This window comes from Natrarchaeobius chitinivorans, from assembly GCF_003841505.1.
GTDB classification, from domain to species: Archaea; Halobacteriota; Halobacteria; order Halobacteriales; family Natrialbaceae; genus Natrarchaeobius; species Natrarchaeobius chitinivorans.
On sequence record NZ_REGA01000024.1, the window covers coordinates 1 to 57,671 of the forward strand.

A 57,671-nucleotide genomic window follows, 5' to 3' on the forward strand; every position below is an offset into this window, starting at 1 on the left:
CACAGTCAGCCGTCTCGACGTAGCGTTCGAGAAACGCCTGAATGGATCGATCAGATCCGGCAGCGAAGCCGAGTGAAAGCGTGTAAAACAACGCGACGACGTCGAGTTTCCGCTCTCGCTGGATGAGATTCGTTGCGCGAGCACGCTCGCGCAACTCATCAGATGGAAACGCTCTTTGAATTCGGTTCACAACTACTGAGTCCGGTGGTTTGTACACACTTCCCACCGGATTCTCACATTCCTAGTTACTGACGATTCTAGCTTGGCGTCTCTGGATACCCCGATCTGTTAAACTAGAACGGATGGTGTTTCCCCATAAAAGCCGTTTCACAAGGAGATGACCGAACAGGAAAGCGATCAAGTCACCAGTCAGGTCACCGAATCAGTTTCGCTCGATACGCTATTCCAGATTTTAAGCCACCAACACAGAAGGGCTGTACTCGGTGTTCTTATCGAAAACGGGCGGAAACTGACGTTGAACGATCTGACTAAGGAAATCGCTGCCCGAAACCACGAGACACCGATAACTGAGGTTCCATCGGATGATGTGAACAAGTTCCATCTTTCCCTCTACCACAATCACGTTCCCAGACTCGCTGAAACACAGCTTATCGAATACGATGAAGACCGGGAGATCGTGAAGCCGACAGAAACACTCAATCAATTAGAACCTTTCCTGTCACAGGTAGCAGAAGCTGACTCTGCGGATCAACTGTGCGACGAAGGCGATTGACTACAATCAGGGCTAACTTCTTTCAGATCTCCGCTTTCTCTGTCACACTGATTTCGCCTGAACTGGAAACGGTTACCTGGTAATCTTGGTATTCGAACTCAACAAGTCCATCCTCGTCCATGGACTCCACGAGTTGGTCTAAAGCCTCAGTATCCACTACGTCGTACAATGGTGGTCGAAGCTCCAAAGCGTCCACACCTTCTTTCTCAGCAAGCTGTTCTACCACGGCAAGGGTCGGACTACCCGATGTCTGACTATTCAAAAATTCATCACCCCCGATCTCACTGTGCTAACAAGGGTCATCAACCACAGTAATAAGAACAACGATATCCTATTACTCCGGGTTACCAAAACCAATCACCTTCAATCCTATCCTTAGTGCTCCTCGACACCGTTTTCTTCTAAAGCAGTTAGCGAAACTATGATTCTTGTATATTCGTTATCGGTTTCAAACGATAACTCGCCGTCAGAGCTTTCAACAATCCAGTTCACAATCCACAATCCGATCCCGCTACTATGGCGTAATGGGGTTTCCTGTCCTTTCATAAGAGACTCAATCTCAGAATCAGGCAAAGTTTGTTCCTCCACCTCTATCACGAGATCAAATGTAGCATAGGACCCCTTCCCCTCTATTTCCGCTGAGATATTCACAGTATCCGTGTGCTCGATCAATGTTTCCAATAGCATCTGTACAGCAAACTCCAGATCTTCACTTCCCTCAACCCAGATCTCATCTTCCAGAGAGGATCTTATCTGTTTACCTGGGTTCTCCCGCATCACATCCTCAATAATACGACCAACAATCTGTGAAAGAGGAAGCGGTACTTGTACTGGTGGCTTTTCATCAAGAGAGTCTTCAATCCGTTTAGCCTCCTTAGCGATAGCGAATAATTCTTGAGCTGTGGTATGAATTTGTTCAGCGCTACTTTGCAACTCCTCTGAATCCAGTTCCTCAGATAATATGTCGCTATGACCAAGAATCACGTTCAGATCGTTACGGATGTTGTGACGGAGTACACGGTTCACTACTTGTAACCGTTGTTCCCTCCTCAAAATTTCATCTTGTGCTGAAGCCAGATCAAAAGTAGTATCCAACATCCGATCAACCTCTAATTCCGGTTTCTCCGCTCCTAAGAACTCATCCGGTGGTGTATAGTACGTGTTAGAACAGATCTTTCCTTTGTAGACAATATGCGGATGGGTGTGAATCACGTCTATCAGCTTTTCTGGTGCGAACCGGTCCAAATCATACTGGCAGAGAGCAACACAAGGAAGATCAGCAGCTAATTGATCAAACCGTGACTCATACTCCACAATATCCTTAAAAGGAATATCCTGGTTGATGGTCCAAGTCATCTCTCCAGTAACCCGTAAACCGTCAAACCCGCTTTCTAACTGATCATCTACCGTACCCATAAGAAAATCCAACATCGAATCTACATCAAAACCCGGTCCGTCCAGATACGTATCACCCACTTTCTCAACGACCAGCTGACCTGTGTCAACAGCATCTCTGTCAACACCGACACCTTCCAACGCAGACCAGATCTCTTTCTCGGTGCTCTCGTCTGCCAGGTACAGACAGCTCTCATTATTTTCCAAACCTGATTTGAGGAACGGGATTGTAGCGTTCAACTGCTCCTCAACGGTGTCAAAAAGCAGTGCTAAATGGTTTGCATCTGCTGTTTTCTGAAGACGGGATTGTAGACGTTTCTGGTTAAAATTTGAGATGTTTAGGCCTTGGTTTTCGATGTTGAATTCCAAAATTCTCCTCCCTCTGTACGTGTATCCGGTCTAATGGTTCTGCTAACACCGTGTTTATAATCTTAACATATTAGCCTTTGGGAAACACCTCAGGGGATATCGTGTATAATAGCGTTCAGGTCTTCTTCATCAAGTTGATCCCGTGATCTTTCTACTTCGGATTGAAGAGTATCTACCTTTTCAGACAATTCTTGATACGTTTCATTGTTCTCACGCTCGTTCTGGCTTTTTTCAGCTTTAATAGCCGACTTCTGAGCAACTAAAGTGAAATATTTCTGGAGTTGCGAACTGTACTCAGATCGTCTAAGCAATTTCTCCACTGAAGACTTCACTTCATGCTCTGACACAGGCTTCTCCAGATAATCGTCGAATCCAAGATCAAAAATATCGAAGTCAGGTGAGACTGCTGTAACCATTGCTATGCGGCAGTCCAGATCGTTTTCTCGTATAGTTTGCAGTACATCATCTCCAGAGATTTCAGGCATCCGTCTGTCAAGTAGTACCACGTCTACATCCGACCCCAGTTTTTGAACTGCTTCCTCTCCATCGTATGCTTTGGACACCTGGTAATCAGATTCCAGCCATCGTGCGTACAGGTCTGTTAACGGCTCTTGGTCATCGACAACTAACACGTGAGGTTTCTGACTCATTGTTTTTCGAGCGTTGTGCCACAAGGTATATAGTCTTAATCAGTTAGCATTAAGTACAGATAAGACTGTCCGGTGCTTAGCTAATACCAGTCTTTGGGATGAACAGATTAGCTTTTCAACATCAATGACAGATGGTTTGGTAAAGATGTCTGGTCTTCTAAGATTTGGTGATAGTTGGCCCATCTATCTGATCGGTGGGTTATCATTTGCTCTTTCTGTCACCCATGTTTATCGGTTGTTGTTTATTGATATGCCGTCTACTACTACGTTCGTCTTTCGAGATATTGGCCCGTTTTTTGCAGGTTTAGCGGTGTTAGTGGGTGTCTTTTTATTGTATAAGCAGAAGTTAGCTTTCCAGTATCAGCTTCGTATTCTCGGTTGGTTTCTTGCAGGTTTAAACACCTTAGCACTTATCGGTTTTTTTATGACTCTTACTCAGCAGTCGGGTATCCAGTTCTTGGATATGCCGGTATACCTAATCTTGAACAGTGCTACGGCTGGTGCTGGAATAGGTTTGATTGTTGGGTTGTATGATGTACGGAGTAAGCACCGGGATGACGCGCTTCGAGGGTTACACGATGCAACACAAAATCTTCTGGAAGCAGAATCAAAGGAAAAAGCAGGTCAAATAACTGCTGATGCTGCGCAGTCGGTTATCCAGCTTCCACTGACAGGGTTTTGGTTAAGGAAAGGAGATAACTTGGAGCTGGTAGCTATGTCGGAAACTGCGGAGCAGGTTATCGAGGAGCATCCGGATTTTGAGAAAGGTGAGGGTAGTTTGGCATGGGAAGTGTATGAGAAACAAGAGCCAAAGCTGTTTGAAGATTTGAGCATCGAAGAAGACGTACATAATCCGGATACAGCTGTAAAATCTGAGTATATTGTACCTGTGGGTGAGCACGGGGTGATGATCAACGGCTCTCTCTCACGAGGAGAGTTCTCATCAATGCAGCTGGAGCTGTCCCGATTAATGGCTGTGCATACGGAACTGGTTCTTGACCGGATTGAGAGAGCAGAGAGTTTAGAAACCCGTGAACAAGAGTTGCAAAAGCAGAACGAACGGTTAGAGCAGTTTGCAAGTGTGGTATCTCATGACTTGCGTAACCCGATTAACGTGATTGACGGGTACCTGAGTCTGGCACGGGAAACACATGCTGAGGAAGATTTTGATGAGATCAGAACTGCTGTGGATCGGATGGAAGATCTTGTTGATGACTTGTTGGCGTTAGCTCGGAGTGGAGAATCAATCCAGAACAGAAGCCCTGTAGGCTTGCGGTCGGTGGCGGAGAACGCTGGAAACAACGTGGACTTAGAAGGTTTAGAACTGGAACTTGGCTCTGAGTTGGGAATGGTTGAAGCTGATGAATCCCGGTTACAGCAACTATTTGAAAACCTGTTCCGGAATGCGGTCGAACACGCTGAAAACGCTGATACAATACGTGTGGAACCTACGAGTAACGGTATCGCTATCGAAGATAATGGCTCAGGGATTCCCGAAGAGAAGCAAGACAGTATTTTCGACTACGGGTACACAAGCTCAGATTCAGGAACAGGGCTTGGACTTGCTATTGTACAAGAAGTAATTGAAGGTCATAACTGGGAGATCTCTGTCTCAGAAGCAAAAGATGAGGGCGCACGATTTGAAATCAGGATACCTGAAGAACATCGGATCAACCGCAGTAAGCCCGAGACAAAGGTATCTTAGCAGCCCCGGTACCGTTTATGAATCCTGTGAAGATCGCCGTCCAAGCCCACACACGCCAATAACCTCTCCGTCAGACTTGATAGGAGAGCCAGTGAAATCGTACAAAATTTTCTCATCCTGTTTGGTCACTAATTCAGCTTCCACGTTCACCACTTCTTCGTCCTCTATAATCTTGTAGATTAGTTCCTCGATCTTTTCTTCGGTTTCACCTTCGAACAAGTCCAGAGGCGAGATATCCTTCATCTCTTCCTCTGAATATCCTGTGACCTCTATCAGTCGGTCATTCCAACGCACATAGTTCAGATCTGAATCAAACACGTAAAACAGGTGATCCAGCGAATTCAACGCTGCATCAAGAAACTGTTTCTCATGGCGGAGTTCCTTCTCTCGTTTCTTCTCCTCAGTAAGATCACGGATTACACAGACATGACCTCCGTTCTCCAATTGAGTCATCGCTACTTCTTCCGGTACCCTTTCACCATCCTTGGATAACCCCACAGCTTCGCCTTTCCACACGCCAGTCTTCTTAAGTATTGGAAGAATGTCGTTCCGGAATTTCTCAGCCTCTTCTTCAGGATATAACTGTTCCCAATGCTCCCCAAGCAATTGTTCTGGTTTAGTATTGTAGATTTCAGCGTACGACTGATTTAGGTATACGTACTCCCCGCTATCATTCAAAATCCCGATACCCTCTTGCGCAGAGTTCATCGCCTTGAAACCACGATAGACCTCTTGCTCTGCCCGGTACTTTCCAACTAGATTTTCAATCTGGTTAGCTAATACAGTGTATTTGTCTTTCCCACCTCCTTTTTGCAGGTAGTCAGTTACTCCTGCGCTGATCGCATCGCTTGCTATCTCTTCACTACCTTTACCCGTAAACAAGATGAAGGGTAGGTCAGAGTAGTCTTCACGTATCTGCTTCAGAAAGTCCAGCCCATTGCTTTTCGGCATGTCGTAGTCGCTAACAACACAGTCCAATTCCCGGTTTTCAACTGCTTCAACACCGCTATTAACGTCTGTCTCCTTGATTACCTGGATCTGATTGCTTATCCGTTCGAGAAAAGTCTCTGTTAGGTTCAGAAGTTGCTGGTCGTCATCCACGAGAAGAACTTGTATTGGCTCGGTTTGAGCGGACAGAGCAAATTCCGTAAGGTCGTCGAAGTCCTCATCCCGAAACATATCTGAAGCATTAAATCCTAATATATTAACTTTGGTGGCTGTTGACGTGGGGTTTGTGTTACTGGTTTTGGTTACTAGCTGTAACAGTCAGTTCTTCTTTCTCAAGACCTTCTCTACCTCTTCTGTGGAAAGAAATATAGGTGCTCCTACAAGGTTTCCTGCCTTATCGTAGACTGGTTCGATGTTGTACTCTCCGATACAGATTTGTCACCTCCACCATCTGTAGCTGTGTACAAATTCAAGGGTTTGATAATCTCCAAGTACTCATCCCGCACTTCATCACGCGGAAACTTCGTATACAAGTCCATAACCTCCTGATCCCGTCTCCACGCAGGTAACGAATGTAATGATCCAGCATCCCGTTGTTCCGCATCAAGCTGGTGAAGATCGTCCTATAGTAGTGTGGAGTGGACTTCTTATGCCAATCCTGCTCATCCACTTCATCCATCACACGAGCTCTCCAAATGCGATCACGATCGACTCCGAGGCGAGCACCTCGCATTCCGATTCGACAGTCATCTGCGCCTCGACATCTTTATCAATGGCTTTGCCATGGTTGAGCGCCGTATTGAGCACGCGTTCGATGTTTGATTTCTCGGGACGGAACGAAATGTTATTTAACCACGATTCGATCTTGCGCACCTTCTCACTCGACTTTAACACGGTTCTCCGCAGGTTCTTGGATGGCATCGACCGTTTCATCAGTCACGTCCGGGTGGCTGCGAAGCGTATCGAGAGTCCCAAGAACGAGGTTGAGATCGTTTCGGGTATTATGGAGTAGTGTCCGATGTAGAATCTCAATCCGACGATCGAACGAGCGGATTTGACAGCGACCGCGACGAGTACCAGCTGCTCAAACGCAACCTCGGTGAATCGAGGACGAGGCGCTCGACGCAGTGATCGTCAGCGATTGCATCCGCCTCTCCCGGGATTTCGACGAGCGTCTGCGGCTTCTCCTACTGTTCCGGCAGACAAATATTGTACTTCGTCGAGGACGGCGGCAGAGTCGAACTAGACGACATTCAGACCGCAGCCATGGAAGCGATCCACGGGATGATCGACCACCTCAAGAACCAGGCTGATATCGAACGCTCACGCTCTGTAATCCAGGATAGAACCGTCAACGGTTACCATCAAGGAACGCCGCCGTACGGCCTGCAATTCGCTGACAACGGTATACATTTAGAACGAGATTCTGACGAGTGGACGCCGTCAAAGGCATCATCGAGCGCCGAGAACAGGGTGAGACGCTCTCCAGTATCGCAGAAGATCACGATGTCTCCCCCGGATCCGTCTCACGCATCCACGACCGGTGGATCGAGTGATACGAACAGAAACTAGAAGAGTACGGCGTCTAACCCGGGTTACTCGATACTGATTCCCGGTCGCTCCGGTAACTCGTTACCTCTCAGCACCTGAATTACCTCGCCAGTCTGAGCGTCATCGGGCACCGACGCGCAGTCACGGACGATCCCCGCGACTCCAGCCCCTATATCACCCCACAAATTCACTGTCTTCCCTGAGAGATCCGAAGGGGCCAAGTTTTTCGTTTCCCGCCGCCAGTCCATTTCCGTCCGGACCACCTCAGCAGCCGCCTCTTCATACAGTTCCTCGATTTCCTCGACGTTCTCCGCGAGTCGCCGCACGAGCTCGGCGTCGGCGTCGGACGCCCACTCGGTTGCCTCAATGCCATCGGCTCTGGCCCTCAGGTCGTCTGCGTTTATCCCGATCAGCATTCGTCTTTAGCTACTTGACTTCGCACGTTATCTCGTTAGAGCCCGTATAGAGTGTGTGAAACGTGGATGCTGCCGATAACGTCGTTCCTGTCGTGTACTGAACCAATCGACCAGTTCGAGTGTTTCTCGATGCGGCAGAAACACCACGCCAAAACCTACGTAACAGGCCTTGTTGCGGCCAGCAACAAGACCGCTCAAGGCATCTCGAACATCGTTCTCCCGGCCAAGAGTGAACGTGCTTTGAACAAGTTTTTCACCGAGTACGACTGAGATGAAGATCAGATCAACAGAGAACGCCTGGCGCTGTTCCAACAAGCCGATGACACGAGATGGAGCAGTGAAGGTGTCGTCATCATCGACGACACCTTCACGCACAAAACGGGCAAGAAAATCCCTCACGCAGGGAAATACTACGACCACGGTATCCACAGCTACATCTGGGGACAAAACATCGTCTACGCACTCTACGCCGACGAAAAAACCACCTACCCACTCGGCTTTCGCCTCTACAAGAAAAACGACAAACGCCGCGTTGAACTCGCTATCGAACTCGTTGACGACCTCATCGAGATAGGTGTCCCGGCGGACACCTATCTCTTCGACATGTTCTACAGCACCGAGAAGTTCGTCACTCATCTCGAAGGGTACGGAAAGGAGTGGGTTTCAGCCGTCAAGAGCGATACACGTGTCAGCTATGGTGGTGATCGAATTCGTGTCGATGCGCTCAGCCAGCGCATCGACACAGTCCCACGAACCGTTAACGGCGACATCTATCACATCTGGACGCAGAAACATGATGTCGGTCGTCTTGGAGAAGTGAAACTCCTGATCACGAAGAAAGAATCACGCGACGAAGACGAGGAACCGAGCGTGAAGTACATCGTGTCGAACAAGATCGACGCACCGGCAAGCCATCTCATCGAGTTATGCGCGATGAGATGGCGAATAGAGACGTTCTTCAGGGACACCAAGCAGGACCTTGGTTTTGGCGACTGCGAGTTACGGCACGCCGCAGGTGCCAGTCGGCACTGGCACCTGCTGATGCTGGCCTACAGTCTCCTCAAGTTCGGTGCTGCACACAGCGCCCTTGGAACGATTCTCGGACACGCGAGTTCACTCCGAAACGACGTCAAACGATCCTTCCGTGAAAGCGTTCAGAATCTTCTCTCGTGGGCACTGACCAGTCCGGACCGCAGCATCGACGAGCTAATGGACCAGATTGACGGCATGTTCATCTAACGTGCGAAGTCAAGTAGCTAAAGACGGATGGAGGAGGACGGTGACCCACATGTGCCGGTAGAGGTCCTTGATGCAATTGACAACCTTGCGGAAGGGAATACTGCTAGCAAGGACGAAATTCAATCGGTTCTAAAGTTTAGAGCCCTGCTGCTTCTTTTGTTGATCTGTGGCGTATATCCTTTTAGGCGGTTCGGAATTCTTCAAAATCGTCGGGAAGTTTGGAGGCGATAAATTCCGTGAGATCACTCATCAATAGTGCCGCTTTCTCACGTCCCCATCATAAGTTTAGGTACTTTTCAGTTACCAGTCCCCAGAATCATCATAGAACCTCTTCGAGGTATGTTATTTAAGAAATAGATGAGAGCTAGTCGAGAACTACCGATGAAAGATCACGGATTGTAAGCCCGTCCGTGTGCGTGTGCTCTGCGATTTCCGACTGCGTAATGTCGTCGCGGTCACTAGACTTGATCGGGACCCACAGGGAAGCGGAAGCGATTGACGACGGTGCAGCATTCGGTTTCTCTCGTTGGATTAATTCGAGAGACCCGCGAGCAACTGCTGCGGCTTCACACCCATATTCCAGCTCCTCAATATACCGCTCAAGATACTGCTCAGCAGGAATCGGAAGTGTTTGCGTCCCGGTAGCGCGCGCAATCTCACGCTTCTCTTGGATGAGCTTGTGCACGTCAATCCCACCGACAGCAGCGATTTCATCCGGTGTTCCCGGCGTATTCCGCTCCTCGCAGGCGAGTCTGATTGCGGCAGGAACCGCGTATTCGAAACCCCGCCCACCAGGGGGACGGGCTCGCTCTGCGGTATAGAACAGGTCGAGCGCTCGTTCGACCAAGTCGTCGTCCAGGTCGAGCGCTTTCCGGTAGCGGGCGGTGATTGCATCGACACGGTCGATGTTGACGACAGGTGGCTCGTCGCCGTTGGAGGTGGTGATAGGGTTGGTGCTCATATCTAGGTTATCTGAAGGTGATTACTTAACTGACCTCCCAGGATTGTGTGGCGGTTCTCTGTTATCGGAAAAGAATGGTCACTCAAGCCGGTACAGTTCTGAGCGGTCCTCGATTGCCCGGGTGATCGTTCTCCTGGAGCAATCAAGTTCGCGCGCGGCAATCCGTTTAGACTTCGACCCGTTGGCAACGTAGGAGAGTGTTGAGCACACCTGATTATAGTTGTCTGCGCGCGCGAGTTTCCCCGAGTCATCCGTTCGGAATCCGAGCGGTGGACGGCCAGTGTGGATCTCACCCGAGATCGAGGAATCGTCTCGCTCCTCGATTGAGCCTGCAAAGATGATGTCCCAGCCGTGGTCCTGCGCGGTTTCGATTGTGCGGCCTGCCTCAGAAAGATCACTCCAGAGAGAGTATGGGTGCGCAGTGACCAGTTCAGTTGCAGTATCTAAGGCAGCCATGTCGTCAAGTAGACGGGCGAAGCATCCTCGGTCACTGGCGGGGTCGATGTACACTCCGACTCGGCCGGGGAGGATCACCACGTGGGTTGTGTGTTCCTCAGCAAGGTAATCGACTACGTCAGTGATACTGGAGTCAATGACTAGGATGTCGTGTTCGACGAGGTATCGAAAGCAGTCTTGGAGTGTTGATTTGAGTTGACTTTCGGGGCCGTGGGCGTAGACGAGTGTTTCTGGCGGGGCGTTGTCTTCGGTTCGATTGATGATCTTAGGGGGAATTGTGGTAATATCCACGTCCTGTAAGGTCTTAAGCGCAGGGTTCTTCCCATGGGCGGAATTATGCGACAATATGTTCACGTCACGCGGTTCTGCTGAATCAACCGCAAACCGTGTACACTCCTCTACTTATCTCCACGGTTACCTACTTCCGTCCCTGAATTCCCGGTGTTTCGAGAGCGTACCGTATACCAACTCATACGGCGAATGACACCGGATCCTCTTCACACATACCTAAACCACGCAAAAGACTTCTGCGGAGATCTAAACACGTAACGTGAGTATCGCACAGGGGTTCTGAACCGATTATTATCCCAAAATGGGTGTGGTGGTAGGTGGTAGTAGAGTGGATTTGTAATAATGAGTGATAGAAGAGGGCTGCGCTCAGACGCCGCGCCGCGCTCAGACTAAGAGCTAAATCAAGGTGACCAGTGATCAGTACAGACGCCTACTCATGTGCTGTCGCTGCTAATGAAAACGCTCGTATCACGTTTCATGGCTGCTTCGAAGGCTTCCATGTCTGCCTCCATCGAATCAACGATTTCGTTGCCCAGCAATGCTCGTACCTCTGTCTCCGTTATTTCGCCGCGGCTGTACTGTTCGTAGGTTTTGATTTTCTCTGCGTCAACGTCATCCATAGTTGTGCGTTTGCTCCTCATCGGATTAAGAGTGTGTGATAGGGAACTCGGGGTGGGGTCAGTGCCTCTGATCGACTCAGCCGGTGCCACTAAGTGACCGGTCCTTCAATACATTCGCTACCCGTGGCGGGGCGCGCGACAGGATCGCCCGTAGGGTGCATCAATGCATTCGAACACCCCAGTCCAGTGATAGTGAAAACGTGAAGCTCAGCCCCTCAATCGCTCGGATCCGGTCCTGCAAAAACGGATTATTTCGAGTGGGTTGGGGCAGATTTGAACTGCCGACTTCCTCCGTGTGAAGGAGGTATCATAACCGGACTAGATCACCAACCCGCACGCTGTCGTATCCGTCCGCGCGACTTAAGCGTTCCTTTCGTCGGTCCAGGTCGTCTCTCGAGGCCACCCCCAGTATCCGTCCGTCGGGCCATGTACGACCAGCGGCAGGGGCAGCCACCCATGCAACCGACACTCGCCCGCCCGCGGCGCAGACGGTTGGTGTAACGATTTCCCGGCGTGATCCCAAGATCGGCCGCAGTGGGCCCGGTACTGACTCCCAGTACTCCTCTCAGTACTCGGGTGCCTCCTCCCGTTCGCCGTCTCGAGCGTTGACCACGCGAGCGAACGTGAACAGGCCGTCGGAGAGGCGGTTCAGGTACTGGACGGCGTCTTCGTCGATCCGTTCGGCGGAGGCGAGGTCGACGGCCCGGCGTTCGGCGCGCCGGCAGACGGTCCGTGCGTGATGGAGTCGTGCACCGTGGTCGCTTCCCGTCGGGAGGATGAACGAGGTCAGTGGCTCGAGTTCCTCGTCGTAGTCGTCGATCCACTCTTCGATCTGCTCGACGTGTTCGGCACGGATCGCGGGGTCGTCCTCGTCCGGGTCGGGATTTGCGAACTCCGCTTGCACGACGTGGAGGTGGTTTTGCACCGTCCGGAGGCGATCGTCGACGTCGTCGTGGCCGGTCGGTCGGATCGTCCCGAGCAACGCGTTGAGTTCGTCGACGGTTCCGTAGGCCTCGATCCGGGGATCGGTCTTCGAGACGCGAGTCATGTCCCGAAGATCGGTGCGCCCGTCGTCGCCGCGGCCGGTGTAGATCGACATACGTCGACAGTGAGCGGCCCAGCTCATTGAAGGTTTCCAGCCCAGCGCGTGGCGGGTTCGACTCGAGCAAAACTTCGCCGCCGGGCGACACGGCCAATCGTCTCTCTCGTATCGGTCGGTTCACAAGACTTATTCTCGAGCCGGACGTGTCACGGGACGTGACGCTTTCACGCCGACACGCCCTTGCCCTCCTCGGCGTCGGCGTCGGTGGCGGCGGCTACCTCTGGCACACGCGGTCGGGGCCGGACGGCGATCTGGGTCCGGAAACGAGGCCGGCCGGTACCGACGCGCAACTCGAGGACCTGATCCGTGGGAACACCGCGTTCGCGACGTCGATGCTCCGGCGGTTCGCCGACGAGGAGCCGAACGCGAACCACCTGTTCTCCCCGGTGAGTATCGCGACCGCCCTCGCGATGGCCCGGGCGGGCGCTCGAGAGGAAACCGCGACGCAGATGACCGAGACGCTCGCGTTTCCGTCCGAAGACGACCTCCACCCTGCCGTCGGGGCGCTTCAGTACGACCTGAACGAGCGCGCCGCAGACGCCGCGACGCCCGGCATCGTCGATCGACTGCGGGGCGGTCGCGAGTTCGACCTCACCGTCGCCAACGCTCTCTGGGGCCAGACCGGCTATCCTTACCGAGAACCGTTTCTCGAGACGCTCGAGGCCAACTACGGCACCGGACTTCGGGAGGTCGACTTCGTCGACGACACCGACGGCGCTCGGGCGGCGGTAAACGACTGGGTCGACGACGCGACCGACGGTCGAATCGACGAATTCCTCCCCCCGGAATCGGTGACCGACGCGACGCGTCTGGTCGTGACCAACGCCGTTACCCTCTTTGCGGACTGGGCCGAGGCGTTCGATCCCGACGATACTCGCGACAGGACCTTCACGGCGCTTTCCGGCTCGAGCGAAGAGGTCGCGATGATGAACCAGACGGGCGACTTTCCCTACGCACGCGAGCCGGAGTACGGAGCGATCGAACTCCCGTACGTCGGCGAGGAGGTGAGCATGGTGATCGTCGTTCCGCCGGAAGGCGAGTTCGAGTCGTTCGAGGCCGACCTCGACGCCGACCGGATCGCAGAGATTTTCGACGCCCTCGAGGAACGCGAGGCAGCGATCCACGTACCCCGGTTCGAATTCGACCTCGAGTTCGAACTCGCGGAAGTGCTTGGCGACCTCGGGATGTCCGCTCCGTTCGATCCGGAGGCCGCGAACTTCGAGGGGGTTGCACCCGCCGAGGCCGGCTCCGACGCGCTGTACCTCTTCGACGTCTACCACGAGGCGTACGTCTCGGTCGACGAGGCCGGAACCGAGGCGGTCGCCGCGACGGGGCTTTCGGGCGGGCTCGCGTCCGGTCCGCCGACGCTGATCGCCGACCGCCCGTTCCTGTTTTTCGTTCGGGATCGGTCGACCGACGCCGTGTTGTTCCTCGGTCGAGTCGTCGACGCGGCGAACGCGCAGTAACGCGAGCGGCGTCGCCGAAACTGTGTACCCGCCGTTTAATCCGCAGCTCCCGAAAAACGAATTGTACGCACTACGGCGTTTATTCGGCCGAGACCAAACGAATTGGGCAACAAGTATTATTACCGATCGGACGACCCCTATATCGATGGAACATCAGTTCATCAACACAGTTACGGTCTGTGACGTGATGCGGAGGGCAGTGAGACCGAGCGGTATCTGTCGGGGGTGGATACGCGATGTCGTTCGATAACTCGTCCGGATTCGCCGAACGATCGGAGATTGACGACGACGGCGACACCGACGTCGATACGTCGGCAGTCGACGACCTCGAGGCGGATGCCGGATACGACGACGAGCGGGCCGCGGAGATGCAGTCCTCGATCGCCGACCTCGGAGAGAGTACCGGCGAGATCAGCGACCGGCTCGAGGAGATCCACCACGAGGCCACAGAACAGTACGAGGCGGTCATGGTCGCCGCCGACGAGATGTCGAGTCTCTCGGCCGCAGTCGAGGAGATCGCGTCGTCCTCCGAGGAGGTTGCAGCGGCCGGCGAGTCGGCCCGTGAACTCGCCGAAGACGGACAGGTGTCGGCCTCGGAGATCGGCGAGGCGATGGAAGAGATCAAACAGACGGCGAACGACGTCACCGAAGACGTCACCGCGATCCAACGGAGCGTCGAAGAGATCGACGAGATCATCGAGGTCATTAACGATATCGCCGATCAGACGAACTTGCTGGCGCTCAACGCGTCGATCGAAGCCGCTCACGCGGACAAAGCGGGTGACGGCTTCGCCGTCGTCGCTTCGGAAGTGAAATCGCTGGCGGAGGACTCACAGGCGCGTGCCAGCGAGATCGAAGAGATGATTCGCGACGTCGAACAGAGTACCGAGAGAGCCGTCGAGAGTCTCGACGAGAACAACGAGCGCATCGAACGAGGTATCGAATCGATCGACCGCGCGGTCGGGACGTTCGACGAAATTCACGAGACGGTCGAAGAGGTTTCGAACGGGATCGACGAAGTCGCCGCCGCAACCGACGAGCAGGCCTCGAGCACCGAGGAGGTCGCGAGCATGGTCGACCAGACGGTCGCCAGCGCGGAGAGTATCGCGGACGATACCGGGGTCATCGCCTCCGAGGTCGAGTCCCAGACCGACCAAATCGAGGAGATGGACCGAACGCTCGAGCACCTCGTCGAGGACTTCACGCCGAACGCTTCACCCTCGCGATAGTGCTCCAACTATACCTGTGTCCCGGCGCACCCGCGACCCGGGCGGCGGGTGCGCCGTCAATGACGGACAGGAAACCGTATCAATGGTGTTGAAAGAGTCCGTCGACGACGACGTCGATCAGGAGATCACGTATTTCGTCGTACTCCGGCCCGACCTCGTTCGACGAGAAGACGTCTTTGCTTCGCGTCACGAACACGAGTGTGAGGAGGAAGGCGTTCAGCGTCTGGGGATCTCGCTCCCGAAGTGCCGACCGGTCTGCCCACTGATCGATCGCGCTCATGTTCGTGGTCCAGACCTGCTCTGAGAGCGCCTTTCGTTCGGCCTCCGAGAGGTGATTCTGTAGGGAGCGCAGTTCCCCTTCGACGATGAGGCGGAAGATCAGCGGGTTCGATTCGATCGCGTCGAACGTTCGCTCGAGGGTGACGCGAATCTCCTCGCGTGGCGTCTCGGCGTTCGAAGCGGCCTCGGCAATTTCGGCATCGAGACGGGCGCGCTCCCGCATCAATACCTCGGCGTACAACTTCTCTTTCGAATCGAAAAACTGGTAGAACGTACTCGTCCCGATTCCGACTGCCTCCGTGACGTCTTTGATCCGCGTTCGCTCGAGGCCGAACTGTGCGAACAGATCTCGTCCTTCCTCGAGGAGGTTCGTCCTGATGAGGTCGCGTTCCTCGTCGCTGAATCCCTTCATCGCGTTACTCGTCTGTACGCGTCTCTCGGTTCAACTGCGATCTGTGTCCGCTCACTCGGCGTTGTGCGGCCGGTGTCGTGTGTTACGAGCATGAGTATACGAGAATATAGGAACTCATGAATCAAAACATTTTTTATTTTTGTGTTTCTCTGTTCAGTATGGACACGTTAGGGATCGAACGGGATCACAACCCACAGCGTTCGTGCAGCGAGAACGCTGGCATGCCCCCGGACGATCGGCGGTACAGCCGGTGGGGGGTGGGTGGATGAACGGACGAACGGTTGGACTCGTCGCCGTGGTCGCGCTCTCGGTGCTCGCCGGCGCGATCGGTCTGGTTTTGGTGGGTGGATTGACCCCCACCGATATCGACGAGACCAGCGCGGTCGATTCAGTCGTCGACGACGGCGTGAACAACGGCGGATCCGGAGAAACCGTGACGAAGTCGGTTCGAACGGAGACCGAACCAGCACTCCAACAACAGCAGCAACCACCCGCAGATCGAACGCTCATTCGCGGAGAACCCGACCTCGAGGTCCACGCCCCGGAGCCGAAGGTCCAGTCGGGACAGACGAACAAAGTGCCGCTACAGGTATCGAACAGCGGGAATCTCAGGCTCGGCCCGTCAGATCAGCGCGAACTCGTGACGACCGCCCGGAACGTTCGCGTCGACGCCGACGCGAGCGCAACCCCGCTCACCGTCGAGAGCGGAGAACTGTCGGTCGGAAGCGTCACCGAGAACCAGCCCAACGAGGCACCGATCGCCATCAGCGTCCCTGACGACGTCGACGCGGGGACGTACACGATCGACATCGACGTCTCTTACTCACACACCTACCAGCGCTCCGGAAACGGCGTCACCGACGATCGGTCCCGAACCTGGTCGACGTCGATCGACGTCGAAGTCGACGACGAAGCCCGGTTTACGATCACCGACGCGAAGACTGACGCACAGGTCGGCGACTCCGGGACGATGAAAGTCACCGTCGAAAACGTCGGCTCCGAGACCGCACGTGACGTCAACGTCATCCTCGAGTCCTCGAGCGCCGGCTTCGCGTTCGGCGAGAGCGCACAGGATTCGGCGTGGATCGACGAACTGTCCCCCGGGGAGTCGACGACCGTCGAGTACGACGTCGGCGTCGCACCGAACGCGCCCGTCCGCGGGTACACGCTCGACGGCACCGTTCAGTTCAAGACCAGCGACGGCTTGCAACGCGTCGACGAGAGCCCATCTGTCGGCGTCACTCCACACACCGAACAGCAGTTCTCCGTGACCGACGTCGACTCCGACCTCTACGTCGGCGAGGACGGCAATCTGTACGGCGTCGTCACCAACGACGGTCCCACGGACGTACAGAACGTCGTCGTCCAGTTCGCCGACGAGTCGCCGAACGTGGTCCCGATCGAACAGGGCGTCAGTGTCGGGTCGCTCGAGGCCGGCGAATCGACCTCGTTCCGACTCCCGCTCGAGATAAGTGGCGAAGCGGAGCCGGTGTCCAGAACGATCGATCTCGGCGTCCAGTACCGGAACGCGGACTTCGAAAAGCGCTTCTACGAGGACATAGAGGTCGTCGCGGACGTCGAACCGAAGCGCGATCAGTTCGAGGTCGACGTCCTCGAGCGGGACATCGCCGCCGGCGACGAGCAACACGTCACCGTCGAGGTAACGAACAACCTCGATCAGACAGTGACCGACGTCGAGGCGCGACTGTTCGCTGACGATCCCCTCGACAGCGACGACGACGAAGGATTCGTCGAGGAACTCGAACCCGGGGAGTCGGTGACGATGACGTTCCACCTGAGCGCCGACTCGTCGGCAGCCGCGAAGACGTATCCGGTCTCCTTCGACTTCCGATACGACGACGAACGAGGGAACAGTCAGCTGTCGAACACGATTCGAGTCGCGATCGACGTCGTGGAAAGCGGGGGCGGAATACCCGGCTTCCTGATCGGGACGGTCGTCCTGACCGGTCTCGGACTGGGTGCCGGCGCGTACGTCTACCAGCGGAGATAGAACGACACGATGACCGATACAGGAGCGCGGATCGAAGAGGCGACGGCCCGGCTCAACGAGACGATCGTCACTCGCTCGAAAACGGTCGTCGTCGTCTTTCTCGTTCTCACCGCCGTCTTCGCCGGCGGAATGACCGCCATCGAATCCGAGGAGGGGGAGATGGACGCGTTCACCGAGGGGATTCCGGAGCAAGACGCCCTCGACGCGGTCGACGAGGAGTTCGAGGGGTCGTTCGACGCAGGCGAGGAATCGACGCAGCTGGTTCACACCGGCACCGACGTCCTGACTCGCGAGGAACTGATTCGATCCCTCGTCGTCTTAGAGCGGGTCGAACAGCGCGACGACCTCCGAATGGCGTCGGCCGACGGGCCGGCGACGGTCGTCGCACAGGCGATCGACCCAGAGGCGGAGACGGCGGCCGAACAGCGCCGCGTACTCGAGAGGGCGACGAACGCCGAGGTCGATCGAACGATCCGAACGCTCGCGGACGATCCGGGGTTTACGAGCATCGTCTCCGAGGATTTCAATCCGAACGAGGCGTCGGCATCGGCGTCGATCATCGTGATCGACCACGACGTCCCACGGGAGTTCAGCGGCGACGACCTGACCGACACCCAGCGGGCCGTCGAATCGATCGCCGACGACGAGCCGACCGATCTGCGCGCGTTCGGCTCCGGTATCGTCGACGAGGAGTTCGAGAACATCATCGAGGACTCGATGGCGATCGTGATGCCGATCGTCGTCGTGCTGTTGCTCGCGTTTCTCGCGGTCGCCTACCGGGATCCGATCGATCTCGTCCTGGGGCTGCTCGCGCTCGTGATGACCGTCGTCTGGACGTTCGGGTTTCTCGGTTACGCGGGGATCCCGTTCGGGCAGATGATGATCGCAGTTCCCGTCCTGTTGCTGGCGGTCGGCGTCGACTTCGGGATCCACATCGTCAACCGGTATCGCGAGGAGATCGTCGAAGGGGACGAGCCGGTTGCCGCGATGCGGACGGCGAACAACCAACTCATGATCGCGTTCGTCATCGTGACGACAACGACGGTCTTCGGCTTCGGTGCGAACGTCGTCTCCGATCTCGCCCCGATTCGCGACATGGGGATCGCCTCGAGCGTCGGGATCGTCTTTACGTTTCTCATCTTCGGGCTCTTCTTGCCCGCGACGAAACTGGAGATCGACCGGCTCCGCGATCGAGTCGGCGTCCCCGAGTTCGACTCGACGCCGATCGCCTCCGAGGAGTCGTCGTTCGGCCGGATGCTGTCGATCCCGGCGACGGCGAGTCAGCGTGCCCCGGTCTTTTTCGTTCTCGTCCTCCTGTTCGTCGGCGTCGGTGCTGCGGGATACGGTGCGGGCGTCGACACCACGTTCGACGAGGACGACTTCCTCCCGCCGGAAGAACAGCCGGGGTACATCGAGTACGTCCCCGAACCGTTCGCTCCCGGCGAGTACACGATCACCGGGACGATCACCCTGCTCGAGGACCGGTTCGCGACGAACCAGGACGAATCGGTGACGATATACGTCGAAGGATCGCTCGAGGAGGACCACGCACTGGAGGCGCTCGAGGCACCCAACGCCGATCCGCCGAGTAGTCTGGCAGTCGGTGATGGCGGGCACGCAGAGGCCCAGAGCATCGTCACCGTGATCCAGTCGTACGCCGAGCAAGACCCCGAATTCGCCGCGCTCGTCGATCGAAACGATCGAAGCGGGAACGGGGTCCCCGATCGGAACCTCGACCGAATCTACGACGAACTGTTCGCCTCGCCCGCCGGCGCGGACGCCGAACGATACCTTACGGAGGACCGCCGCGGTACCAAGATCGAGTACGCGGTCGACGCCGACGCCAGCCAGAGTGAGGTCGCGGCCGACGCCAGCAGGTTCACTGCGGACTTCCGATACGAATCGACCGCGACCGGCGAGATCGTCGTCTTCGACGCCGTCAGTGACGTCATCTTCGCGTCGGCGATTCAGGGCATGATGCTCGCGATCGGGCTGACGGCGGTGTTCCTCGTGATTGCCTACGCGGTGCTCGAGGGGCGGCCGTTGCTCGGCGTGGTCAACGTGTTCCCGATCGTCATCGCGGTCGCGTGTCTCGTCGGGACGATGCGACTGCTCGGCATGCCGTTGAACGCGCTCACAGCGACCATTCTCTCGATTTCGATCGGAATCGGGATCGCCTACTCGGTCCACACGACGGCGCGTTTTATCGACGAGTACAACCAGCTCTCGGATCCGGTGTCCGCGCTCACGACGACGCTTTCGGGAACCGGCGGCGCGCTCGCGGGGAGCATGCTCACGACGTCGATCGGAACCGGTTCCCTCGCGTTCGCCATCACGCCGGTTCTTGGCGACTTCGGTTTGTTGATGGCACTCAGCGTCTTCTACTCGTTCGTCGCGTCCGTCGTCGCGTTACCCCCGACGCTGATCCTCTGGGCCAGGGTTGCGGAGTCCGATACCACGCTCGAGTCCGTCAGGGATCGATTCGGGGTTTGATCCGGGATTCGTTCCCGCACCCGACGACGGTTCGTACCACACGCGTCATTCGTACCAGTTGCTATTGCCACGTCCTTTTACACGAGCCGTCCGTAGTGTGGGCATGAACGATCCGACGAGTCGAAACCGTCTCGACGAGGAGGAAAGCCCGTACCTGCGCCAGCACGCCGACAACCCCGTCAACTGGCAACCGTGGGACGACCGAGCCCTCGAGGCCGCCCGCGAGCGCGACGTTCCGATCTTCCTCTCGATCGGCTACTCGGCGTGTCACTGGTGTCACGTCATGGAGGAGGAGAGCTTCGCCGACGACGAGGTCGCCGAGGTGTTAAACGAGCAGTTCGTCCCGATCAAAGTCGACCGCGAGGAGCGCCCGGACGTCGACAGCATCTACATGACGGTTTCACAACTCGTCACCGGGCGCGGCGGCTGGCCGCTGTCGGCGTGGCTCACCCCCGACGGACGGCCGTTTTACGTCGGGACGTACTTCCCGAAAGAACCGAAACGCGGCCAGCCCGGCTTCCTCGAGATCCTCGACAACATCGTCGACTCCTGGGAGACCGACCGCGACGAAGTCGAAAACCGCGCCGATCAGTGGACCGAGGCGGCACGAGATCAACTCGAGGAGACGCCGGATTCGATCGCGGCCGGCGAACCGCCTTCCAGCGACGTCCTCGAGTCGGCGGCCGACGCGGCGCTTCGAAGCGCCGACAGGCAACACGGTGGGTTCGGCTCCGACGGGCCGAAGTTCCCCCAGCCCGCTCGACTCCGGGTGCTCGCCCGCGCGTACGACCGAACCGGCCGCCAGACCTATCTCGACGTGATCGAAGAGAGCCTCGAGGCGATGGCCGCTGGCGGCCTCTACGATCACGTCGGCGGGGGCTTTCACCGGTATTGCGTCGACCGGGACTGGACGGTCCCCCACTTCGAGAAGATGCTGTACGACAACGCCGAGATTCCGCGGGCGTTTCTCGCCGGCTACCAGTTGACCGGCGAGCAGCAGTATGCAGACGTCGTCGAAGAGACCCTCGAGTTCGTCGGGCGCGAACTCACACACGACGAGGGCGGCTTTTTCAGCACGCTCGACGCACAGAGTCCGGTCCCGGCGGACGGCGACGGCGGGGGCGAGCGCGAGGAGGGTGCGTTCTACGTCTGGACGCCCGAAGAAGTTCGGGACGCACTCGAGGCCGACGTCGACGCCGACCTCTTCTGTGCCCGCTACGACGTCACCGAGTCGGGGAACTTCGAGGGATCGAACCAGCCCAACCGGGTCGCGTCGGTTCCGGATCTCGCCGATCGGTTCGACCTCGAGGACCGGGAGGTTCGCGACCGGCTCGAGTCCGCTCGAGAGCGGTTGTTCGAGGCGCGCGAACGGCGGCCACGTCCGAACCGCGACGAGAAGGTGCTGGCGGGCTGGAACGGCCTGATGATCGCGACGTGTGCCGAAGCCGCGCTCGTGTTGGGCGAGGACGGGTACGCCGAGCAGGCGGTAGACGCCCTCGAGTTCGTCCGCGAGCGCCTCTGGGACGACGACGAGAGACGCCTGTCGCGGCGGTACAAAGACGGCGACGTCGCCGTCTCCGGCTACCTCGAGGACTACGCCTTCCTCGCACGCGCCGCGGTGGGGTGTTACGAGGCGACCGGCGACGTGGATCACCTCGCGTTCGCACTCGAGCTGGCCCGGGTCATCGAAGCCGAGTTCTGGGACGCCGACCGCGGGACGCTCTATTTCACCCCCGAGAGCGGCGAGTCGCTCGTGACGAGACCCCAGGAGCTGACCGATCAGTCGACGCCCTCGGCGGCCGGCGTCGCCGTCGAGACGCTGCTCGCACTCGACGAGTTCGCCGGGTCGGAGTTCGCAGAGATCGCGACGACGGTACTCGAAACCCACGCGAATCGCCTCGAGGCGAACGCACTCCAGCACGCGACGCTCTGTCTCGCTGCCGATCGCCTCGAGGCGGGCCCCCTCGAGGTCACCGTCGCCGCCGCGGAACTTCCCGACGAGTGGCGCGATCGATTCGCCTCGCGGTATTTCCCCGACCGGTTGTTCGCACGCCGACCCCCGACCGACGAGGGCCTCGAGCCGTGGCTCGACCGACTGGGCCTCGAGGACGCACCGGCGATCTGGGCCGGCCGGGAGGCCCGCGACGGCGAGCCGACGCTGTACGTCTGTCGCGATCGGACCTGTTCGCCGCCGACTCACGACGTCGAGGAAGCTCTCGAGTGGCTCGAAAGCGAGGTCGATTCGGGCCCTGACGCTCCCCTCTAGTGGCGTCCCAAGCCTGTACTGATGAGCGAAATCACGCGGTGTGATCCGATTTCGCTCATCAGTCGACGCTTGGGAGGGTACTAGTGCCGGGTGCCGAGCGAGCCTGCAAATCGACGTGATCGGCGACGTCGCCGTGTCACCGGGGACTGTTTACCTGATCGACCAACAGTGTTATTCGTCGTTCTCCCTTCTGTGAGTGTCACTGTATGAGTACAGAGCTACAGACGATCGAAACCGGGGTTCCGGGACTGGACGAGATTCTCTACGGCGGCCTCGTGACGGACAGACTCTACCTCGTCGTCGGCCGACCTGGTACCGGAAAGACGTTGCTCGGAATGGAGTTCCTTCGAACAGGGATCGACGACGGGGAGACCGTCCTGTTCGTCCACGGTGAGGAGTCGAAATCGGAAATCCTCGCGAACGCCTCGAGCTTCGGAATCGACCTCGAGACGGCACGGTTTCTCGATCTCGGCCCCGATTCCGATTTCTTCGACGGGGACAGTGCGTACGATCTGGTCGACTCTCGAGACCTCGAACCCGAGGGATTTATCGAAGACATCAGGGACACGATCGAGGAAATCGATCCCGACCGCGTCCTCCTCGATCCGATCTCGCAACTGCAGTATCTCGAGCCATCGGAGTACCAGTTTCGCAAGCGACTGATCTCGTTTATGCGGTTTCTGAAGGGACAGGGGACGACGGTGGTCGCGACGATGACGCCGGCCCCGGCGCGAAACGACAACGAAGTGCGATCGCTGAGCGACGGCGTCGTCGAACTCGAGCGGGGCGACGGCGGCCGGCGAATCGCCGTCCCGAAACACCGGGGAATCGGTCAACGTGACGGCAGCCACGGCCTCGAGATTCGGGCGAACGGACTCGAGGTGTACCCGAGTCTCGTCCCGAACCAGTACGAACGCGAGTTCGGACCGGACCGACTCCCGTTCGGTATCGACGAACTCGACGCGCTGCTCGGTGGCGGGATAGAGCGTGGAACGGCGACGTTCGTCGCCGGCCCGACCGGCGTCGGCAAGTCCACGGTCGGGACGCAGTTTCTCACGCAAGCGGCCGAACGCGGCGACAGCCCCGTCGCGTACCTCTTCGAAGAGTCACCCAAGACGTTCGTCCATCGGGCAGACTCGATCGGGCTCTCACTCGACCGACTCAGGGAGGAAGAGAAACTCTCGATCGAGGCGGTCGAACCGCTCGCGCTGTCGGCCGAGGAGTTCGCACAGCGGGTCAAAAGGCGCGTGGAGTCGAACGAGACGGGAATCGTCATGATCGACGGCGTCGAGGGGTACAAAGTCGCACTCCAGGGAGAGGGATCGAAACTCGGACGAAAGCTCCACGCGCTCATCCGGTATCTCAAAAACGAGAACGTCGCCGTCCTCCTGCTCGACGAAACCGATCAGGTGACCGGAATGCCGAGCGCGACGAGTGCGAAGATCAGCTACATCGCCGACAATGTCGTCTTTCTCAACTACGTCGAAACGGGCGGCGAACTCCGGAAGGGGATCGGCGTGCTGAAAAAGCGCGCCGGCAACTTCGAGCGGACGATCCGGGAGTTCGAGATCACGCCGGAGGGGATCGTCGTCGGCGAGCCGTTGACCGGCATCGAGGGAATCCTCGAGGGAACTCCGACCGGGCGTCTGCGGGCGGCCGACAGGACGAAGTAACGAACCGACCGACTGTGGATGTGCAGTCTCCCAGTATTCGACTGCTGGTCGACGACGACGCGAACCGCAACGCGCTCGCGGAACTCCTCGAACAGCGCTACGACGTTCTCACGGACGGGCCGGATCTCGACGGCGATCTCTACCTCGTCGACGACTTTTCGTTTCCGACCTACCGGGACCGGCTCGAGTCGATCAAAGCCGAGACGGAGCCGTCGTTCGTTCCGGTTGTCCTCGTCAGACGCGAGGAGACGCACGTGGATCTGGATCTGACTCAGGGGAGCGAGGACGGCGACCGCCCGCTGATCGACGAAGTGATTTCGGCCCCCGTTCGAAAAGCAGTACTCTACCGCCGACTCTCGAACCTCCTCGTTCGTCGACGACAGTTCAACCGACTCGAGGAGCAAAACGAGCGACTCGACCGGTTCGCGAGCGTGGTGAGCCACGATCTGCGCAATCCGATACAGGTCGCCCAGGGCCGTCTCGATCTCGTCGAGCCCGAAATTTCACCCCCCGAACGAGAACACGTCGAGGTAGCTCGAGAGTCACTGGATCGGATGAACTCGCTGATCGACGACGTGCTGGCGCTCGCTCGAGAGGGCGAGACGGTCGACGACCCCGTCTGCGTTTCGCTGGAAACTACCGCGATGAACGCGTGGACCGTCGTCGAAACTCCCGACGCGAAGCTGTCCGTCTCCGCGGGGACTGGAGCGATCGTCGCGGATCCGGATCGGCTCGCTACGGTGTTCGAGAACCTGTTTCGAAACGCGATCGAACACGGTGGGGCCGACGTGACGGTCGACGTCGGAACGACGGAAACGGGATTCTACGTGGCCGACGACGGCTCCGGCATTCCGTCCGACGAACGCGACGACGTCAAAGAGCGAGGATACTCGAGAAACGGCGGCGGAACCGGACTCGGTCTCGACATCGTGAACACGATCGTCGACGCTCACGGCTGGAGCCTGGCGATCGGCGAGAGCGAAAGCGGTGGCGCTCGATTCGACGTCAGCGGCGTCGAGTGGTGTCGCTAATCGCGTGAGTTATCCGTCCTCGAGAGCCGCCTCGATCTCTCGGGCGAGCCAGATCGCCGGCGGAAGCGTTTCCTCTTCGACGAACCGCGTGATCTCTTTGCCGTCGCCCCCATCCGGGGCGCGTTCGACCACGACCGTCGGAATGTACTCGACGTCGTACTCGTCGACGCCGGGTCCCTGCTTGTCCTGACCGACGGCGATCTCTTCGATTCGGTCGTCCGGAACGCCGCCGGCGTCGAGCGCCGCGGCGAAATCCGGAAGCAGCTTTCGACAGTCCTTACACCAGTCGCCGCCCCATACTTTGTAGAGCAGTTCGTCGCTGTACGCGTCGAACGTGTCGACGGCGTCTTCGTACGACGCGGCGTCCCACGCCGGGTTCGGGTTCATCGTCTCGAGACTCATACGCGGAGATTTCGCGTCGAGGGGCTTAACGACCGTGCTTCTGAGGACGTCGAGGGGCTTAACGACCGTGCTTTTGGGAAATCGAACTCGAGCACCTTCTCGTCGATACCGGTGGATATCGACGTTCGCCGGATGGTTTTTCATGTACTGCCCGTGAGTGTACAGTCGATGGCAGTCGACCCAGAGAAGTTCAAGGCGCTCCGTGAGAAATTAGACGAACTCGTCGAGGTGTCGCCGATCCGGGAGAAAAACCGGGAGTTCGTCGTGAACAACGTTTTGGGTCCGGCGTTCGGTGAAATGGACGAGTTGATCGACGACTCCCGGCCGCCGCGGCTGTACGTGTTCGGCCGCTCCGGCGCGGGGAAATCGTCGGTGATCAACGCGCTCGCGAACAAACAGGCGGCCGAAGTCGGGGCCGTCGAACCGACGACCGTCGACTCCGAACTGTACCACATCTCCTTTCCCGACCGCCACGCGAGCTGGGACGTCGTCGATTCTCGAGGGTTGTTCGAAAGCGTCACGCCGGACGGAGAGATTCCCGCGGACACCGTCTCGCTGATGAAACGGGACCTCGAGGAGTACCGGCCCGACATGTTGGTTCACGTGATGACTCCCGATCACGTACGGGCGGGCAAACAGGATTTCGAGACCGTCGAGCGGCTTCGCGAGGAACTCGGAACGCTGTTTCCGCCGGTCGTCTACTGTCTCAACAAGGTCGACACGCACGCGTCTCCGGGTGCGGCCTGGCCACCCGAGGAGAACCCGTCGCTTGCCGGGGACGTCAAGACCAACCTGGAGTTCGTCTCGCAGGTGCTCGACGAACCCGAGAAAACGGCGTTCTGGGAGAATCAGCCGCTCCGTGGCTACGAGTTCGATTCCGGGGAGAACGTCGGCGTCGTCCCGACCTACGCGAAAGAGAAACCGTACTGGAACGTCGAGACCCTCTCGTGGTTGATCGGCGATTTTTTACCGATTGACGCGCGCCTGCAGTTCAATCAGGCGCAGCGACGGGAGCGCCTGATGCGGAAGATGTCCCGGTCCACGACGAACCGCTTTAGCTCGATCGCCGCCGGCGTCGGCGGCGCTCCTACGCCAGTGGCCGACATCGTCGTGTTGAGTTCGCTGCAGGCGGGTCTGGTTGCGCTGATCGGCTCGTACTCCTGTCGGGACCTCGAGTGGGCGACCGTCCAGGATTACATGAGCGCGGTCGGCGTCTCGGCCGTCGGCGGACTGGGGGCGCGGGAGGTGGCCCGATCGCTCGTCCAGCTGGCACCCGTCGGCGGGCAGGCGATTTCCGGCGCGGTCGCCGCCGGCACCACCTGGGCCATCGGCCGATCGGCGGAGGAGTACTTCTTCAACGACAACGTGGTCAAACCGTCCGGCCTGCTCGAGAAGGGCAAAGCGCGGTTTCGAGGAGCGAGTTCGCGGTCGGGGTGACGAACGGTCGGACCGTCCGCAGGGCGTATCGCGGACGTGAGCGGCGTTTCGAATCGAGAGACACCGGCACGTCCTGCCAGTGTCCAGCATCGGTTTATGGCTCGACTCGCTAGGAGGTGATAATGAAGGGAAGTATCCTGGACACGATCGGCTCGCCGCTCGTCCAGGTCGACTCGCCGGAGGGGGCGACCGTCGCCGCCAAAGTCGAATCGTTCAATCCCGGCGGCTCGGCGAAGGATCGCCCTGCCAGGGAGATGATCCGGACGGCAGAGCGCGAGGGGACGATCGAACCCGGCGACCGGCTCGTCGAACCGACCAGCGGAAACACGGGGATCGGGCTCGCACTGGTCTGTGCGGCCCGCGGATACGATCTGACGATCGTTATGCCCGCGGACAAATCCGAAGAACGACAGCGGATCATGGCCGCCTACGGGGCCGACCTCGAGTTGGTCGACGGCGACATGACTGTCGCCCGCGAGCGTGCGGACGACCTCGAGGCCGAGGGGGCGATCCAGCTCGGCCAGTTCGACAACCCGGCAAATCCGGAAGCACACTACCGCACCACGGGCGCAGAGATCGTCGAACAGGTCGGCGACCGCGAGGTGGACGCCTTCGTCGCCGGCGTCGGCACCGGCGGAACGATCTCGGGAACCGGCCGTCGGCTCCGCGAGGCGTTTCCGGACGTAGAGATCGTCGCCGTCGAACCCGAGCGAAACCCCGTCCTCTCGACGGGCGAAGCCGGCGACGACGACTTCCAGGGCATGGGTCCCGGCTTCGTCAGCGAGAATCTCGATCGGGAGTTGATCGATCGCGTCGAAACCGTCCGACTCGAGGACGCCGAAGACGAGTGTCAGCGTCTCGCCCGCGAAGAGGGCGTCCTCGTCGGCCAATCCAGCGGTGCCACGAGTCTCGTCTCCCAGCAGGTCGCCCGCGAAATCGCCGAACCGGAACTCGAGTGTCCCGAGGTACCGACAGCGTTCGACGGCGGCCGGCCGGCCTCACCCGAGACCGACGGCGGCGCGGTCGAGGACTGTCCGCTCGTCGTCACCGTCTTCTGGGACAGCGGCGAGCGCTACCTCTCGACAGGGTTGTTCGACTGATTCGGTTCCCCGCCACTGAATGCCGGTGGGAGCGCAGATCAGTCGCGGTCGTGCCGGTACTGATCTCCAGCAGTCCATTTGCGACTCACCCCTGCGATTTTCGTGAGACGCCCCACGTGTTTCGATCGTCGCGGTTTTACGGCGAGTACTCTGATTCCGTAAGTCTGACCACGAGCGTCTCGTCGACGTCGCGGAGGTCGTACTCCGGAAGCTCACCACCCGTTCGGCGGACGAAAAGCGGCTCCACGAGGCGGTGGGTTCCGGACACGACGCCGGCCTCGGAGCCGTCGCCGTCGCTCGAGGCGGAGTCCGACTCGGGTCGGCTATCGGCATCGTCCGGTCCGGACGTCGCGGCCGAATTCGAATCTCCCTGTCCGTCCTGATGGGGCGCGTCGTCGCCGTCGGGCGTGGCAAGGGTATCCGGTCCGGACACGCGCTCAAGGCCGTACACCTTGCAGAACTCGCCCGTCTCACTGGGTTCGATCTCGCCGTTGCGGAGGGCCCGAGCCAGCGGTCTCGAGAGCCACTCGTCGTCGCTGACGCTCGGTTCCTGGACGAGCGCCTCGTCGACGAACCTGGTGAGATACCACTCGAGATCGTTCAGAAGCGAGACGGCCGCGCCGATGCTGACGGTTCGCACTGCAAGCGAGTTCTCGAACGGTCGGGTGAGGTCGTAGGTCGCGAGCGCTTCGCGGGAGGTCTCTCGAGAGAGGAGTTCGTACTGGAGGGTGCAATCGGGGTCCCCGATGAGACAGACGCGGGTCACTACGTTGTGGTGTGAGCGGTTTCGTAATGTGGGTTTCGTCTCCCGGTCGTCGAACGCGTCGCCGGTTACGTTTCGGCCGATAACGGTGCCGGGACGGTCAGGGTTCGACGAGTTCGGCGTTGCGAGCCGCCTCTTCGGCCCGCTCGAGCAGATCGTCGGGTTCGGCCGCGAGCAGCGGCTCGAGGCGCGCGTTCGTCTCCGCGCGGTCGGGCGCGACGCGGTTGCAGCCGGCATCGATCGTCGAATCGGTGTAGGTGCCGATCTCGCGGGCCATGGCGGTGATCTCCTGTTTGTCGCGGGTGAGCAGCGGCCGGTGGATCGGGAGGTCCGTAACGCGACTCGTCACGCCGAGGTTCTGGACCGTCTGGCTCGACTTCTGGCCGACTGCCTCGCCCGTGACGATGCCGTGGGCGTCGACGAGTTCGGCGAGCGTCTCCGCGGCCCGGTAGAAAAACCGGCGAAGCGAGAGCATGCGTCCTTCCTCCATCTCGCGGACCAGCAGATCGACCGTCTCTCCGCCCGGAATACGGTAGACCTGCGTGTCGAAATTCGGCGCGTACCGCGAGAGCGTCCGGACCGTCTCCATCGCGCGCGCTTCGTGGTCGACCCCGCCGTAGTCGCCGAGATCGACGTACGCCGGGACGATCGGAGAGCCGCGTTTCATCATCTCGTAGGCGGCGACGGGGGAGTCGATCCCGCCGCTGACCATCGCGATCACGTGTTCTTGGGCTCCGAGCGGGAGACCGCCGGGTCCGGGAACCGACTCGAGGTAGAGGAAGGCGAGGTCCTCGCGGACTTCGACGCCGAACGTGAGGTCGGGATCGTCGAGGTCGACTTCCGGTTCGAACTCGCCCTCGACGGCATCCCAGATCGCTTGCCCACCCTCCCTTGCGAGGTCCTCGCTGTCGTAGGGGAGGCGCTTGTCCGCCCGGCGGGCGTCGACGGCGAACGTCCCGCCGTCGTACCGCCTGCGAGCTATTTCGGCGAGTGCCTCGACGATCCGGTCGAACTCGGTGCTCGTGGTGAGCGCCGGGCTGGCGGAGACGACGCCGAACGCGTCGGTCGCCGCCGCAGTCGCTGCCTCGACGTGTTCTTCTGTCGTGTGGATCAGCGGTCGGTTCCACCGCTGTTCGACGTCGCCGGGGATCGATCGATCGGCAAGCAGGGCCTCGAGGTTCTCCGCGAGGAGCCCCTCCATGTACCGCTTGACCGTGTTGCTCTTCGTGTTGACGTCGCCGTGACGGATCAGGACGACGTCGGCTCCCGGCGGGTGCATGGTCGTGGATAGACGGTGGGAGCTATAAGGGGATTACGAGGTGAGTGGCTGCGGACGACGAATCGACGGCGTCCGTCGGCGACGCCGTCACGGCCGAACTCGAGGAACCGACGCGTTCGGTGACACGGTCCGGGCGCGACTGTCGCGACACTCGCCTCGGCGGGTTACGCTGTCCGGACGTGGCGCGAAGGGCTCTGCTGTGAGTGTTTCGCTACTGAAACCCCCTCGGCTCCTGCGCAGGCGAGACGTGCCGTCGGATACGGACGGCGTGTCTCGAGCCAGGCTCAGGTGGCCGCCTTTGGCGGCGTCTCACCTCCACCTCCACCGCCGGGCCGTTCGGCGAGCAACGCGCCCGACGCGTCGTCCTCGATCACGCTGGCGTTTGCGAACAGGAAGCCGGCGAACCCGACGCGAAAGAGGACGTCGATGTAGCATTTCACCACGGCGGTGACGAACGGATCGAGGAGATCCACGAAGACGGCCACCCCGAAGACGATGAGCATCCCGAACAGGAACAGAAAGAGGTTCCTCGCCTTCCAGTGGAGGAGCCGTTGTCGATCGGAGAGTTGCGCTGCGTTCTCCCAGATACGACCGGCGAACAGGAAGACGACCGCCGCGTAGCCGACGAGGACGACGAGAACGGCACCGATCGCCACGACACCGTCAACAAACGTCGTTGCGGCGAACGACGCACGCATGAGGAAGACGACGGCGACGAGGGTCGCAACCAACCGCCTGGACGCCCCGGCGAGCGCCCCGGCGAGACCGCACAGGATCGAATACGCCAGCAGATCGTCGATCAGGTCGGGGAGGTTCTCCGACTCCGCGCCGTAGGTGATCGTCCCGACTCCCGCTGCGTTCAGAACAGACGTGACCGCCGCGATCCCGACGAGCGCGATCAACACGTGACACATCCGCCGAACGCGGGGCGACAGCCGGCGTGACCACGTGAGAAACGCGACGAACGCGAGCGCGTACACGACGCCCGACGCGGCGTACACGGCCGCCGACTCAAACATCGTTCACCCCCACCGCCCCGGCCGGTTCGTGGCTGGCCGTCGTGTCCCGGGTTTCGAACGTCTCGAGCGTGTCGCGGAGGTCGTTCGTCCGATCGACGAGGTCCTCGGCCCTGGAGCGGACCTCGCCCATCGTTTTCGCCGTCTCGTCGGCCGCATCCGCGAGGTCGTGCGATCTGTCCGCGACGTCGGTGGCGGCCTCGCCGACGCTCTGTACGGTCGACGCGACTTCTTCGGTCGCCGCGGCACCGTTGTCCGTCGCCCGCGCGATGTCTTCCATCGCCGCGTCGACCTCGTCGACCGTCTCGGTGAGATCCTGGATCGTTTCGCCGGCGTCGGTAACGGTGTCGACCCCCGCTTCGATCCGCTCGCGCGTCGTCGCCATCTCCGCCGTGACGTCGTCGACCTCCGCTCGAGCGTCGGCGATGATCGATCCGATGTCGTCGATCGCGGTCTGGCTCTCCTCCGAGAGCGCTTTGACCTCGTTCGCGACGACGGCGAAACCGCTGCCGGCTTCGTTGGCGCGTGCGGCTTCGACGTTCGCGTTCAACGCGAGCAGGTTCGTCTGATCGGCGATGTCGTCGACCAACTCCGTCGTCGATTCGACCGCGGCCATCCGATCGTCGAGTTCGTCGATCAGGGTCGCCAGATCGTCGATCGCGTCCTCCACGGACCGGACGGTGTCGACGGCCGCCTCGACGCGTTCGGCCCCTTCGTCACCGATTTCCGTGGCCTCGACCGTCCGACCCGCTACCTCGTCTGTCGTCGACGCGACCTCCTCGATCGTCGCCGAGAGGTCACTCGTCTCGGCAACCGTCGCCTCGAGTTGGTCGGCCTGCGAGACGACGTCGTCCGCGAGCGCACGGATGTCCGCCGCGAGGGACTCGTTTAACTCCTCGACGGCCGTCGCGTCGTTCGCGACGGCTTCGCTGGTTTCCTCGACGTCGGCTGCGAACGCGGCGAGTTCGTCGATCGTCTCCGAGAGATCGCGGGTCATCTCGTTGTACCCCTCGGCGATCCGATCGATCGCGTCGATGTCGGCATCCGTCGACAGCCGCCGCCGAAAGTCGCCGGACGCGGCGGTCGTCATCGCGGTTCCGATCTCGTCGGCGTGCTCGAGCAGCCGTTCGTTTCGTCGCTCGGACTCCGCCCTCGCGGCTTCCGCACGCTCGCGGGCGGATTCGGCGTCCGATCGAGCCGCCTCCGCCTCGCGTTTCGCTCGTTCGGACTCGTCGAGCGCCTCCTTCAGCGACCGACGCATACTGTCGAGCGTCGCCGCCAGTTGGCCGATTTCGTCGCGCCTGTTCGAGTCTGCAGTCGCCTCGAGGTCGCCGTCCTCGATCGATTCCGCGGCATCGATCAGTTCTCGAAACTCGACCGCGACGTTCCCCCCGAGGACGATCCCGAGCAGCCCCATGTTCAGCGTGAGTACAAACAGTGTACCGACCAGCGCCGGAACGGTACCGGTGGCGGCCGCCGCGGCGTAGGCCGTAAGCAACACTCCGAACGCGAGCGTCGTAACCAGCGTGAGGCCGATCGCCGTGCCGACCCTGAGGCTGTATTTTTCTCCGATCGTCGATTCCAAACGCATAGTCTCGTGACTATACTGTACTGTAATACGGGTTTGGGCCGATTTTCCCAGGCCGTCGAGAATTCTCCCCTAGAACGTCGAGAGTTCGCCGTCGATCACGCGACGCGTGATTCCGGTGACGTCGGCGAGTTCGCGGTCGACGATTGCTTCGATCTCGTCTTCGACGTCCGCGAGGTCGACCCCGTCGGCGGTGACGACGTGAACGTCGGCGACGTGGGGCTGGTCGATCGGGCGGCCGATCTGAGAGAGCAGGCGCACCCGCAGATCACGGATGCCGTCGACTTCGGTTACGACGGCGTCGGCGATCTCGGTCGACAGCAGGTTGTAGATCTTGCCGATGTGGTTGACCGGGTTCTTGCCGCTCGTGGCTTCCATCGACATCGACCGGTTGGGCGTGATGAGTCCGTTCGCCCGGTTTCCGCGGCCGACTGAGCCGTCGTCGCCCTGTTCGGCTGACGTTCCGGTGACGGTGAGGTAGATCGACCCCTCCTCGTAGTCGTCGGCCGTGTTGACGTGGACCTCGACCTCGCGATCGGTGTGCTCGTTTGCGACCTTCGCGACGAACTCGCGGACCGACTCCACGGCGTCGGCGTACTCGTCCAGATCGGCGACGTGCTCGTCGATCATCGCGGCGGCAACGGTGACGTCGATCACGTCACCTTCGCGTTTCCCCATGATCTTGACGTCGGGGCCGAGATACGGGTTTTCCTCGGCGAATTCGCCATTGAGTCTCCGTTCGGCTTCGAGGACGATCCGTTCGGTCTCGGTCAGCGGTGCGTGTCCGACGCCGAAACTCGTGTCGTTGGCCATCGGAACGCTCACCTCCTCCTCTCCGAAGACTTCCTGTAAGTCGCCGCTTCCCTCGCCGAGTTTCACGTCGACGATGATGTCCTCGCCGTACTCGAGTTGCGGGATCGTCTCCTCGAGGTACTCGCGGGCGGCACGGAGTGCGATCGTCTCGGTTGGTATGGTCTGTCCCTCGTATCGCTTCGTCGCCCGGCCGACGATCAGGAGATAGATCGGGTCGACCACTTCTCCGCCGCCGAAAGCGGGTGCGGCTTCGCCGGCGACGAGTTGTGTCTCGTCGGTGTTGAAGTGAAGGACCTCGCCGACGCGGTCTAAGTACTCACGGGCGAGTGCACCGGCGACGCTCTCTGCGACGCCGTCACAGATCGAGTCGGGGTGGCCGATTCCCTTTCGCTCGACGATTTCAACTTCCTGATCCTCGACGGCCTGGCGGTCGATCGGCTCGACGCGAATGTTCCGCTCGCTCATTACCGGACGTTCGAAGAGCGAAGTTCTATAACTTGCGGAAACCGGTTCACGCCCAATTATTCCTTTCAGTAATATATTTCGGCCGAAACCGGCAATCGATTCGCCCGCTCCGGCGTGTCTGCACACCGCTTGCGGGCCCACTGGGACACGACGATAACGGTCCGTGTCACTCCGTCGACTCGAGCAGCAATTCGAGATACGAGGTCCGGATCTGGTCGGCCGGATCGAGATCCATTCGCTCGAGAACGTCGTAAACACCTCGACGGGCGGCGTCGAGGTCGGATTCGTCGTCGACGCTCGTTTCGACTTCGACGTACTCGCCGACGCCGTCGACGTCGTCGAGCGTAATCGTATACTCGCCGCCCTCGAGCGTGAACCGGTCCCGGTCTTTGCGGACCGTCGCGGCGGGTTCGAAGCCGAGATTTTCCAGGATTGCGCCCATTCGGTCGCCGTCTTCGATCTCCATTTCGATCTCTTCGCGCGTTTTCGACCCGTCGTCAACCAGCGGCCCCTTGTACGTAACCCGGATCACGTCGTCGTTCTGCCGTCGCTCCGAGCGGATCCGAAGCGCCTCGTCCGTCTCGGCGAACGATCGGTGCGGCGCGTCGAAGTAGGTATCGACCTGAACGACCGACCCCATCGGAGTCACACCGATCTCCTCGAGTCGGGGGCGGACGAGCCCGTTTTCGGCCGGAACCTTCACCTCCACCTCGTACATGCTCGGGGGAACGGGGGCCGATGGTAAGTATCGGTCGCTCTCGGGGAAAAACGCGGTCCTTAAATGTAGACGGCGGGACGTACAACGTATGACCGAGGATCAGGAGGCCGAGCTAGACGAGCAGGCCGATGACGTCGACGAAGACGTAACCGAAACCGACAGTTCCGAATCGGACGCCACCGAGGACGCCGACGGACTTCAGCACGGAGATTTCGTCGAACTCGAGTACACCGCGTACACGGCCGACGGCGAACAGCTGGTCGACACGACCGATCCCGACGTCGCCGAGGAGGAAGGTGTCGACGATCAGGGACAGGAGTTCAAACCGCGAACGATCGTTCTCGGCGAGGGCCACATCTTCGACGGCGTCGAGGAGGCCATCACCGGCGGCGAGGCCGGCGACTCCGGCAGCGTTACGATTTCCGCGGAGGAAGCCTTCGGCGAGTACGACCCCGACAACGTCGAAACCGTAAGCGCCGAGAAGATCGACGAAGACGACCGCTACCCCGGCGCAAACGTGCAGGTCGACGGTCGGCAGGGCTACATCAGCACGATCATCGGCGGCCGCGCACGGGTGGACTTCAATCACCCACTGGCGGGCGAGGACGTCGAGTACGAGTACACGGTGGTCGACGAAGTCGACGATCGCGAAGAGCAAGCGGCGGGACTGTTCGAGATGTACCTCGGACTCGAGCCGGACCTCTGGATCGAAACCGACGAGGTCGAAGAAGAGGTTCCGGTCGAACCCGACGAGGACGAGGACGAAGACGACGAACCGGCCGAACCGGAGTTCGAAACCGAGGTCGTCGAGAAAGAGACGCTGTATCTCGAGGCCACGCCCCAGATGACGATGAACCAGCAGTGGATGATGGGCAAACAGCAGATCGCCCAGGACGTCATCGACAAACTCGACGTCGACCGCGTCATCGTTCAGGAAGTCATCGACGGCATGGGCGGTATGGGCATGCCCGGTATGATGGGCGGTATGGGCGGTGGCATGGGCGGCGACGACATCGAGGAAGCGCTCGAGGACGCCGACGTCGACGCCGACGAAATCGTCGAAGAACTCGAAGGCGCAGAGGAGTAGTCCCGGCGAGAGCGTCGTCACCGGGATCGACGCTCGCGTTCGAAGCCGATCGGTTTTTCTCCGCGGTACCACCGACGCATCCGTTCCCCGCGGTGGTGTCGGAATTTTCGGTGGCCGATTCCGCGCTCGCGCGCGTACGTGAAGCTTTATTAGTGACCGTCCACTACCCGAAAGCAGGTTTCTCATGTCCCAGGAAAGCGAGTACGGCGCCGGACAGATCCAGGTTCTGGAAGGCCTGGAGGCCGTTCGGAAACGGCCAGCGATGTACATCGGCTCTACCGATTCTCGAGGACTGCACCATCTCGTCTACGAGGTGGTGGACAACTCGATCGACGAAGCACTGGCGGGGTACTGCGACGAGATCACCGTCACGATCCACGACGACGGCGCGGTAACCGTCGCCGACGACGGCCGTGGTATCCCCATCGACACCCACGAAGAGTACGACCGCCCGGCACTCGAGGTTATCCTCACCGTTCTCCACGCCGGCGGCAAGTTCGACAACAAGTCCTACCAGGTCTCCGGTGGACTCCACGGCGTGGGCGTCAGCGTCGTCAACGCGCTGTCGGGACGCCTCGAGACCGTGGTCAAACGGGACGGCGGGGTCTACCACCACGAGTTCGAAGCCGGCGAACCGGTCGGCGACATGGAGCGGGTTCGCGACATGGAACCCGACGAGGAGACCGGAACGGAGATCACCTTTTGGCCAGATACGGAAATCTTCGAGACCAAGGAGTTCTCGTTTTCGACGCTGTCGAACCGGCTTCGCGAACTGGCCTTTCTCAACTCGGGCGTTCGGATCACGCTCCGTGACGACCGGGCGGACGAAGACGGTGAGGAAACGTACGAGTACGACGGCGGCATTCGGGAGTTCGTCGAGTACCTAAACGAGACGCGCTCGGCGATGCACGAGGAGGTCATCTACTTCGAGGACGAGGATCAGAACATCCAGGTCGAAGTCGCGATGCAGGCCACCGAGGAGCTTCAGGGATCGATCCACGCCTTCGCGAACAACATCAACACCCGCGAGGGCGGCACGCACCTCACAGGCTTCAAAACCGCCCTGACCCGGACGGTAAACGACTACGCGAACGACAACGACCTGCTCGGCGACATAGACGAGAACCTCAAAGGCGAAGACATCCGCGAGGGACTTACGGCGGTGATCTCCGTCAAACATCCCGATCCCCAGTTCGAGGGACAGACGAAGACGAAACTGGGTAACTCCGAGGTACGGGGTATCGTCGAGAGCGCGATGCACGACGGACTCGGAACCTACTTCGAGGAACACCCGGACACCGCCCAGGCGATCGTGTTGAAGGCCGTCGAAGCCGCGAAAGCGAGGAAAGCGGCCCAAAAGGCCGAAGAACTCACGCGCCGGAAATCCGCACTCGACTCGACGTCGCTGCCCGGCAAGCTCGCCGACTGCCAGACGAAAGATCCCGAAGAGGCCGAACTGTTCATCGCGGAGGGTGACTCCGCAGGCGGCAGCGCGAAACAGGCCAGAAATCCCGAGTTTCAGGCGGTTCTCCCGATCAAGGGGAAGATTCTGAACGTCGAGAAACACCGGCTGGATCGCATCCTCGAGAACGACGAGATTCGCAACATGATCACCGCCATCGGCGCGGGAATCGGCGACGAGTTCGACGTCGAGGACGTCCGTTACAAGAAGATCATCATGGCGACGGACGCCGACGTCGACGGAGCGCACATTCGGACGCTCATGCTGACGTTTTTCTACCGCCACATGCGTCCGCTTCTCGAGGGCGGCTACGTGTACGCGACCCAGCCACCGCTGTATCGCATCCGCTATCGCGGCGAGACCTACGACGCGATGACCGACGCCGAACGCGACGAGATCGTCGAGGAGAAGTGCAACGGCAACCCGTCGCAGGTCCAGCGGTTCAAGGGACTGGGTGAGATGAACCCGGAACAGCTCTGGGCGACGACGATGAACCCGGAAAACCGAATCCTCAAACAGATCACGATCGAGGATGCCGCCGCGGCGGACAAGATGTTCTCCGTCCTCATGGGCGACGCGGTTGAGCCGAGAAAGCAGTTTATCAAGGAAAACGCTCCCGAAGCGGAGTGGATCGACATATGAGTTCCGAGGTACCCGATCCGACAGACGTCGAGGCGCGGGCGGTCGAGAACGTCCGCATCGAAGACGAGATGGAGCAAAGTTACATCGACTACGCGATGTCCGTCATCGCGGGGCGAGCCCTCCCGGACGTCCGGGACGGACTGAAGCCGGTCCACCGGCGCATCCTCTATGCGATGTACGAGATGGGGGTCACGAGCGGCTCGTCACACCGCAAGTCCTCCTCGATCGTCGGGGAGACGATGGGTGATTACCACCCCCACGGCGACAGCGCGATCTACGACACCCTCGTGCGGATGGCCCAGGATTTCTCGATGCGATACCCCCTCGTCGACGGACAGGGGAACTTCGGATCGATGGACGGCGATCCGGCCGCCGCACCCCGATATACTGAGGCGCGGATGTCCCCGATCTCCGAGGAGTTGCTCTCCGACATCGACAAGGATACGGTCGACTTCTCGGCGAACTACGACGACCGCCTGCAGGAACCCGACGTCCTCCCCGCGGCGTTTCCGAACCTGCTCGTCAACGGCTCGTCGGGGATCGCCGTCGGAATGTCGACGAACATTCCCCCGCACAATCTGGGCGAGGTGATCGACGCGACGATCGAGTTGATCGACAACCCCGAGGCGACCGTCGAGGACCTAATGGAGCACGTCAAGGGCCCGGACTTCCCAACCGGTGCGAACATCGTCGGCCGGGACGCCATCTACTCGGCGTACAAGACCGGCCGCGGCCGCCTTCGCGTGCGCGCCGAGTTCGAGGTCGAAGAGTGGAAAAACGACCGCGAGCGCATCGTCATCACGGAACTTCCCTACCAGGCGAACAAGGCCCGGATGGTCGAACGGATCGCCGAGGACGTAAACGAGGGTGAGATCGAGGGGATCTCCGATCTTCGCGACGAATCCGACCGCGACGGCGTCCGAATCGTCGTCGAGTGCAAACGCGGCGCGAACGTCGAGGTCGTCAAGAACAAACTGCTCGAGAACCACCTCGAGAAGACCTTCGGCGTCATCAACCTCGCGCTGGTCGACGGCCAGCCACAGGTGCTCTCGCTCAGAGAGACCCTCGAGGAGTACGTTGCCCACCGCCGCGAGGTCGTTCGGCGACGAAGCGAGTACGACCTCGCGGAAGCCGAGGATCGGGCGCACATATTAGAAGGGCGACTGCGAGCGCTCGAGAACGTCGACGACGTCGTCGAGTTGATTCAAAACTCCGAGGACCGATCGGCTGCGAAAGACGGGCTGCAGTCGACGTTCGATTTCTCCTCCGACCAGGCAGATCACATCGTCCGGATGCAACTGGGCAGCCTCACTTCGATGGAGGCCGCAGAGATCGAAGACGAGTACGAAGACGTCACCGCCGAAATCGAGCGTCTGACCGAGATCCTCGAGAGCGAGCAGGAACTGCTCTCGGTCATCAAAGACGAACTCCGCGCGGTCAGAGACGAGTACGCGGACGATCGGCGGACCTCGATCGTCGAGGATCAGGGAACGGTCACGCACGAGGACCTCATCCCCGAAGAAGAGGTGTTCGTCGTCATGACCGAGGACGACTACGTCAAGCGGATGCCGATCGACGGCTTCGACCCCCAGGGTCGAGGCGGGAAAGGCATCATCGGCGCGGACGTCAAAGAGGACGACCGCGTCACGACGGTGTTCCGGGCGAACACCCACGATTACCTGCTTTGCTTTACGAATCGTGGGAAAGTCTACCAGCTCAAAACCTACGAGATCCCTGAGATGGGCCGCACCGCCCGCGGCAAATCGGCGGTCAACATCCTCGATCTCGAGGCGGACGAGGACATCACCGCAATCGTCGACACCGACGCGTTCGGCGACGACGAGTACGTCACGATGGCCACCCGCAACGGCTACGTCAAACGGACCGCCGGCGAGGAGTTCGACAACATCCGCTCGACGGGGATCATCGCGGCCGACCTCGAGGAGGGCGACGAACTCGTCGACGTCGAAGTGACCGACGGCTCCCAGGACCTCGTCGTCGCGACCGAAGGCGGGATGACGATTCGCTTCGACGAGGACGAGGTACGAGCGATGGGGAGAAACGCTCGCGGCGTCAACGGCATCAAACTCGAGGGTGACGACGCCGTCGCGGGGCTCGTCGCGACCGACGAAGCGGACGAGCGGGCTCTGTTGACGGTCACTCGGAACGGCTACGGCAAACGGACCCAGCTTTCGGAGTATCGAACCCAGTCTCGGTACGGGAAGGGACTGATCGACATCAAAACTGGGAGGAGAAACGGCCCAGTCACTGCCGTCAAGGCGGTTTCACCGACCGATCAGGCCGTCGTAATGAGCGAGCGTGGACAGATCATGCGAACTCGAATCGACGAAATTTCGACGGTCGGCAGGAACACGATGGGTGTCATCGTGATGGAGGTCCAATCCGGCGACGCGGTCGCAAGCGTCGACGTGATTCCGGAATCGTCGATCACGACGGACGAAGACGAGGCCAACGTGGATGAAACCGTAGAGTCCGAAGACGACTCCCAGTAACGTCTCGAGAAATCGGAGTTAAAACGTTTTCGAGCGAGTTAGTGTTCTGGCTCTTCGGCGGGGGCAACCATGTCCTCGATACGGAGGATGAGGATGTTGTTGGTGTCGTCTTTGCCGTCGACCCGACCTTCGATGACGAGTTTCGACAGCGGCGTCGGTCCGACGGTGACGGCGTCGTCTTCGGACATCTCGTCGAACCTGCCCTGTATGTGTATCTCCGCCCGGCAGAGTTCCGGGTGGTGAACGCTCGAGAGATCGATCTCTTCGACGATGACGTCCTCGATGGGGTCTCCCTCGTGGCTGAGCGGGACGGCGGCCGGTTCGTCCATCTGCTGGATCTCGAGGGCTTCGTAGGCGGCGGCTGTCGGCTTGTATCCGCCTTTCGGGCCGGGGACGCCCTCGACCAGTTGCAGGGCTTTGAGACTCTGCATCTGATTGCGGATCGTGCCCGGGTTTCGGTCTACCTGTTCGGCGATGTCTTCCCCCTTGATAGCGTCCTCGGACTCCTTGTGGAGATTCGTCAACGCCCGGAGGATTTTCTTCTGGCTCGGCGTCAGTTCGATTGACGACATGGCGAAATGTTCGTAATTGAATTCCTTAAACCCGACGGGTATGCCAGGTTGGTTTTCAGGACGTAGTCGTACGAACCGAGGGCAGTAAGGCGTTTCTCTTCCGGTCGACGCTGGGAACCGGGACCCGCCCCGAACGTTCGAAAGGCAAGACGCCATCGACTTTTCCACCGATCTTCAGAGGAAATCCGGTTGACGGTGGGGCGGTCAGCCTCGTACGGGTTGTGATGCCGTTGTACCGGTCCACTCGGGGCGGGCCCGCGATCGCACCGAAAAACGGCGTACTGCAGCCGGTGTCAGACTGGCAACAGCCATCCTTCCAGCAAGAGATCGACCAGCACGTCCTCGAGGAAGAACATGAGGACGAAGCCGGTCACGAACGTCGCGGCGTTGACTCGAGTCAGGACCGTTTCGGCGTCGAATCGAATTAGCTCCGCGACCTCGATCAGGACCTGCAAGATCGCGCCGATCGCGATCGCGAAAAACAGCGCGGCCAGCAGATCCGACTGTGCGAAACTGCCGATCCACCCGCCGAGGATGACCGGGCCGCCAGCGATGACGCCCATCGCCGCGAAGTGGTGTAACGGGGGCGTCGCGTGATCGCGGGCGACGGCAGCGACGACCGTGGGCCCCTCCATCACGTTGTGCATGACGAACGCCAGTACGAGCAACATCACCTGCGTGGATTCGCCCTGAATGAAGTAGGTCCCGATCCCCAGCCCCTCGCCGATGCTGTGTAATCCGAGGGCGATCGCGACGAGGTAGGCGATCTCGAGTCCGCTCTTTTCGGTCGTCACCATCTGGCGTTGACGCCACTTGCTGGCGGCGTACATCACGCCGAACGTGGCGGCGACGCCGAGGACCACGAGTCCGCCGGCCAGAAGGGTGTTTTCGGCTGCACCGGCGTGATCGATGGCGTCGTCGGTCATCTCGAGGGCGATGAATGCGAGGACGCCGCCGGCAAGCGCCATGAACGCGTGGAGATACCGGGGATCGAGATCGCGAATGAACGGGAACCAGAGCATCCCGATCGCGACCGGGATGATGCCGGCGATCGCACCGATCACCGTCAGCATCCAGACGATCTCGAGCGTACTCGCCTCGTCGATGCCGGCCAGGTTACCGAACGGAGAAGTTATATAAAGAACTGCGAAAGTCACGGCCAGAACCACGATCGGGCCGAGCGCGAGGACGGATCTAGGGAGGTCGCCGATCGATCGGCCACTCATCTCTCGGCTACACCTCCGACACGCTCGTCTCTGTTACTCATCACACATAATTTAGACGCCTCTAAATATATGCCTTTCCAATCAAAACAGGCAGTAGACTCAGTCTAAACCTCGAATGGGGAGTTTTCTGAAAGTCATTACCGGAGCGATCGGGCGCAGTCCCGCGGTCCTCTGGTACACAGGTACAGCAATCCGTATAAGAGGGTAATCGGCAGTTCGATCACTGCTCGAGTTCGGCCGGTCGAGCGACGCGAACGTGGTGGGCGACGTGTTCGGGCAACGAGACGGATCGATCGCTTTCGTTAGAGCGAGCCGTCACCATGCCGAACGGGGCAACCTCGAGGATTTCGAGTTCGACGCCGGGTTCGACGCCGTGGTCTGCGAGATACGAGAGGATCTCGGGGTCGTGGTCGGCGACCTCTTCGACGACGACGGCGTCGCCTTCCTCGAACTCGATGACCGAGTCGCTGTCGGGTCGTTCCGGCGGTTCGAGGTCGGCGTTGGGTATCGGCGAGCCGTGGGGGTCGACGTCGGGTTCGTCGAGCGCGTCGGCGACGCGTTCTTCGAAGTCCTCGCTGATGTGATGTTCGAGTCGGTCGGCCTCGTCGTGAACCTCCGACCAGTCGTAATCGAGATGTTCGGTGAGGTAGGCCTCGAGCAGACGGTGGTGACGGACGATCTCGAGTGCGACGGTCTCACCCTCGTCGGTCAGCGTCACACCGCGGTACTTCTCCCGGTCGATCAGCCCGCGATCCTCGAGTTTCTCGAGCATGCTGGTGACTGTCGGCGACGTGACGTCGAGTTCGTCGGCGATCTCGGAGGTTTTGATCCGGTCGTCGGTCCCCTGTTGAAGCTGGTAGATGACCTTCAGGTAGTCCTCCATCACGTCGCTCAGCATCATCGTACTCCGATTTAGAGTCGTCTAACCCTAAATCTGTCGGCGACGGATCTCGGATCGAGTCCATCAGGATCAAATCAGTTCGGGCTGTACCCCCGGCATGAACTCGACCGTTCGAATCATCGGCGTTCCGATGGACTACGGAGCCAACCGACGCGGCGTCGACATGGGGCCGTCGGCGATCCGATACGGCGGACTCGGCGAGGAACTCGAGGCGGCTGGGATCGATCCCGTCGACGCCGGCGATCTCCTCCTTCCGCGAGCCGAAGAGCGCGATCCGGACGCCGGTCAGCCGGCCCGTGGGAACGCGAAGTTTCTCCGAGAGATCGAAGACGTCTGTACGCGACTCGCCGATCAGGTCGCAGAAACGCTTGCGGATGGAGCGTTCCCGCTCGTACTGGGCGGAGATCACTCGGTCGCGATCGGGTCGATGAACGGCTCCTCGCGCGAGGGCGACCTCGGTGCGATATGGTTCGACGCCCACGCGGACCTCAACACGCCCCAGACCTCGCCGAGCGGTAACGTACACGGAATGCCCCTCGGTGCCGTCCTCGGAAGGGACGTATTCGGGGAGATGCCCTGGGCACACGCACCAGGGGTCAGCGAGGAGTCGATCGCGTACGTCGGACTCCGGAGCATCGACGATCGGGAGCGGAAACTCGTCCGCGACAGCGAAATGACCGCCTTTACGATGGCCGACGTCGACGAACGCGGGATGACGGCGGTCGTCGAGGACGCGTTGGCGGTCGCCACCGACGGTACCGACGGCGTTCACGTGAGCCTCGACCTCGACTGGCTCGATCCGACGGCGGCACCCGGTGTTGGGACGCCGGTCAGAGGCGGCGTCACCTACCGCGAGGCCCACTCGGCGCTCGAGGCGGTCTCGAGACGACACGAAGAAGACGGCATCCTCCGGTCGATGGACGTCGTCGAGGTGAACCCGATCCTCGACGAACGAAACGAGACGGCAGCACTCGCGGCCGAACTCACCGCGAGCGCGTTTGGAAAGCGGATTCTGTAGTAACCACGGGGCCAGGACAACCAGTTACCGTTCCTCGACGTGAACCCGTGTCACGTGGCCTCCACAGCCACACCGGTCGACGTATTCGAGTTTGATTCCGTCGAACGCCGCCTCGAGTTCGTCCCAGAGATACCGTTCGGGACGGCCGTGGTCGCCGTGGGTAACGAGGTTGACGTGGGTGCCACCGGCCGTCGCCTCGACCGCATCCAGTGCCGCCTCGACGATCAGTTCCCGGTCCGCCGCGTGTCGGGGCCCCTCGAGGTTCGCGGACCAGGAGACGGTGTGATCGCGATACGTTCCCGTTTTTGTGTCGGTCGGCTCGTCATTCATACGCAAAACATGAACGGGTTGACGAGTGCGACCCGATCGCCGTCCTCGAGTTCCGTATCGAACCCCTGGAAGTGTTCGTTGAACCGGCCGTTGATACAGACGCGAGCGTAGGGGCGGGTCTGTTCGCCTTCGGGGTTTTTGCGCCAGGTTCCGGGGAGATCCTCGGGAACGGGTGCCCAGCCGCGGGCGGTCGCCTCCACTTCCGTCTCGGCGATCAGCAACTTGGAAACGTCGTACTCCTCGAAGAAGGCGTCGAGGAACTCGCGGAGGGTCTTCCCCGGAAACTCGAACTCGAGTTCGTGGGTTCCGACCGCCTCGCGGACGTGGCCCGTACACCGGACCGTCACTACCGTCTCGACGCGTTCTGTCCGGTCGCGTTCACTCCAGTCGACTTCGCTTCGGGTTCGATCGACTTCGCTTCGATCACCCTCACTGTGCTCGTTCTCGAGCCGTGGCGCGTCGGCTGACATGAACGAACGTACGTTACCATCGGGGAAACGTACGGTTCCGAACGTGTTCGGACACGGCGGGCGGCAACGGGATTCGAACTGTCCGATACGATGCGGTCCCCGGAGTCGGTCAGACCGGGCGTTCACGGAAGACGGCGAGGATGACGAGCGCGTAGCCGCTCGCACCGAGTACCGAGAGGACGCCGCCGACGGTCGTAACCGGTGTGATTCCCGCCAGCAATCCGGCGGCCTCGAGGATCAGTCCGCAGATCAGCCCGAGCGCCGAAACGGCCGCGGTCCGGTCGTCGACGAAGGCGCTCGAGGCGACGGCGGGTGGGTAGAAGTGGTAGGTGACGCCGACGATCGTCAGCCCGAGAAAGCCACCGACGGCGAGTCGGTAGTGGGCGTCGAACGCGGCCCCGCTGGTCAGACCGGCGGCGAACGAGACGCCCAGGACGGCGACGGCCGCCGCGAACCCGGCGGCTGCGAGAAGTACCCAGCCGCCGGTCCGTCGCCGCTCGCTTCGGCGGTAGAGATCCGCGTATGTAGCCGCGAAGCCGACGAGTGCGAGCGCGAGCGCCGCTGCACCGATCCGGAACGGCCACCCGCCGCCGAAATCGGCGACGAGTAACGCCGGCCCGACGGCACCCGCGGGGAGCACGACCGCGACGAGAGCGGGCCGCGGGGAGACGACGAGCAATCTGGGGAGCAGTCGGAACCCGATGGCGAAGACCAGAAGCGCCGCCGCCCCGGCTGCCAGCAGGTGTGACGACGCGGCCGGCGGGATCGCCGGGCCGCGACCGAGCGCCTCGAGGAACGCGAGCGTCGAGCCGGCGAGCAAGTAGAGAAAGACGATCGGAACGGCGGCGTTGGCGGCGCGGTCGACTCGCACGCGGTGGCTGTCGACGGATCCCGTTCCGGTCTCTCCGCCGGTCGGATTACCCCTGATCGTCCAGCCAAGCGTTCCGACGAAGAGTAGACAGCCGGCGAGCCAGAGGCCGGTGCCGGCGACGCCGACGACCGGTGGGGCCATCCCGGCGACGTCGGCGAACGCCCCGAACGTACCGAGCGAGGAAAGCGGCAGGTGGACCGCCGGCGCGTACGGGAACGCGAGTTCGCGGGCGAAGTACGACGGGACGAGTCCGTACGCCTTCCCGAAGACGACGTGGAAGACGAACCCGTACACGCCCAGTGTCACGGTCGCGGATCGTGGATATCCAGCGAGGACGGCGAGCTGCCAGACGACGAAGAAGCCCACCCCGACCCCGACGAGCGCACGCGACCAGCGCGTCACCGTCGCAGTCGACGACCCTGTACCCGCCATTCCGGTCAGAACGGCGAATCGTCCGGACCGGTCCCCGGAACGCTGCCGGTCTGATGGACCCGCCCCTCGAGGTGCTCGAGGGAGTCGTTCACCGGCGCTGCCTGGTGGTGGACGGGATGGACGCGGACGCGAACGAGGTCGAACTCGTGTCGGTCGGCGAAGCCGTTCCAGGCCCGAAACGCACCCCTCGTGAGGGCGTCGGCCTGCGGACAGAACTCCGTCGTCGGGGCGAACTCTGCCCGGAGAACGGACGGCTCCTCGGCGTCCACGGCGTACCGGAACCCCGCGTCTGGATGGCGGCGGTCGAGGTTGAGTTTTGCGAGGTTGTAGCCGAACGTCGCGTCGTACACGCCGCGTTCCTCGAATAAGTCTCTCGTGAGGCGGTGGAACGCGACGTGGTCCGCCGCCGTGAGAACAGTGTGTCCCTCGAGAAACGCTCCGGGGTCGGGGAGGTTCTCCGGGACGAACGCGGTCCAGTCGTCGTAGCCGGCGTCTTCGCCGCCGGATCTGGCGCTCGAAAACGGAATCATCTCGATCGAACGTCGTCGCCGGAGCGACCAGTACGTCCTCCCGAACATGTAAGCGAACTCGGTCTCTTCGAGTGGACGGAACTCGGTGTCCGCCCCTCTCGAGACAGCGGGAGTCATACGGATTACTGTCCCTGTGTACCGGCGCACCCGCCGCCCGGGTCGCGGGTGCGCCGGCAAGAACGTACAGTAAACCGTATCAGTGTCCGTCCCTCTCGAGGCGTGTTTCGCCCGAAACGCCGTCGACGGTGACGCGGACGGGGCCGGCCTCGGTTTCGAACTCCACGAGCCACGATCCGCTGATCCGGTGTGGGCCGGCGGTCAGCGGCGTCTCCCGGTCGACCGATTCGTCCTCGAGGGCCTCACGGGCGATCCGTTCGGCCTCGTCGACGTCGTCGATTCGGACCGTGTCGGTCAGACGGATCGTCACGATCGGTACGTCGGCCATCCGAACGACCCGTTCGGTGACGCTCCCGACGAGAACCCGGTCGAGACCGGTCCGTCCCTGGGTTCCCATGACGACCATGTCGATTCCGTGATCGTCGACGTACTCGAGTATCTCCTCGTGGGGAACGCCGTGTTCGACGGCGGTGACCGCATCGAGCCCGTTCCGTCTCGCTTCGGCCTCGACGTGGTCGACCGCCCGGTGGGCGGCCGGCGTCGCCTCTTCGCTCTCGAGGGTGCCGAGCGGTCCTTCGGGGACGACCGAGAGGGCGTGGACTCGCGCGTCGAAGCGGTCCGCGATCGTTAGTCCGTGTGCGATCGACCGGCGCGTGCCGTCGCTCCCGTCCGTCGGGACGAGGACGTCCTGATACATCGTGGCACACCTAGGCGGGGATACCTCAATAGGCTGGCGGCAGCCTCGCGCTCGCCCGACGGCCAGCATGTGAATCGGCACCGTCTCCTCGAACTCGAGGCGGCCGTCGATCCCCTCCTCGAGGCGATCCCACTCGCGATTCGCCGTACCGATCGTCGGATACTCGAGGATCGTCTACAACGTCGGAATGCCGACCCATTGCTGTCGTCGGGAGTCGAGGTACTTCGTTCTACGGGAGAATCGGTATCAGTCGTCGGTCCGATTCGGCGTTCTCGAGGATGCACTCGAGTACGGACTCCGGAATCGGTCGTGACGCGAGAGAATACGTCAGTCGTCGAAAGTTCGAACGACAATACCATATGGCTGCTCCGATACCGTTCGACCATGACTGCAGTCGGTATCGACGCCATCGAAATCTGGACCGGGAACCTCAAGCTCGACTTGCCCGGGACGTTCGCCCCCGAGAAGGGCGAGGACCCGGAGAAGTACACGAAAGGGCTCGGCCTCAACGCGAGTTCGTTCCCCGACAGCTACGAGGACATCGTCACGATGGGAGCGAACGCCGCCCACCGACTGATGGAGCGCAAGGGCCTCGAGCCCGACGACATCGGTCGGATCGACGTCGCCACCGAGAGCTCGTTCGACAACTCGAAGCCGGTTTCGACGTACGTCGCAGGCTGTCTCGAGCAGGTGTACGACGGCGACTTTCACCACGCGAACAAGGGAGAGCGGAAGTTCGCCTGCATCGCGGGCACTCAGAGTCTGGACGACGCCTACAACTGGATCCGCGCGGGTCGACACCGGGGCCGCTCGGCGCTCGTGATCGCGACGGACACGGCGCTGTACGCTCGCGGCGACGCCGGCGAGGCGACCCAGGGTGCGGGTGCCGTGGCGATGTTGATCAGCGAGGATCCCGACCTCGTCGAGCTCTCGACCGAACAGGGGTACGGCTCGGCCGACGAAACCGACTTCCTCAAGCCCAACCAGCAGTTCCCCTCCGTCGACGGCAAACGTTCCGTGCAGGTCTACCTCGCTCGCATGCGCGAGGCGCTCGAGGATTACGAGAGCGTCGCGGGCGACGTCCACCCCGACGACCTCGCGTACATCCCGTTTCACACGCCGTTTCCGGGAATGGTCCGGAAAGCCGGCCTTCTCGGATACCGTCACATCACCCGCGAGACGTCCCTCGAGGACGACCTCGCCGACGAGATCGGTAGACAGCCCCGGGAAGAGGCGTTCGACGACGAAGACGCGTTTCGCGATGCACTTCGCGAGTACATGGACGCGCTCAAAGGAACCGACCAGTACCGGGAGTGGTACGCCGAAACCATCGAGCCGACGTTGTCGCTCTCGCGGGAGGTCGGAAACTGGTACACCGGCTCGGTCCACCTCGCTCGCGTGAGCGCGCTCAAAACCGCCCTCGAGGCGGACCGCGAGCTGACCGGCGAGACGCTGCTGGTCGGCTCCTACGGCAGCGGCGCACAGGCCGAGATCCACGCCGAAACGGTCAAGAGCGGCTGGAAGGACGAAATCGCGGCGTTGAACATCGACGAACAGCTCGAGGATCGCTACGACATGAGCTGGGCGGACTACGAGGAGGTCCACGACGTTCACAACCACGAGATGGACGTCGACGTCGAGGAGTTCACGACGCCCGAAGCGGAGTTCGTCTTCGACGGCTGGGGCCGGATGGGCGAGCGAAAGTACCGCTACGTCGAGTGAAACGGATCGGTGGAGGCCAATCTCGAGTGCTACGGATCGGTGGGGGCCAATCTCGAGTGTTGCGGATCGGTGGTGGTCGACCCGGACGTGCCGCCGTGTTAGTCCGTTCGTCGAATTCGATTTCGGAGGCGAAACGCACTACACCGTTCGCTCGCTAGAGAGGCCAACGGATACACTCGAGGAACAGATAGTATGGATCCGCTCACACTGCTCGGTATCGACGTCGTCCTCTTCTTCGTCATCGGTCTCCTGGCCGGCGCACACTGTATCGGAATGTGCGGCCCGCTCGTGACGGTCTACGCGGGACGGATGGACGACGGGTCGGGAGATACAGCCACCGGTTCCGGCGGACGGACCGGGCACCTCACGACGTACGAGGTGCGACAACACGCGCTGTTCAACATCGGACGAACGGCGAGTTACACCCTCCTCGGCGGGGCGTTCGGCGCACTCGGCGGTGCGCTGTTCCTGACGACGGCCGAACTCACCCCGATCGTCGACCTCGCCCGAGGCGGCGTCGGTCTCGTCATCGGCGGCTTCGTCATCGCGACCGGCGTCTACTACCTGCTGGGGCGGACGACCGGCGGCGTCTCGATACCGGGTCTCGAGCGGATCACGGGCTGGCTCGTGGGTCACGTCGATCGGCTGGCGAACGGCCCCGGAATCGTCGGTCTGGGCGCGGCTCACGGTCTGCTCCCGTGTCCGGTTCTCTACCCGGCGTTTCTGTACGCGTTCGCGACGGGTTCGCCGACGGGTGGTGCCCTCGCACTGGCCGCACTCGGGATCGGCACGATCCCCGCCGTCTTCGCCTACGGGACAGTCATCGACGCCGTCGACGTCGTCCACCGCCGTCGCGTCCACCGACTGCTCGGCGTCGCGTTCGTCGTGCTGGGATACGTCCTGTTCGCCCACGGGTTGATGGCCCTCGGTGTCCACGTCCCACACCCAGAACTACCGTTCTACGACGGGATCGATGCACCCGGCGGACACGACCATCACTGACGCATCGACTCCTCGGGAATCACCGTCGCTCGAGGAGCGCGCCACGGATCGAATCGGCGGTGACGATCACTGAACACACGGATCACTGAACACACGGATCACCGAACGCACGGACATACACGATGACGGACGAACCAACCGCCGAAACCGGCTGCACGCTCTGTGACCTTCCGGTCGAGGGAAGCAACGTCGTCGCCGACGGGGAGCCGTTTTGCTGCGTCGGCTGTCGCGACGTCTACGACGCACTCGGCGACGTCGAAGACGTCGACGCCGACGACGTCCGCGAGGCTCGAGGGCGGGACCAGGCGGCGGAAGAACCCCCCTCGAGTGGCGACCCCGACCACGACGCCTCGTTCCTCGAGGTCAGCGGGATGTACTGCGTGACCTGTGAGGCCTTTATCGAGTCCGTCGCGACGGCGACCGACGGCGTCAGCGCCGCGAGCGCGAGTTACGTCACCGACACCGTCCGGATCGATCACGACCCCGACCGTGTTTCGCTCGAGGAGGTCAAAGACGAGATCAGTCGACTCGGATACAGCGCCTACGGCCGCGAGGACGCGGTCAGTCGACGGCGGGCCGACAACTGGGAGATGGGGCGGATCGCCGTCGGCGTCCTCATGGGGATGATGGTGATGCTCCAGTACGTCGTCCTTATCTACCCGATCTACTTCGGCGGACTGTTCTACGACGACCAGACGGCGGCGTTTCTCGAGGCGACGCTGGCGAGCCATCGCGCGACGCCGTTTTACGTCGTCATCGGTGCCCTGACGACGATCGTCCTCGGCGTCACCGGCAAACCGATCCTCCAGGGTGCGTACGTCGGGATCAAGACCCGATCGCCGAACATGGACCTGCTGGTCGCGATCGCCGCCGTCAGCGCCTACCTCTACAGCACGCTCTCGATCGCCGTCGGCGGACCGCACATCTACTACGACGTCACCGTCGCGATCGTCGTCATCGTCACCGTCGGCGGCTACTACGAGTCGACGCTCAAACGCGAGGCGACCGAACGGCTCTCGGATCTCACCGCGGTACAGGTCGAGGAGGCTCGCCGTGTCGGTGCCGACGGAGCGCACGAAGACGTCGACGTCTCGGATCTCGAGGTCGACGACCGAGTGCTGGTCCGGGCCGGCGAACGAGTCCCGATCGACGGCACCGTGGTCGACGGCGAGGCCGCGGTCGACGAGGCGGTCGTCACCGGCGAATCGCTCCCCGTCTCGAAGGAAGCCGGCAACGACGTCGTCGGCGGTTCGCTGGTCGCGGAAGGAGCGATAACGGTCCGCGTCGGTGAGGACGCGACGAGCACGCTCGATCGCATCAGCGAACTCGTCTGGGACCTCCAGAGTTCGAGTCACGGCATCCAGAAACTCGCCGACAAACTCGCGACGATATTCGTCCCGCTCGTCCTGGTTCTCGCCGTCGTCGTCACCGCGATATACCTATTCGTACTCGGGGCGGGCATCGCCGACGCCCTGCTCGTCGGGCTCACGGTACTCATCGTCTCCTGTCCGTGCGCGCTCGGGCTCGCGACGCCGCTCGCGGTCGCCGCCGGCATCCGCGACGCCCTCGAGCGCTCGATCGTCGTCTTCGACGACAGCGTCTTCGAGCGGATCCGCGACGCCGACGCCGTCGTCTTCGACAAGACCGGCACGCTGACGACCGGCGAGATGAGCCTCGTCGACGCCGACGTCCCGGCAGACCTCTTAGAGCGGGCGGCGCTCCTCGAGCGACGGTCGGCACACCCGGTCGGTGAAGCCATCGCCGCGGCGAGGCCGATCGCCGACGGCGGTGGACTGACGCCGCCCGCCGGGACGAGTTCGCAGGCGGCCGAGGACGAACCGTCGACGGCTGCGCCCGACGACGAAGACCGGGTCGAGTCCTTCGAGAGCCACCGAAACGGCGTCTCCGGCGTCGTCGACGGCGACGAGGTCGTCGTCGGACATCCGGACCTGTTTCGGGACGTGGGCTGGGAGGTTCCGACCGAGATTCTCGAGCGGGTCGACGAGGAGCGAGAAACCGGCCGAGTTCCGGTCGTCGTGGGTCGTGAGGGCGTCGCCGAGGGCGTCCTCGTCGTCGGCGACGAACTCCGGGACGGCTGGGAGGAGACGCTGACGGCCATCGCCGACGCGGACGCCGAGGTCGTCGTCCTCACCGGCGACGACGCACGGGCGACGGGGAAGATCCGCGAGCATCCGGCCGTCGACCGGGTGTTCGCGGGCGTCCCGCCCGAAGGCAAAGCCGAGACGGTCGATCGGCTCGGTCGCCGCGGGCGAACGGTCATGGTCGGCGACGGCACCAACGACGCGCCGGCGCTCGCGGCCGCCGACCTCGGCATCGCACTCGGCGGCGGGACGGCGATGGCCGCCGACGCGGCCGACGTAGCGCTGGTCGACGACGACCTCGGCTCGGTCGAAACCGTCTTCGAACTCGCTCGAGCGACCGATCGGCGGGTCAAGGGCAACGTCGGCTGGGCGTTCTGTTACAACGCGATCGCGATCCCGCTCGCCGTCACGGGACTGCTCAACCCGCTGTTCGCCGCGATCGCGATGGGCGCGAGCAGCCTGCTCGTCGTCACCAACTCCTCGCGCTCGTTGCTCGAGGAGTGATTTCGCCGCGTTAACGCGGAGGAGGCCAACAGTCGCCGGATCTACTGGGGAGCCACATGTCGGCGCACCGCCATCGGCTCGTATCACGGGACTAATTGGTCGGGGACACGTACCGCCCCTTATGGCTGATCGGACCGGTGCGAGAGGGTGGTTCTCCGACCGAACCGGGCTGACCGCAATCGCAGTCGCCAGCGGAGGGCTCGCCGCACTCATCGTCCTCCCGTATCTCCAGTACGTTCTACTCGGGGTCGTCCTCGCGTACATTTTGATGCCGGCCCAGCGCCGCCTCGAGCCGTACGTCGGTTCGATGGTGGCTGCGCTTACGCTCGTCGCCGTCGCGATTCTCGCTATCTTGCTGCCGCTCGCGTACGTCCTCGCGATCGCCCTCGGGGAAGCACTCGAGATACTCACTGCGATCCAGGAAGGGACACTCGGCGTCGAAGCCGTCGAGTCCAGACTCGAGACGACGGGATACGCGATCGATCTCGTCGAGATGTACGAGACGTATCAGGAGCCGATCGAGACCGGTCTTCAGGGGCTCGCGACCAGCGGGTTCGAGGTCGTCAGCGGACTTCCCGCAGTCCTCATCGGCCTGACGGTGACGCTGTTCGTTCTCTTCGCGCTGTTGCGAGACGGCGACGCGCTCGTGGCCTGGATTCGGCGGGTGCTGCCGGTCGACGACGAGATTCAGCAGGAACTCTATGCGGACCTGGATCAGCTCATGTGGGCGTCGGTGGTCGGCAACGTGGTCGTCGCGGCGATTCAGGCGGTGTTGCTCGGGATCGGGCTGGCGGTGCTCGGCCTCCCGGCGGTGATCTTTCTCACCGTCGCGACGTTCGTTCTCGCGTTGCTTCCGCTGGTCGGCGCGTTCGGCATCTGGGTGCCGGTAACCCTCTACCTGCTCGCGGTCGGACGTCCCCTCGAGGCGGGGGCACTCGCGATCTACGGCTCGCTCGTCAGCGCTTCAGACACCTATCTCCGCCCGGCGCTCATCGGGCGGACGAGCGCCTTTAACTCCGCGATCGTCGTCGTTGGCATCTTCGGCGGGATCGTCGTCTTCGGGGCGGTCGGCCTGTTCATCGGCCCCGTTATTCTCGGGGGTGCGAAACTGACGCTCGACGCCTTCGCTCGAGAGCGGGCCGACGGCGTCGGTGATCGCGGAGAAAGCGATGCTGACCCACTCGAGGCGACCGATACCGATACGGAGGGGGCGGCCGGAGCCGAGTCGACGGCGTCGGACCGGGCCGACGGCGATGGGGCTGACGACGTCGATCCAACCGGATCGGACGATGGTGGCTCTTCCGAGGCCGACGATCCGGCAGTCGAGACGACCGGTGCCACGGGAGTCGCCTCCGAAACGGCACGTCGCGATGAGCGTCCTGATCTGCCCTCGAGCGACGACGGGAGCGACGACCAACAGGCGGACGACCGCGACGACCCGTCGGACGACAGCCGAGACGGCACCGGCTGAGTCGGTGTCCTGAACCGGTTTCCTCAACCGATTTCCCGATCCCACAGACCGTTCACGGTCAATCCAGAAACAGTCGATAGCGGATCGAACGAGACCACGGTCGGCCGCGCGACGGCCGGTCGCTGATCGACGCCCGGCAGAAAGGATGCGTTCATTATTCCGGGGCCGCTAGCGACGACCATCGTGTCTGGGGCGGCCCATTCGCTCGAGAGGGGTCGATTCAGGCGGTCTCACGGAGCAACACTGCAACAATGAACGAATCAGATACGACGGGGAGTCCGTACGCTCCCCACACGACAGACGAACGGACGGCGATGCTCGAGGCGGTCGGTGTCGAGAGCGTCGAGGATCTCTTCGACATCCCGCCGGACGTCGCGTTCGAGGGAGAGTACGGCATCGACGAGCGCACGGAACGGGAGACGCGGCGACTTGTTCGCTCGATTCTGGATCGCAACGACGACCTCACGGAGTTGCTCGGACGCGGCCATTACGGCTACTACGTCCCCTCCGTCGTCGACCACCTCGCCGATCGCTCGGAGTTTCTCACCTCCTACACCCAGTACCAGCCCGAAGTCTCGCAGGGGTTCTTGCAGGCGCTGTTCGAGTACCAGTCGTTGCTGGTCGAACTCACCGGCCTCGAGGTCGTCAACTGCTCGATGTACGACGCCGCGACCGCACTCGGCGAGGCCGCCACGCTCGCGGATCGCGTCCGGGGTGTGTCCGGTCATCGCGTTCTGGTTCCCGACCTCCTGCTCGAGGGCCGGCGGGACACGCTCGAGAACTACGTCGCCGGAACGGACCTCGTCGTCGAGACGTACCCGACCGACGACGGCAACGTCGACGTCGACGAACTCGAGGACGCGATCGACGAGGACGTCGTCCTGGTCTACGCCGAGAACCCGACCGTCCGCGGGACGGTCGAGGAACGCCTCGAGACGGTTGGATCACTCGCCGGCGACGCCGACGCGCTGTTCGTCCTCGGGACCGACCCGATCGCGCTTTCGTTGCTCCAGCGGCCGGCGGACGTCGGCGCGGACGTCGTCGTCGGCGACGCGAGCGTCCTCGGGTTGCCGACGAGTTACGGGATGGGCCTCGGCCTGTTCGCGGTACGAGAGTCGTACCTCCGCCAGGTTCCCGGTCGGCTGGTCGGGGCGAGCGAGGATGCGACCGATCGGCGTGCGTACACGCTTACCTTGCAGACGAGAGAACAACACATCCGGCGAGAGCGGGCGACGAGTAACATCTGTACGAATCAGGCCTGGGTCGCCTTGCGGACCGCCATGCACGCCGCGGTGCTCGGACCCGAGGGCCTGGTCGACCTCGCGAAACGGGGTGTCACCGGGGCCGAAGCCCTCGCCGCACGCGTCGACGATCTCGAGGGTGTCGTCGCGCCGGTTCACGATCGCCGTCACTTCCGGGAGTTCGTCGCACGTGTGGATCGACCCGCCGACGCCGTCGCAGCGGACCTCGAGGATCTCGGTTTCGCGGTCCACGTCGTCGACAATCACGAGATCCAGCTGTGCGTCGCGGGCGTTCCAGACGATCGGATCGACGCGTTCGTCGACGCCTTCGCGGAGGTGGTTCGATGACGGGCGACGCCCCCGAACCGACCGGCGACGACCGCGTCCGGTACGACCAGGCACGGTACGTCGAGGACGGCCAGTACGAACCGCTGCTCTCCGAGAAGGACCTGACGCGGGTCGAAATCGACGAGAGCGACTCGCCGCTTCCGGACGATCTCACCCGCGAGTCGGTCGAACTCCCGAACCTCTCGGAACCCGAACTGGCTCGCCACTACACGCGACTCTCCCAGATGATCTACGGGATCGACAGCGGGCCGTATCCGCTCGGCTCCTGTACGATGAAGTACAACCCGAAGTTCACCGAGGACGTCGCGGCGCTCCCGTCGGCGAGCGTCCACCCCGACCGTTCCGAGCGGTCGGTCCAGGGAACTCTCGAGTTACTCCACCGGCTCCAGGAGTTCCTGGGACGGATCGGCGGAATGGACGCAGTCACGCTCCAGCCACCCGCCGGGGCGGCCGGCGAGTTCGTCGGGATTCGGATCGCATCCGCGTACCACGAGCACAACGACGAATCCCACCGCGACGAGGTCATCATCCCGGAAAGCGCCCACGGAACGAACTTCGCGACCGCCGCCCTCGGCGGCTACGACGTCGTCTCCCTGCCCAGCGACGACGACGGCCGGGTCGACCTCGAGGCGCTCGAGGCCGCCCTCTCCGAGAACACGGCGGCGCTCATGCTCACGAACCCGAACACGCTCGGGTTGTTCGAACGCGACATCACGGAAATCGCCGAGATGGTCCACGAGGCGGGCGGATTGCTCTACTACGACGGAGCGAACTTGAACGCCCTGCTCGGGCGCGCTCGACCGGGCGACATGGGATTCGACGTGATGCACTACAACGTTCACAAGACGTTCGCGACGCCACACGGCGGCGGCGGTCCCGGTGCCGGGCCGGTCGGCGTCGTCGAGGAACTCACCCCGTTCCTTCCTGCTCCCAGGGTACGCGAAGCCGTCGACTCGAGGGGCGGTGACGGGAACGAGAACGGCAGCCGCGGCGACGAGCCTGCGTACGAACTGTTCGATCCCGAGCACACGATCGGCACGGTCCACGGCTACCAGGGCAACTGGCTCGTCCTCGTGAAGGCGTTCGCGTACATCGCGAGGCTGGGCGACGGCGGACTCGAGGACGCGAGCGCGAAGGCGGTGTTGAACGCGAACTACCTCGCGAGCCGGATCGACTACGACGTCCCGTACGAACCGTTCCACCACGAATTCGTCGCCAGTGCCGGCGAACAGGACGCGGCCGACGTCGCCAAACGGATGCTCGATTACGGCGTCCACCCGCCGACGACCAAGTGGCCCGAAATCGTCCCCGAGGCGCTGATGACCGAACCGACGGAAGTCGAGAGCAAGGCCACGCTCGACCGCCTCGCTGCCGCCTTCGACGCCGTCGCCGGGGAGGGAGACGAGACGCTCGAGGCAGCACCCGAGCGGACGACTGCCAGACGCATCGACCAGACGTCGGCAGCCCGGAATCCGTCGCTGTCGTGGCAGGCGCTCGATCCCGATTCCGACGCGGACGGCGGCGACGAGAACTGAT

Annotated in this window: 48 protein-coding genes, 1 tRNA gene and 2 pseudogenes; 23 read left to right on the forward strand and 28 right to left on the reverse strand. The window is 61.5% G+C overall.

Features of this window, described 5'->3' with window-relative positions; genetic code table 11:
- A pseudogene (locus EA473_RS19680) lies at positions 1 to 226 on the reverse strand (IS4 family transposase); the annotation flags it as partial.
- 111 nt (positions 227 to 337) lie between these two features.
- Here EA473_RS19680 and EA473_RS19685 point away from each other — a divergent pair.
- On the forward strand, positions 338 to 733 hold the full coding sequence (locus EA473_RS19685) for a DUF7344 domain-containing protein (RefSeq protein ID WP_207890221.1): 396 nt from the start codon (positions 338 to 340) through the stop codon (positions 731 to 733).
- A gap of 22 nt (positions 734 to 755) precedes the next feature.
- Here the strand turns inward: EA473_RS19685 and EA473_RS19690 are convergent, their stop codons facing one another.
- From EA473_RS19690 to EA473_RS19700, 3 genes are all read right to left on the reverse strand, one after another.
- The gene (locus EA473_RS19690) at positions 756 to 995 is read right to left on the reverse strand and encodes a HalOD1 output domain-containing protein (protein WP_279387679.1); all 240 of its coding nucleotides are present in this window, start codon (positions 993 to 995) and stop codon (positions 756 to 758) included.
- A 113-nt stretch (positions 996 to 1,108) separates the two neighbouring features.
- A complete protein-coding gene (locus EA473_RS19695) occupies positions 1,109 to 2,497 on the reverse strand; it encodes an MEDS domain-containing protein (protein WP_165875342.1) in 1,389 nt (462 codons plus the stop codon).
- A gap of 89 nt (positions 2,498 to 2,586) precedes the next feature.
- Positions 2,587 to 3,147 carry a response regulator gene (locus EA473_RS19700; protein ID WP_124197340.1) on the reverse strand — a complete coding sequence of 187 codons (561 nt, stop codon included), beginning with the start codon at positions 3,145 to 3,147 and terminating at the stop codon, positions 2,587 to 2,589.
- Positions 3,148 to 3,292: 145 nt separating this feature from the next.
- Between EA473_RS19700 and EA473_RS19705 the strand changes: the two genes are divergently transcribed.
- Positions 3,293 to 4,852: a sensor histidine kinase gene (locus EA473_RS19705; protein ID WP_165875343.1), complete on the forward strand. Its 1,560-nt coding sequence runs from the start codon at positions 3,293 to 3,295 to the stop codon at positions 4,850 to 4,852.
- A gap of 15 nt (positions 4,853 to 4,867) precedes the next feature.
- On the opposite strand, the gene EA473_RS19710 is transcribed toward EA473_RS19705, so the two are convergent.
- Positions 4,868 to 6,031 (reverse strand): PAS domain-containing response regulator, encoded by a 1,164-nt coding sequence (locus EA473_RS19710; RefSeq protein ID WP_124197342.1) that lies wholly within the window; start codon positions 6,029 to 6,031, stop codon positions 4,868 to 4,870.
- A 447-nt stretch (positions 6,032 to 6,478) separates the two neighbouring features.
- Positions 6,479 to 6,733, reverse strand: coding sequence for a hypothetical protein (locus EA473_RS19720; RefSeq protein WP_124197343.1), 255 nt, complete (start codon positions 6,731 to 6,733; stop codon positions 6,479 to 6,481).
- Between the two features lie 500 nt (positions 6,734 to 7,233).
- Here EA473_RS19720 and EA473_RS19725 point away from each other — a divergent pair, with 500 nt between their 5' ends.
- Entirely contained in the window at positions 7,234 to 7,356 is a 123-nt protein-coding gene (locus EA473_RS19725; protein ID WP_124197344.1) for a helix-turn-helix domain-containing protein, read from the forward strand.
- A gap of 39 nt (positions 7,357 to 7,395) precedes the next feature.
- Here EA473_RS19725 and EA473_RS19730 read toward each other — a convergent pair whose 3' ends face one another.
- Entirely contained in the window at positions 7,396 to 7,767 is a 372-nt protein-coding gene (locus tag EA473_RS19730; RefSeq protein WP_124197345.1) for a hypothetical protein, read from the reverse strand.
- Positions 7,768 to 7,833: 66 nt separating this feature from the next.
- Here EA473_RS19730 and EA473_RS19735 point away from each other — a divergent pair.
- A pseudogene (locus EA473_RS19735) lies at positions 7,834 to 9,006 on the forward strand (IS701 family transposase).
- 364 nt (positions 9,007 to 9,370) lie between these two features.
- Here the strand turns inward: EA473_RS19735 and EA473_RS19740 are convergent.
- The 5 genes from EA473_RS19740 to EA473_RS19760 form a co-directional block, all read right to left on the reverse strand.
- Positions 9,371 to 9,967: a hypothetical protein gene (locus EA473_RS19740; RefSeq protein ID WP_124197346.1), complete on the reverse strand. Its 597-nt coding sequence runs from the start codon at positions 9,965 to 9,967 to the stop codon at positions 9,371 to 9,373.
- Between the two features lie 78 nt (positions 9,968 to 10,045).
- Complete coding sequence (locus tag EA473_RS19745) at positions 10,046 to 10,714, reverse strand: hypothetical protein (RefSeq protein WP_124197347.1); 669 nt, start codon at positions 10,712 to 10,714, stop codon at positions 10,046 to 10,048.
- Positions 10,715 to 11,148: 434 nt separating this feature from the next.
- Positions 11,149 to 11,334 (reverse strand): hypothetical protein, encoded by a 186-nt coding sequence (locus EA473_RS19750; protein WP_124197348.1) that lies wholly within the window; start codon positions 11,332 to 11,334, stop codon positions 11,149 to 11,151.
- Positions 11,335 to 11,592: 258 nt separating this feature from the next.
- Positions 11,593 to 11,667: transfer RNA gene (locus EA473_RS19755), tRNA-Val, on the reverse strand.
- Positions 11,668 to 11,899: 232 nt separating this feature from the next.
- On the reverse strand, positions 11,900 to 12,433 hold the full coding sequence (locus tag EA473_RS19760; RefSeq protein WP_124197349.1) for a cob(I)yrinic acid a,c-diamide adenosyltransferase: 534 nt from the start codon (positions 12,431 to 12,433) through the stop codon (positions 11,900 to 11,902).
- Between the two features lie 158 nt (positions 12,434 to 12,591).
- On the opposite strand from EA473_RS19760, the gene EA473_RS19765 reads away from it, so the two are divergent.
- Together EA473_RS19765 and EA473_RS19770 are read left to right on the forward strand one after the other, a co-directional pair.
- Positions 12,592 to 13,902, forward strand: coding sequence for a serpin family protein (locus tag EA473_RS19765; RefSeq protein WP_124197350.1), 1,311 nt, complete (start codon positions 12,592 to 12,594; stop codon positions 13,900 to 13,902).
- Between the two features lie 236 nt (positions 13,903 to 14,138).
- Positions 14,139 to 15,131, forward strand: coding sequence for a methyl-accepting chemotaxis protein (locus EA473_RS19770; RefSeq protein ID WP_124197351.1), 993 nt, complete (start codon positions 14,139 to 14,141; stop codon positions 15,129 to 15,131).
- A 79-nt stretch (positions 15,132 to 15,210) separates the two neighbouring features.
- Here the strand turns inward: EA473_RS19770 and EA473_RS19775 are convergent, their stop codons facing one another.
- The gene (locus tag EA473_RS19775; protein ID WP_124197352.1) at positions 15,211 to 15,822 is read right to left on the reverse strand and encodes a TetR/AcrR family transcriptional regulator; all 612 of its coding nucleotides are present in this window, start codon (positions 15,820 to 15,822) and stop codon (positions 15,211 to 15,213) included.
- Between the two features lie 265 nt (positions 15,823 to 16,087).
- Here EA473_RS19775 and EA473_RS19780 point away from each other — a divergent pair, with 265 nt between their 5' ends.
- The 5 genes from EA473_RS19780 (at position 16,088) to EA473_RS19800 (ending at position 25,296) form a co-directional block, all read left to right on the forward strand.
- The gene (locus EA473_RS19780; RefSeq protein ID WP_207890222.1) at positions 16,088 to 17,833 is read left to right on the forward strand and encodes a COG1361 S-layer family protein; all 1,746 of its coding nucleotides are present in this window, start codon (positions 16,088 to 16,090) and stop codon (positions 17,831 to 17,833) included.
- Between the two features lie 9 nt (positions 17,834 to 17,842).
- Entirely contained in the window at positions 17,843 to 20,326 is a 2,484-nt protein-coding gene (locus tag EA473_RS19785; RefSeq protein ID WP_124197353.1) for an efflux RND transporter permease subunit, read from the forward strand.
- A gap of 103 nt (positions 20,327 to 20,429) precedes the next feature.
- Positions 20,430 to 22,592: a thioredoxin domain-containing protein gene (locus EA473_RS19790; RefSeq protein WP_165875344.1), complete on the forward strand. Its 2,163-nt coding sequence runs from the start codon at positions 20,430 to 20,432 to the stop codon at positions 22,590 to 22,592.
- 206 nt (positions 22,593 to 22,798) lie between these two features.
- On the forward strand, positions 22,799 to 24,265 hold the full coding sequence (locus EA473_RS19795; protein ID WP_124197355.1) for an ATPase domain-containing protein: 1,467 nt from the start codon (positions 22,799 to 22,801) through the stop codon (positions 24,263 to 24,265).
- A 20-nt stretch (positions 24,266 to 24,285) separates the two neighbouring features.
- Entirely contained in the window at positions 24,286 to 25,296 is a 1,011-nt protein-coding gene (locus EA473_RS19800; protein WP_165875345.1) for a sensor histidine kinase, read from the forward strand.
- Positions 25,297 to 25,305: 9 nt separating this feature from the next.
- Here the strand turns inward: EA473_RS19800 and EA473_RS19805 are convergent, their stop codons facing one another.
- Positions 25,306 to 25,698 carry a TlpA family protein disulfide reductase gene (locus tag EA473_RS19805; protein ID WP_124197357.1) on the reverse strand — a complete coding sequence of 131 codons (393 nt, stop codon included), beginning with the start codon at positions 25,696 to 25,698 and terminating at the stop codon, positions 25,306 to 25,308.
- A 168-nt stretch (positions 25,699 to 25,866) separates the two neighbouring features.
- Here EA473_RS19805 and EA473_RS19810 point away from each other — a divergent pair, with 168 nt between their 5' ends.
- Together EA473_RS19810 and EA473_RS19815 are read left to right on the forward strand one after the other, a co-directional pair.
- A complete protein-coding gene (locus EA473_RS19810; protein WP_165875346.1) occupies positions 25,867 to 27,135 on the forward strand; it encodes a GTPase in 1,269 nt (422 codons plus the stop codon).
- 122 nt (positions 27,136 to 27,257) lie between these two features.
- Positions 27,258 to 28,235 carry a PLP-dependent cysteine synthase family protein gene (locus tag EA473_RS19815; RefSeq protein WP_124197359.1) on the forward strand — a complete coding sequence of 326 codons (978 nt, stop codon included), beginning with the start codon at positions 27,258 to 27,260 and terminating at the stop codon, positions 28,233 to 28,235.
- A gap of 136 nt (positions 28,236 to 28,371) precedes the next feature.
- Here EA473_RS19815 and EA473_RS19820 read toward each other — a convergent pair whose 3' ends face one another.
- The 6 genes from EA473_RS19820 to cyaB all read right to left on the reverse strand — a co-directional run bounded on the left by EA473_RS19820 (position 28,372) and on the right by cyaB (position 34,877).
- On the reverse strand, positions 28,372 to 29,001 hold the full coding sequence (locus EA473_RS19820; RefSeq protein WP_124197360.1) for a DUF5804 family protein: 630 nt from the start codon (positions 28,999 to 29,001) through the stop codon (positions 28,372 to 28,374).
- 97 nt (positions 29,002 to 29,098) lie between these two features.
- Positions 29,099 to 30,277, reverse strand: a complete 1,179-nt coding sequence (locus EA473_RS19825; RefSeq protein ID WP_124197361.1) for a tRNA sulfurtransferase — start codon at positions 30,275 to 30,277, stop codon at positions 29,099 to 29,101.
- Positions 30,278 to 30,561: 284 nt separating this feature from the next.
- Positions 30,562 to 31,296, reverse strand: a complete 735-nt coding sequence (locus EA473_RS19830) for a bacteriorhodopsin (RefSeq protein ID WP_124197362.1) — start codon at positions 31,294 to 31,296, stop codon at positions 30,562 to 30,564.
- Entirely contained in the window at positions 31,289 to 32,884 is a 1,596-nt protein-coding gene (locus EA473_RS19835) for a methyl-accepting chemotaxis protein (RefSeq protein WP_124197363.1), read from the reverse strand. The genes EA473_RS19830 and EA473_RS19835 overlap by 8 nt, the downstream gene beginning before the upstream one ends.
- 69 nt (positions 32,885 to 32,953) lie before the next feature.
- Entirely contained in the window at positions 32,954 to 34,159 is a 1,206-nt protein-coding gene (locus EA473_RS19840; protein ID WP_124197364.1) for a methionine adenosyltransferase, read from the reverse strand.
- A 166-nt stretch (positions 34,160 to 34,325) separates the two neighbouring features.
- Positions 34,326 to 34,877 (reverse strand): class IV adenylate cyclase, encoded by a 552-nt coding sequence (gene cyaB, locus EA473_RS19845; RefSeq protein ID WP_124197365.1) that lies wholly within the window; start codon positions 34,875 to 34,877, stop codon positions 34,326 to 34,328.
- Between the two features lie 88 nt (positions 34,878 to 34,965).
- On the opposite strand from cyaB, the gene EA473_RS19850 reads away from it, so the two are divergent.
- The 3 genes from EA473_RS19850 (at position 34,966) to gyrA (ending at position 40,581) form a co-directional block, all read left to right on the forward strand.
- The gene (locus EA473_RS19850; RefSeq protein WP_124197366.1) at positions 34,966 to 35,964 is read left to right on the forward strand and encodes an FKBP-type peptidyl-prolyl cis-trans isomerase; all 999 of its coding nucleotides are present in this window, start codon (positions 34,966 to 34,968) and stop codon (positions 35,962 to 35,964) included.
- A 184-nt stretch (positions 35,965 to 36,148) separates the two neighbouring features.
- Positions 36,149 to 38,068, forward strand: coding sequence for a DNA topoisomerase (ATP-hydrolyzing) subunit B (gene gyrB / locus EA473_RS19855; protein ID WP_124197367.1), 1,920 nt, complete (start codon positions 36,149 to 36,151; stop codon positions 38,066 to 38,068).
- A complete protein-coding gene (gyrA, locus tag EA473_RS19860; RefSeq protein WP_124197368.1) occupies positions 38,065 to 40,581 on the forward strand; it encodes a DNA gyrase subunit A in 2,517 nt (838 codons plus the stop codon). Before gyrB ends, gyrA begins: the two co-directional genes overlap by 4 nt.
- Before the next feature lie 38 nt (positions 40,582 to 40,619).
- Here the strand turns inward: gyrA and EA473_RS19865 are convergent, their stop codons facing one another.
- The 3 genes from EA473_RS19865 to EA473_RS19875 all read right to left on the reverse strand — a co-directional run bounded on the left by EA473_RS19865 (position 40,620) and on the right by EA473_RS19875 (position 43,280).
- On the reverse strand, positions 40,620 to 41,153 hold the full coding sequence (locus EA473_RS19865) for an Rrf2 family transcriptional regulator (protein WP_124197369.1): 534 nt from the start codon (positions 41,151 to 41,153) through the stop codon (positions 40,620 to 40,622).
- A gap of 293 nt (positions 41,154 to 41,446) precedes the next feature.
- The gene (locus tag EA473_RS19870) at positions 41,447 to 42,379 is read right to left on the reverse strand and encodes a ZIP family metal transporter (RefSeq protein WP_124197370.1); all 933 of its coding nucleotides are present in this window, start codon (positions 42,377 to 42,379) and stop codon (positions 41,447 to 41,449) included.
- Positions 42,380 to 42,599: 220 nt separating this feature from the next.
- Complete coding sequence (locus EA473_RS19875) at positions 42,600 to 43,280, reverse strand: metal-dependent transcriptional regulator (RefSeq protein ID WP_124197371.1); 681 nt, start codon at positions 43,278 to 43,280, stop codon at positions 42,600 to 42,602.
- Positions 43,281 to 43,377: 97 nt separating this feature from the next.
- Between EA473_RS19875 and rocF the strand changes: the two genes are divergently transcribed.
- Positions 43,378 to 44,298 (forward strand): arginase, encoded by a 921-nt coding sequence (gene rocF, locus EA473_RS19880; RefSeq protein WP_124197372.1) that lies wholly within the window; start codon positions 43,378 to 43,380, stop codon positions 44,296 to 44,298.
- 24 nt (positions 44,299 to 44,322) lie between these two features.
- On the opposite strand, the gene EA473_RS19885 is transcribed toward rocF, so the two are convergent.
- The 5 genes from EA473_RS19885 to EA473_RS19905 form a co-directional block, all read right to left on the reverse strand.
- On the reverse strand, positions 44,323 to 44,628 hold the full coding sequence (locus tag EA473_RS19885) for a CGCGG family putative rSAM-modified RiPP protein (RefSeq protein WP_124197373.1): 306 nt from the start codon (positions 44,626 to 44,628) through the stop codon (positions 44,323 to 44,325).
- Entirely contained in the window at positions 44,625 to 45,098 is a 474-nt protein-coding gene (locus EA473_RS19890; protein WP_124197374.1) for a MoaD/ThiS family protein, read from the reverse strand. The genes EA473_RS19885 and EA473_RS19890 overlap by 4 nt, the downstream gene beginning before the upstream one ends.
- A 109-nt stretch (positions 45,099 to 45,207) precedes the next feature.
- Positions 45,208 to 46,401 (reverse strand): hypothetical protein, encoded by a 1,194-nt coding sequence (locus EA473_RS19895; RefSeq protein WP_124197375.1) that lies wholly within the window; start codon positions 46,399 to 46,401, stop codon positions 45,208 to 45,210.
- Between the two features lie 5 nt (positions 46,402 to 46,406).
- On the reverse strand, positions 46,407 to 46,979 hold the full coding sequence (locus EA473_RS19900) for a hypothetical protein (protein WP_124197385.1): 573 nt from the start codon (positions 46,977 to 46,979) through the stop codon (positions 46,407 to 46,409).
- A gap of 148 nt (positions 46,980 to 47,127) precedes the next feature.
- Positions 47,128 to 47,745: a universal stress protein gene (locus EA473_RS19905; RefSeq protein WP_124197376.1), complete on the reverse strand. Its 618-nt coding sequence runs from the start codon at positions 47,743 to 47,745 to the stop codon at positions 47,128 to 47,130.
- Between the two features lie 384 nt (positions 47,746 to 48,129).
- On the opposite strand from EA473_RS19905, the gene hmgB reads away from it, so the two are divergent.
- The 6 genes from hmgB to gcvPB all read left to right on the forward strand — a co-directional run bounded on the left by hmgB (position 48,130) and on the right by gcvPB (position 57,670).
- Positions 48,130 to 49,467, forward strand: a complete 1,338-nt coding sequence (hmgB, locus tag EA473_RS19910) for a hydroxymethylglutaryl-CoA synthase (RefSeq protein ID WP_124197377.1) — start codon at positions 48,130 to 48,132, stop codon at positions 49,465 to 49,467.
- Between the two features lie 192 nt (positions 49,468 to 49,659).
- Positions 49,660 to 50,469 carry a sulfite exporter TauE/SafE family protein gene (locus tag EA473_RS19915; RefSeq protein ID WP_124197378.1) on the forward strand — a complete coding sequence of 270 codons (810 nt, stop codon included), beginning with the start codon at positions 49,660 to 49,662 and terminating at the stop codon, positions 50,467 to 50,469.
- Positions 50,470 to 50,591: 122 nt separating this feature from the next.
- Entirely contained in the window at positions 50,592 to 53,075 is a 2,484-nt protein-coding gene (locus EA473_RS19920) for a heavy metal translocating P-type ATPase (protein WP_124197379.1), read from the forward strand.
- A 121-nt stretch (positions 53,076 to 53,196) separates the two neighbouring features.
- Positions 53,197 to 54,546 carry an AI-2E family transporter gene (locus tag EA473_RS19925; RefSeq protein WP_124197380.1) on the forward strand — a complete coding sequence of 450 codons (1,350 nt, stop codon included), beginning with the start codon at positions 53,197 to 53,199 and terminating at the stop codon, positions 54,544 to 54,546.
- A gap of 251 nt (positions 54,547 to 54,797) precedes the next feature.
- The gene (gcvPA, locus tag EA473_RS19930) at positions 54,798 to 56,135 is read left to right on the forward strand and encodes an aminomethyl-transferring glycine dehydrogenase subunit GcvPA (RefSeq protein WP_124197381.1); all 1,338 of its coding nucleotides are present in this window, start codon (positions 54,798 to 54,800) and stop codon (positions 56,133 to 56,135) included.
- Entirely contained in the window at positions 56,132 to 57,670 is a 1,539-nt protein-coding gene (gene gcvPB / locus EA473_RS19935; RefSeq protein ID WP_124197382.1) for an aminomethyl-transferring glycine dehydrogenase subunit GcvPB, read from the forward strand. Before gcvPA ends, gcvPB begins: the two co-directional genes overlap by 4 nt.
- The last annotated feature ends 1 nt before the right edge of the window (position 57,671 follow it).

Bases quoted from the DNA above. Each gene is read 5' to 3' on its own strand.
- EA473_RS19685 (WP_207890221.1), top strand. From the start codon at position 338: ATGACCGAACAGGAAAGCGATCAAGTCACCAGTCAGGTCACCGAATCA.
- EA473_RS19700 (WP_124197340.1), bottom strand. From the start codon at position 3,147: ATGAGTCAGAAACCTCACGTGTTAGTTGTCGATGACCAAGAGCCGTTA.
- EA473_RS19705 (WP_165875343.1), top strand. From the start codon at position 3,293: ATGTCTGGTCTTCTAAGATTTGGTGATAGTTGGCCCATCTATCTGATC.
- EA473_RS19710 (WP_124197342.1), bottom strand. From the start codon at position 6,031: ATGTTTCGGGATGAGGACTTCGACGACCTTACGGAATTTGCTCTGTCC.
- EA473_RS19720 (WP_124197343.1), bottom strand. From the start codon at position 6,733: ATGAAACGGTCGATGCCATCCAAGAACCTGCGGAGAACCGTGTTAAAG.
- EA473_RS19730 (WP_124197345.1), bottom strand. From the start codon at position 7,767: ATGCTGATCGGGATAAACGCAGACGACCTGAGGGCCAGAGCCGATGGC.
- EA473_RS19740 (WP_124197346.1), bottom strand. From the start codon at position 9,967: ATGAGCACCAACCCTATCACCACCTCCAACGGCGACGAGCCACCTGTC.
- EA473_RS19750 (WP_124197348.1), bottom strand. From the start codon at position 11,334: ATGGATGACGTTGACGCAGAGAAAATCAAAACCTACGAACAGTACAGC.
- EA473_RS19760 (WP_124197349.1), bottom strand. From the start codon at position 12,433: ATGTCGATCTACACCGGCCGCGGCGACGACGGGCGCACCGATCTTCGG.
- EA473_RS19770 (WP_124197351.1), top strand. From the start codon at position 14,139: ATGTCGTTCGATAACTCGTCCGGATTCGCCGAACGATCGGAGATTGAC.
- EA473_RS19775 (WP_124197352.1), bottom strand. From the start codon at position 15,822: ATGAAGGGATTCAGCGACGAGGAACGCGACCTCATCAGGACGAACCTC.
- EA473_RS19780 (WP_207890222.1), top strand. From the start codon at position 16,088: ATGAACGGACGAACGGTTGGACTCGTCGCCGTGGTCGCGCTCTCGGTG.
- EA473_RS19785 (WP_124197353.1), top strand. From the start codon at position 17,843: ATGACCGATACAGGAGCGCGGATCGAAGAGGCGACGGCCCGGCTCAAC.
- EA473_RS19790 (WP_165875344.1), top strand. From the start codon at position 20,430: ATGAACGATCCGACGAGTCGAAACCGTCTCGACGAGGAGGAAAGCCCG.
- EA473_RS19795 (WP_124197355.1), top strand. From the start codon at position 22,799: ATGAGTACAGAGCTACAGACGATCGAAACCGGGGTTCCGGGACTGGAC.
- EA473_RS19805 (WP_124197357.1), bottom strand. From the start codon at position 25,698: ATGAGTCTCGAGACGATGAACCCGAACCCGGCGTGGGACGCCGCGTCG.
- EA473_RS19810 (WP_165875346.1), top strand. From the start codon at position 25,867: ATGGCAGTCGACCCAGAGAAGTTCAAGGCGCTCCGTGAGAAATTAGAC.
- EA473_RS19815 (WP_124197359.1), top strand. From the start codon at position 27,258: ATGAAGGGAAGTATCCTGGACACGATCGGCTCGCCGCTCGTCCAGGTC.
- EA473_RS19825 (WP_124197361.1), bottom strand. From the start codon at position 30,277: ATGCACCCGCCGGGAGCCGACGTCGTCCTGATCCGTCACGGCGACGTC.
- EA473_RS19830 (WP_124197362.1), bottom strand. From the start codon at position 31,296: ATGTTTGAGTCGGCGGCCGTGTACGCCGCGTCGGGCGTCGTGTACGCG.
- EA473_RS19835 (WP_124197363.1), bottom strand. From the start codon at position 32,884: ATGCGTTTGGAATCGACGATCGGAGAAAAATACAGCCTCAGGGTCGGC.
- EA473_RS19840 (WP_124197364.1), bottom strand. From the start codon at position 34,159: ATGAGCGAGCGGAACATTCGCGTCGAGCCGATCGACCGCCAGGCCGTC.
- cyaB (WP_124197365.1), bottom strand. From the start codon at position 34,877: ATGTACGAGGTGGAGGTGAAGGTTCCGGCCGAAAACGGGCTCGTCCGC.
- EA473_RS19850 (WP_124197366.1), top strand. From the start codon at position 34,966: ATGACCGAGGATCAGGAGGCCGAGCTAGACGAGCAGGCCGATGACGTC.
- gyrB (WP_124197367.1), top strand. From the start codon at position 36,149: ATGTCCCAGGAAAGCGAGTACGGCGCCGGACAGATCCAGGTTCTGGAA.
- gyrA (WP_124197368.1), top strand. From the start codon at position 38,065: ATGAGTTCCGAGGTACCCGATCCGACAGACGTCGAGGCGCGGGCGGTC.
- EA473_RS19865 (WP_124197369.1), bottom strand. From the start codon at position 41,153: ATGTCGTCAATCGAACTGACGCCGAGCCAGAAGAAAATCCTCCGGGCG.
- EA473_RS19870 (WP_124197370.1), bottom strand. From the start codon at position 42,379: ATGAGTGGCCGATCGATCGGCGACCTCCCTAGATCCGTCCTCGCGCTC.
- EA473_RS19875 (WP_124197371.1), bottom strand. From the start codon at position 43,280: ATGATGCTGAGCGACGTGATGGAGGACTACCTGAAGGTCATCTACCAG.
- rocF (WP_124197372.1), top strand. From the start codon at position 43,378: ATGAACTCGACCGTTCGAATCATCGGCGTTCCGATGGACTACGGAGCC.
- EA473_RS19885 (WP_124197373.1), bottom strand. From the start codon at position 44,628: ATGAATGACGAGCCGACCGACACAAAAACGGGAACGTATCGCGATCAC.
- EA473_RS19890 (WP_124197374.1), bottom strand. From the start codon at position 45,098: ATGTCAGCCGACGCGCCACGGCTCGAGAACGAGCACAGTGAGGGTGAT.
- EA473_RS19895 (WP_124197375.1), bottom strand. From the start codon at position 46,401: ATGGCGGGTACAGGGTCGTCGACTGCGACGGTGACGCGCTGGTCGCGT.
- EA473_RS19900 (WP_124197385.1), bottom strand. From the start codon at position 46,979: ATGTTCGGGAGGACGTACTGGTCGCTCCGGCGACGACGTTCGATCGAG.
- EA473_RS19905 (WP_124197376.1), bottom strand. From the start codon at position 47,745: ATGTATCAGGACGTCCTCGTCCCGACGGACGGGAGCGACGGCACGCGC.
- hmgB (WP_124197377.1), top strand. From the start codon at position 48,130: ATGACTGCAGTCGGTATCGACGCCATCGAAATCTGGACCGGGAACCTC.
- EA473_RS19915 (WP_124197378.1), top strand. From the start codon at position 49,660: ATGGATCCGCTCACACTGCTCGGTATCGACGTCGTCCTCTTCTTCGTC.
- EA473_RS19920 (WP_124197379.1), top strand. From the start codon at position 50,592: ATGACGGACGAACCAACCGCCGAAACCGGCTGCACGCTCTGTGACCTT.
- EA473_RS19925 (WP_124197380.1), top strand. From the start codon at position 53,197: ATGGCTGATCGGACCGGTGCGAGAGGGTGGTTCTCCGACCGAACCGGG.
- gcvPA (WP_124197381.1), top strand. From the start codon at position 54,798: ATGAACGAATCAGATACGACGGGGAGTCCGTACGCTCCCCACACGACA.
- gcvPB (WP_124197382.1), top strand. From the start codon at position 56,132: ATGACGGGCGACGCCCCCGAACCGACCGGCGACGACCGCGTCCGGTAC.